A 54,891-nucleotide genomic window follows, 5' to 3' on the forward strand; every position below is an offset into this window, starting at 1 on the left:
GCTTTAAGATGTCCCCTTCCTCTTTAGGTGGGGGAAAACAAACTACAACAGCTGGCGAGCATATCTCCCAGCTCGTTGAAACGCTAATTGGAAGATTTTTCTTCTAAAGAAGAAAAATTTGAACAATGGCGTTATAACGAGCTTAAGATGTCCCCTTCCTCTTTAGGGGGGGATCAAACTATTATCAGGTTGACACTTGAAGGTATTTTTGATAGAATTCCTATTGCAATGAAAAAGAGGAGTAATCCCGTTTTAGCGAAGCAGGGGCGGTGAAAGCCTGCTGTTGGGATGAATGGCACTTTGGAGCGTAAAGTAAATATCCATTGAGGCGGAATGCGTTGGCATTCAAGCAGGGTGGAACCGCGGGTTATCTCGTCCCTGTAACATTATTAATCGATGTTACAGGGATTTTTTATTTCTGTAACAAACTAGAAGGAGGCAAACTCTTATGAAATATCAGGAAATGATCCTGGCCCTTCAGCAGTTCTGGTCAGAACAGGGCTGTATCCTGGGCGAACCTTATGATGTGGAAAAAGGTGCCGGCACCATGAATCCATTTACCTTTTTGCGTGTTTTGGGACCTGAGCCATGGAATGTGGCTTATGTTGAGCCTTCCCGCCGGCCTGCTGATGGCAGATATGGTGATAATCCTAACCGTCTGTATCAGCATCATCAGTTTCAGGTAATAATGAAGCCTTCACCTGATAATATTCAGGAGCTGTATCTTGCATCTTTGGAGCGTTTGGGGATTAATCCAAAGGAACATGATATCCGTTTTGTTGAGGATAACTGGGAATCCCCTACTCTCGGCGCTTGGGGTCTGGGCTGGGAGGTTTGGCTGGACGGAATGGAAATTACCCAGTTTACTTACTTCCAGCAGGTAGGTAGTCAGGATATCAAGCCTACTGCTGTAGAAATAACCTATGGTCTTGAGCGTTTAGCCATGTATATCCAAGGGGTAGAAAATGTTTATGATATTCAGTGGGTTGGCGACTATACCTACGGTGATGTATTCCACCAGAATGAATTTGAGCAGTCTACCTATGCTTTCGATCTTTCAGACGCTGACCTGCTGTTTGAGCTCTTTGACAAATATGAAAAGGAAGCTGTCCGTGTAATTGAGAAGGGCTATGTTCATCCGGCCTACGATTATGTATTGAAATGCTCTCATACATTTAACATGTTAGATGCCCGGGGAGCTATCTCTGTATCAGAACGCGCTGAGTTCATTGGCCGGGTCCGTAAGCTGGCCCGCCTGTGCGCTGCCTGCTATCTGAAGCAGCGTGAGGACTTGGGTTATCCAATGATGGGAAAGGGGAATAAGGCATAATGAGCAAGACTTTATTATTAGAAATCGGTACTGAGGAAATTCCAGCTTATGCAATGCCTGGCATTATTTCCCAGCTGAAGGAAAATGCTGAGAGGACTTTTGAGGAAATGCGTCTGTCCTTTGCTTCGGTGAGGACAATGGGAACTCCACGCCGGTTGGCTCTTGTTGTGGAAGGCCTGAATGAAAAACAGGCAGACCTTTCCAAAGAAAATCGTGGACCAGCTGTAAATATTGCTTTTGATGCAGATGGCAATCCTACCAAGGCCGCCCAGGGATTTGCCCGTGGGCAGGGCGTTGATGCCAAGGACCTGGTTACCAAGGATGGCTATGTATATGCCATGGTTCACGAAGTAGGCGGTGATACCAAGGAACTCCTAAGTGATACTTTAAAGGGTTTGGTGGATGGCCTGACTTTTCCCAATAATATGCATTGGGCCAATCTTGATTATAAATTCATTCGTCCACTGCGCTGGTTGGTAGGCCTCTATGGTGATGAGGTTATTGAGTTTGAAACTGCCAATGTGAAATCTGGGCGTGTTTCCCGTGGGCATCGTTTCCTGTCAGAGGGAGATTTTGAAATCAAGAGTGCCGATAGTTATGAAAAAGCCTGTGAGGAGCAGTTTATTATCGTTGATCACAATCGCCGTCGGGATATGATTCGTCAGCAGATCATTGATTTGGCAGAGTCAAAGGGCGGCAAGGCCCAGATTGAAGAGGGCCTTCTGGAGGAGGTACTCTACCTGGTAGAATATCCAACTGCCCTTTGTGGAACTATTGATGACAAGTATTTGAAATTACCGGCTGAAGCGGTTATTACCCCGATGCGTGACCATCAGCGCTATTTTCCTGTACTGAAGGACGGAAAGCTGATGCCACTCTTTATCACTATCAGAAATGGTGGCCGCGAGCATCTGGAAATTGTTCAGCATGGTAATGAAAGGGTGCTTCGTGCCCGCTTGGAGGACGCACAATTCTTCTTTGATGAGGACCGGAAGAAGTCTCTGGAGGAGCATGGGGACAAGCTGAAGACAGTAGTATTCCAGGAAGGTCTTGGTTCAATTTACGATAAGGCATTACGCCTTGAGAAGCTGGCTGCTTACATTGCTGATGCGCTTAAGGTATCAGCTCAGGATAAAAAGGATGCCATGAGGGCAGCAAAACTGGCCAAGGCTGATTTGGTAACCGGTATGGTTACTGAATTTACTGAGCTTCAGGGCATTATGGGCCGGGAATATGCACTTTTGGACGGTGAGACTGAGGCTGTTGCTCAGGCTATTGATGAGCACTATATGCCAAGAAGTGCCGGTGATGGTCAGCCAGCATCTGTGGCTGGGCGTATTGTATCCTTGGCAGACAAGATTGATAACTTAGTTGCTACCTTCAGCAGAGGGTTGATTCCTACAGGCTCACAGGATCCGTTTGCCCTGCGCCGTCAGGCCCTTGGAATGGTGAATATGCTGATAGAAGCTGAATATCATATATCTCTTGCCGGGCTGGTGGATCAGTCAATGGACTTGCTGAACATTTCTGGTGTCAAAGACCGTCAGAAGATGCAGTCAGATGTGGCTGATTTTATGAAGTTGCGCCTGAAGAATGTACTTTCAGAGGCAGATATCCGCTATGATGTGGTGGATGCTGTATTCGTAGATATTGACGATATTTATGGTACAACTCTTAGGGCAAAGGCTGTGGATGAAGCTGTTAAGAAGGGGATGGATTCTGTTATCCAGGCATTTAACCGTGCCGGCAATATTTCACGCAAGGTTGATGCTGTTGAAGCCGGGTGTGATGAAAAGCTGTTTGTTGATAATGCTGAAAAGGCTTTGTATGATGCTTTTGTTGATACATCAGCCAAGGTGGATGAACTGATTGCAGCTCAGAACTATGGCGGAGCGATTGCCGGACTTGCAAAATTGTCTGCCCCGATTGATGGATTCTTTGATGCAGTTATGGTCATGGACAAGGATGAAAAGATAAAGAACAACCGCCTTGGTATGCTCAAAGCGGTTGACGGGCTGATATGCAAAATAGCTGATTTCAGTAAAATTGTTTTGGCATAAACAGGATGCTTATGACTGAAGTGCTGCCTTGGCAGCACTTCAGGTTTTTAAGGGGCGAATGTCCGTATCACCTGGGCCGATTTGGGTGAAGGCAGCATAAGCAGATGTCTTCAATTGGATGGTCCGGATTGTATTTTTTGAGGAGGATCAGATGACAACTGCTGATATAAACAACATTTATAAATTAGATGGGCGGGTGCCGTTTTTTAAGGCACTGCCATATGGTATTCAGCATATACTGGCAATGTTTGTAGCCAATATTACTCCCATAGTAATCGTTGCAGGGGCAGCACAATTGGGCAGGGATAACACGGCCATGCTCATCCAGAATGCAATGGTGATAGCGGGTATTGCAACGCTGATTCAATTATATCCGGTATGGAGGATAGGCTCCAGGCTGCCTATTGTAATGGGGGTGAGCTTTACCTTTGTATCTGCCCTGTGCATGGTGGTAACTGTGTATGGATATAATGCTGCTATTGGTGCCATATTGGTAGGTGGTATCTGCGAGGGATTTTTAGGCCTTTTTGCCAAATATTGGCGGCGACTGATTACTCCAATAGTAGCGTCCACAGTTGTTACAGCCATAGGATATTCCCTGTTGACCGTAGGTATTCGTTCTTTCGGAGGAGGATATAATGACTCTTTTGGTAATCCGGATAATCTGATTGTGGGTACCATTACCCTGGTAGTGTGCCTGCTTTTCAACATTATTGCCAAGGGACCTCTCAAGCAGCTTTCGGTGTTGGCGGGACTGATAGTGGGGTATGTGGCGGCTATAGCTTATGGCATGGTGGATATCTCCAGCATATTTTCGGGTGGGGTGATTTCCATACCGGTATTTATTCCCTTTGCCCCGGAATTTAATATACATGCTATTCTGACGATGGTTACTATCTTTATGGTGTCAGCAGCTGAAACCATAGGTGATACCTCTGCAATGACGGCTACCGGACTTGGCAGACCCATAAAGGAGCGTGAGATTTCAGGCTCGTTGGCCTGTGATGGTTTCGCCAGTTCACTGTCTTCTCTGTTTGGCTGTCCTCCGGTAACATCCTTCAGCCAAAATGTTGGTCTGATTGCCATGACTAAGGTGGTAAACCGCTTCACAATAATGACTGGAGCGTTATGCATGATTATGGCGGGACTGTTTCCCCCAATTGGAGCGATCTTTGCCTCATTACCTGATCCTGTATTGGGTGGTTGTACTATCATCATGTTTGGTTCTATCATGGTCAGTGGAATCAATATGATGTCAGAATCCGGTTTTAATCAGAGAAATACAATTATTTCTGCACTTTCCTTCTCAATAGGAATTGGTGCGACAGCGCCAAGCGAAATTGCAATATGGCATTCACTGCCGCAGTTTGTTCAGGATATTTTTGCCGGCAACTGTGTCGCTGTGGTGTTTATAGTTGCAGTAATTCTCAATCTGGTATTGCCTAAAGAAATGGATAAATAACAAAATAAAAAGGAACCGTTCAGCAACGTCATAGGTTGCACCAACGGTTCCTTTTAGATTATACGGTGATCATATGAATAATGCTGGAAGCAATGTCATAACATCACAAAACAAGATTAATCCTTTATGATTTCAGACAGAGCTCCTGCTAATGATTTGCTCATGATATCCAAAGCAGTATCAACAGCCTGGATATAAAGTAAACCTGCATCAGCTACACCGCGGCCGTTTGAAACTGCATTGAGGTCAATATATTCATGAGTTGGCAGTTTACTACGCTCTACGGCAATTTTCTCCTTAAGAATAGCTTCGATGGCTTCCTTGGTCATTCATAACTCTCCCCTCTAAAACATAATTTAGTATATTATATCATAATCATGTAAAATATGTATACTGTTTTTCGTGGGAATCCGCCCCTTGACATGAATTAAGCAAAATGATAGGTTTGTTGTATAACGAGCTTTAAGATGTCCCCTTCCTCTTTAGGTGGGGGAAAACAAACTACAACAGCTGGCTAGCATATCTCCCAGCTCGTTGAAACGCTAATTGGAAGATTTTTCTTCTAAAGAAGAAAAATTTGAACAATGGCGTTATAATTAATATGTGCATAAATCTGATGATATATGTTGTAAAGGTGGTGCTTTGAATGAATGTGAGGGAACGCATTGAAAAAAACGAATATGTGCTTTTGGCTCCTGAGGCTGCAAAAAGCCAGGAGGCGGAGCGTGAATATCCGGAGCCGGATTGCGATTATCGCAGCAGATTTCAGCGTGACAGGGACAGAATTATACATTCAAAGGCTTTTCGCCGTCTTAAGCATAAAACTCAGGTATACATCAGCTCGGGAGATCATTACAGAACCAGGATGACCCATAGTCTTGAGGTTGCGCAGATTGGCAGAACAATTGCCAGGAGTCTTCGACTGAATGAGGATCTGACAGAGGCCATTGCCTTGGGCCATGATGTTGGCCATACGGCCTTTGGTCACGCAGGGGAAGCAATACTTAACACCCTGACAGGGCATTTTGCCCATAATGAGCAAAGTCTGCGGGTAGTTAAATATCTTGAAAAGGGTGGCAAGGGACTGAATCTCACCCGGGAAACAATGGATGGGATAGTGCATCATAGCGGGAAAATACAGCCTTTTACCCTGGAGGGGAAAATTGTGCACTGGGCTGACCGCATTGCATATTTATGCCATGATTTTGATGACAGCATGCGGGCTGATTTCCTGAAGCCTGCCAGCTTGCCCAAACTGGTTATGGACAGGATAGGTGTAGATACATCAAAAATGATTACGGCAATGGTTTCAGATGTAATTGTTACCTCTGAAGGGACCAAGGACATTTCCTTTTCCAAGGAAATGAGTGAGGCAATGGATGTTTTTCGGGATTTTATGTTTGAGAATATTTATCATTCCGACCGGCTGGCGAAAGAGCGTGAGCAGGCTGTATTTGTCCTGGAGCAGCTTTATCGTCATTTTTCCAAAAATCCTGACCATATGCCACTGGAATTTCAGCAGAGGCAAAGTGAATGGGGGCTTGAACAGACAGTGGTGGATTATGTTGCAGGCATTACTGACAGCTATGCTGTCCACCTGTTTAATGAAATATATATACCACCAATAGGAGCTATGTAAAATAGCTTATAGGGTATTTGTCAAGATAAATTTTACAAAAAAAAGGATATTTTATTTTTTTATTGAATATAAACAGTGCAAAAGGGGTTTAAATGGCGTGGCTGTTGATTCTGAATTTCAGCTGTTGATTGTTGGTAGTTCGGCATCAATATTCTATGCAGTAAGAAATCTTTTTGCACTGTTTTATTGCGTTGAGTAAAGGATGAGGTAAGAATGGCAATTTGGTTGCCAGAGGAATTCGTGGAACGGGTCCGAAGTGAATCGGACATTGTTTCTGTAGTCTCTACCTATGTGCAGCTCAAACGCAGGGGAAACCGATATTGGGGATGCTGTCCGTTCCATCAGGAGGACACACCATCATTTTCAGTGAAACCTGATGATGGTTTTTTCTACTGCTTTGGCTGTCATGCGGGTGGCAACATTTTTAAGTTTATATCCCTTATAGAAAATGTGTCATATTATGATGCAATAGTTCTTCAGGCTGAGCGATTGAATATTCCATTGCCTGAGCGGGAAAAATCTCCTCAGGAGCTGGCCAGGGAGAAAAAAGTATCCGAGCTGCGTGAAGTTCATGAGATGGCGGTCAATTTCTTTCATAATTGTCTGGTTATGACAAATTATGGCGTTGCCGGACTGGAATATTTTCACCGGCGCGGGATAGATGATGAAACCATCAAGGAGTTTAAACTGGGCTTTGCACCAGATGCTTGGGACAAGCTGAGCAGTGCCTTTGCCAAAAGAAACATTAGTAACAGCCTGTTGCTGGAAAGTGGACTGGCTGTCAAGAGGCAGCAGGGCAATGGTGAATATGATCGCTTCCGTAACCGTGTGATGATACCTATTATGGATGAAAGGGGTCGTGTATGCGGTTTTGGTGGTCGAATTATCGGCGAAGGTCAGCCCAAATATCTTAATTCACCGGAAACGGTTCTGTTTAATAAACGCAGACTGTTGTTTGGTCTGGATAAGGCCCATAGATATATTTCCCAGGCGGGTTTTTCAGTTGTAGTTGAAGGCTACATGGATGTTATTTCGGTAGTTGCTGCTGGAATCCGGAATGTTGTGGCGTCTCTGGGAACGGCTTTTACGGTTGAGCAGTGCAAAAAGCTGTTGCGTTATGCACCAGCAATTTATTTTTGCTATGACAGTGATAATGCCGGGCAGGAAGCTATCGCAAGAGCTGTTACTATTGCCGCTGAGACCAATGCCGAGGTGAAGGTGGTACAGCTTCCTGATGGAAAGGATCCGGATGAATTTATTCAGAAGCATGGTGCAGAAGAGTTCAAAAAGGTTATTGCAAAGGCTGTCCCGGTAGTGGAATTTCAGCTGAAGCATATTATATCCCATAGTGATATTAATGGTTTGGAGGGACGCCTTAGGACACTGACTGAAATGTTGCCTGTTTTGGGTGGGATAAAAAATACGGCTGAAAGATCGGCTTATGTTTCCAAGGTTGCACAATTGCTAAGTGTGTCAGAAAATGATATACTAGCAGAGTTGACCAAAAAAGGCCATGCGGTGGTTAACATGCAAAAAACTGCCAAGGATGTGAGAAAGGCCGTTCGTAAGGTGGAAAATGCTACCAATCGGTCAGGACGGGTCATAATTCGCATGATTTGGGAAGAACCGGCAGTTATAGACCATTTTGTCAGCATGGTACCAATAGAATCTCTTCCAAATGAGCTGCATCGGCAGATTTTAAACGAATTGGCTGATAAGTACACAAAGGGAGAAACAGTTAAGGATATAATCAATCTTCCACAATTAGGTGAGGAAGCGATGGCTGAGTTATCAAGAGCTTTAGTGGAGGACCTGGGAGAGGAAGATAATTCTATATTATATGAAGCCTGTGTGCGACAGTTGCGCAGGCACTATCTGGCTGGACAGTATGAAGTTCATTCTATGGCTGCAGACAATCTGTATCGCCAGGGAGATGAAAAATATCATGATGAACTGGCACTCAGTCAGAAAATTAAGCATGAAATGGATGAATTACAAGGTGTTAATGAGTAATGGACCAGCATTATTATAGAGAAAGGAGGTTTATCAATGGCGGGGAGAAGAAAAAAGGTTGAGGAAGCTGATTTGACAGAAGAAGTAGCCGTGGCTAAACAGGGAACAGTCAAAAAGAATACTACATCTGCTGAGATGGAGCAGGAAAAGAAGCCTAAGAAGACTACAGCTAAAAAGACTGCCAAAACAGCTGCAAAAAGTGAATCCACTGCAAAAAGTGCTACAGGTCAATCCAAGAAAACTAAGGCCACAAAGGACACTAAGACAAGTGCAAAAAATGCAAAAACAAGTGCAAAAAACACAAAAACAAGTGAAAAAGACACAAAAACAAGTGCAAAAGATGCAAAGTCGATAAGTGCAAAGGATGCAAAAACCACAAGCGCAAAAAAGAGCAAGAAGACATCTGATACTGGTGATGCAGTCAATTCTGCAGAAAATGAGGCTACTAATTTTGCTGAACTGGTTGAGCAGGCAAGGATTAATGGTAACAGGATTACTGCAGGGGAAATTATAGAAGCTTTGCATAAGCAGGATATTTCTCCGGAAGAGTTGGATGAGATTATAGTTGATAAGTTCAGCAAAAATGGTGTAGAAGTTTCTTTTGATGATAATGTGTCAGAAGATGATGTTGATAAACCTGAGGATGAGGATGATGTCGATGTAGAGGTCGGCATTAATATACCTGATGGAGTAAGCATAGATGATCCGGTTAGAATGTATCTTAAGGAGATAGGCCGGGTTCCTCTTTTAACAGGCCCTGAGGAAAAAGAGTTGGCACGGCGCATGGAGGCAGGCGTTTCTGCTGAATTGTGCATTGCAGCTGATGCTGTTGTCAAGGAGGATGGTAATGCCGGCCGTGACAGCCTGCGACCGATATCTGAATGGACCAGGCTTTTAAATCTTGATAATAACAATATTGCCCGTAAATATCTGCATCTGAAAAACAAAATGATTTCTTCACTGGTTGAGCAGTACAAGGAAAATATCACTGAGGATACAGATTTTGACAACGAATTATTTGAAAAATATGATGAGAAGCTGGGCAATGTAGAGATTGAGATTGAACCGCTGTCTGAAACTGAAATCAGTGATTTGTATGCAGCCAAAGCCTATGGTGAGGATGCTCAGAAGCGGCTTGCTGAAGCTAATTTGAGACTGGTGGTAAGTATAGCCAAAAGATATGTAGGCCGTGGAATGCTGTTCCTGGATTTGATTCAGGAAGGCAATCTTGGACTTATAAAGGCTGTGGAAAAGTTTGATCATACCAAGGGCTATAAATTTAGTACCTATGCTACATGGTGGATCAGACAGGCCATTACCAGGGCGATAGCCGATCAGGCGCGAACTATCCGTATTCCTGTCCACATGGTGGAGACCATTAACAAGCTGATTCGTGTCACCAGACAGCTGGTGCAGGATTTGGGGCGTGATCCAAAGCCAAATGAAATTGCGAAAAAGATGGATATAAGCGTAGACCGTGTGAGGGAGATCATGAAGATAGCCCAGGAACCGGTTTCGTTGGAGACTCCAATAGGTGAGGAGGAAGATTCTCATCTTGGTGATTTCATTGAGGATCATGATGCTCCGGCGCCTGCAGAACAGGCATCCTTTATGATGCTCAAGGAGCAACTGACAGAAGTCCTTGAGACCCTCACAGAGCGTGAGAAAAGGGTATTGGTACTCAGATTTGGTATAGAAGATGGCAGAGCCCGTACTTTGGAAGAAGTGGGGCAAAGCTTTGGTGTTACCAGGGAGCGTATCCGTCAGATTGAGGCCAAGGCATTGCGGAAGCTGCGCAATCCAACACGCAGCAGAAAATTAAAGGATTTTCTGGACTGAGTAATATTTGTCTATAGAAGGGGGCTGGTGGTAACAGTCCCCTTTTTAGTGTATGATGTATAGCCCCCGGTATACATAGGATTACTATCGTTATTATGGATGAACAACCTGGGAACCGGCGGTATTGGATGAATTGATTTGTGCTTGAGGTGGGAAATGTTAGATGAGCGATTAAGGGCTGTGGCGGATTTAGTCCCTATAGGCAGCAGTGCTGCTGATATTGGTACAGATCACGCCTATCTGGCTATTGAATTGTACAGGTTGAACAGTGGGCGAAGAGTTATAGCTGCAGACCTTAATGCCGGACCGTGTGCTGCTGCGAGGCATACCATTGCCGAGGCAGGGTGTGATGGCCTTATAGAGGTGCGGCAGGGGGATGGGCTGACCGTACTCAGCCCTGGTGAGGTAGATGCTATATGCATTGCAGGTATGGGCGGTAAGCTTGAAGCCGATATTCTTGAAGCTGGCCGGGAGATTGTACAGTCATTAAGCTTTATGGTGCTGCAGCCACAAAATGGCTGTGATTATCTTCGGGGCTGGCTGTATAAAAACGGGTGGAAAATAGAGGCTGAAAAACTGGCAAAGGTGGATTCAAGACTGTATCAAATTATTAAGGCTGTCCCGGGAACCTGTGATATGCCAAGTGAAGCAGGGCTGATTTTGGGGCCGGTCTTATTAAAGGAACGGCCACCATTGTTTCACGAACACCTGATTAATAATCTGAACACCCTTAAAAAAATTTTTGCGGGACTGCAGAAGGGTGGAAGCAACACTGCAGGTAAGATAGCAGATATTCAGCATAAAATAAATGTTTTGGAGGAATACCTATAATGAAATGCCAGACAGTAATGGGACTCATAGAGAAAATAGCACCAAAAAAATTGGCTGAAAACTGGGACAATCCCGGGCTGCAGGTAGGTAATCCGGAACAGCAGGTCAAAAAAATCATGGTATGCCTGGATGTCAGTCTGCCAGTGGTACAAAAAGCCATTGAAAAAGGCGCGGATATGATAATAAGTCATCATCCTGTAGTAATGTTCAAGGGCCTTATGAGTATACGCACGGATGCCTGGGTGGGTAAGTTGATTCAGGCACTTTTGACGCACAATATTGCGGTGTATTCTGCCCATACCAACCTGGATATTGCCCAAGGAGGGTGCAATGATATTTTGGCCAGGATGTGCGGATTGGAAAACATCGATGGATTTGTACCCTGCCAGGATTATCCTGAGGAAAGTATGGGACGGATAGGGTACCTTTCACAGGAAATTCTGCTGGAGGACTATGCAAAAAATATATGTCACAGTTTGGAAACGGATTGTGTCCGCATAGTAAAAGGTGGCAGGGATATGGTAAAAAAAGTCGCTCTTTGCAGTGGTGCCGGCGGTGACTTCATAAGCAAGGCAGCTTTTTGTGGAGCCGATGTATATATCACCGGTGATATTAAATATCATGAGGCTCAGCAGGCCATGCGTCAGGGAATTAACCTTATAGATGCCGGGCATTTTGCTACGGAATTTCCGGTTGTGAGGGCTTTGGCCGAATATTTAAGGACCGAAATACGGAAGCTTGATCAAGCTGTGGAGGTTATAGAGGATGATATATCCAAGGATTATTTCAGTATTGTCCTTAAGTGAGGCAAGAATCCGACTAAGGATGTTCTTTTATTTATGTTAGTTGAATGGTGGTGGCAATAATGACGCGCAGTGAAACAATGGAATTATTCAAAACATTTCCAATCTATGGGATTACAGCTGAAAAAGCATCCCTGGGACGCAATAACTATGAGGTTGTACATGCTATGCTCAGGGCAGGGATACGCTTTATACAATACAGGGAAAAGGAGAAAGCAGGACTGGACCGATATGAAGAGTGCGTGAAGCTGAGAGGGCTCACCCGTGAATATGGGGCTGCTTTTATAATTGACGATTTTGTCGATCTGGCACTGGCTGTGGATGCAGATGGCGTGCATATCGGTCAGGAGGATTTACCTCCGGCAGTGGTGAGGAAACTGGTGGGAGAGAATATGGTAATAGGGCTGTCAACACATTCTCCGGAGCAACTTGACCGCGCCAACAGTCTTAAAGGTGTTATTGACTATGTTGGTGTGGGACCGGTTTTTCCTACCATGACAAAGGCATCTGCCGTTCCGGTGGGATTCAGTTATGTTGAATATGCTGCAAATAGCTCTGAATTACCCTTTGTTGCCATTGGTGGAATAAAAGAGGAAAATATTTCTGAAGTTTGGGAACATGGGGCACGAAATATAGCTGTAGTTACTGATATCACTCAGTCAGAGAATATCGAACAAAAAATCCAAAACCTAACAAATAACATCAGAAAATAATCATTATATCATCATGATATGCTCAAAAAAGCGACCGGCGGTTTGACAGGGTGTATATACAGTGATATAATGACATTGTTGTGAGTGTGAAAGACAATCGCTGACGATTTATTCGTTTGAGGAAAGTCCGGGCTCCATAGGGCAGTGTGCTGGATAACGTCCAGCGGGGGCAACCCCAGGGAAAGTGTCATAGAAAAGGAAACCGCCTGTTTTCAGGTAAGGGTGGAAAGGTGCGGTAAGAGCGCACCAGCAGTCAGGTGACTGGCTGGCTTGATAAACCCCACATGGAGCAAGACCGAATAGGGAAGAATATGAGGTGGCCCGCCGATCTTCCGGGTGTGTCGCTAGAATTGTCAGGTAACTGGCAATCCAGATAAATGATTGTCACCGCCTTGGCGGTACAGAACTCGGCTTATTGATCACTCATGACCATATATGATGAGCTATATATATAGAAGGCCTAATCCAGCTCACGGAGCGGGGGAACCAAATTCTTGGGGTGAATGAACATCAGATGTAAATTAAGCTTCTGATCTTAAAGGGTAGTCTTCTCTGCCCTAACCCGACAGCTAACCTCGTAGGCATAGAGAGAGGAGTGTCTTTTTGGGTAAGATTGTGCGTATTTTTGCGCTATCCATGCTTTTGATGTGTTGTCTTTCTGTATGTAGTGCTTCGGCGTTTCGTATGGGAGACCAGGGAAATGATGTTGCTGAGATTCAGGGTCAGCTCGCCAGCTTGGGCTATGATGTAGCTGCAGATGGTGATTTTGGACCGGCTACTGTAGAAGCTGTTAAAATGTTTCAGCGGGCTCAGGGCTTAAATGCTGATGGGTTGGTAGGCCCATCTACATACTCCGCATTAATGGGGAGAGAGATGCCACAGGTAAGCCGTAGCTACAATTCAGTTTCCCGTCGTGTAATTGCCAACTCCATGAATTATATTGGTGTCCCTTATGTATTTGGCGGCACCAGTCCTAGTGGCTTTGACTGCTCAGGATATGTGCGTTATGTATTTGCCAGTGCTGGTATTTATTTACCTCGTACTGCTGATGCACAATATGAGGTTGGTATGCCGGTATCCAGAAGTGAATTGATACCTGGTGATCTGGTGTTCTTTTCAACATATGATTATGGGGCATCCCATGTAGGTATTTATTTGGGCGATGGCTCATTTATCAATGCTTCATCCAGTCGCGGTGTTGCCATTGATTCCTTGTATAGCTCTTATTGGGGCTCATGCTATATCGGTGCACGCAGAGTATATTAATTTTTCCTGGCGGAGATATTTATCTCCGTCATTTTTTTTGCAAACATCACTTAAGGACAGCAGAAGAAAGGAGCAGTTCACATTCATTTTTGAACAGAACTGCTCCTTGTTTATGTGTGCTTTGCCAAGCCGTTTTTTACCCGGTGTTAGTGGATAATTATGTCTGTAATCATTGAGCTTTTCGTACAATCTCAATCTGTACATAATCCAACGGACCGGATATAGGTACATTTGGTTTCCTGATAGTTACTTTTACTTCCGCAATAACAGAATACTGAGCCAGGAGCTTGTCTCCGATATGACCGCCCAATGCCTGTAGCAGACGGAAACGCTTATTGGCGACAGCGTCCTTTACCACGGCATAAATAGCGCCTGAATCGATGGTGTCATCAAGGTTATCGGTTTCAACAACCTTGTCATTTTTTGTAGTAACCTCCACATCAAAATAAAACTTTTGCCCCTGTTCCCGCTCATATTCGTACAGACCATTAAATCCATAGAACATCATATTGACAATTTTGATTTTTGCCACTAAAATCCACTCCTTTTGGTATAATATCATAATCAGCCTTAAATATCCGCATCCTTCTGAAGCATAGAGCTGTTTCGGAAGAACACAGAAAAGCCGATTTGATTGATAATGTTAATTTATCTATTCGCCAATTATGTGGTTTTTCCTGCTGGCATTTTGTCCTATATTAAAAACTGTTTTTCAAGCTCCAGTGCAATGGCCCGCAAACCCCAAGGCTGTTCCTTGAGTCTGGTTATACCGAGCCTTAATTGCTGCACGGTGGCGCCGATTATCACATCCGTATGGGAGTCCCGGAGATTTATAGTTCCTGAGGATACTGCCGCTTCGGCTCCCTGACTAAGCATGGTCTGTTTTATGATATTGGCAGCACGGGTATCAACCTTTTCTATTTTTATGACATGAAAAAGCATTTTTTCCTTCATTAATTCAATGCCTCTGGCAGAAACACCTATGGCAGATAATTCTGCACTGATATCGGAAATGGATGACGGGGATATTGCTATTATATTGCTTTCCATGGGAAATTCTCCTTTTTCTATTGCGTTTGTCTGTGCTTTCATTGTATCATAATAACATGTCATATGACATAACATGGAGCTTGCTTTATGATTATCCTCCGATAATATCCAGCGCTTCAGGATATCATTGGAGGGCACTGGTTCGTTGTTGTATGTATAAAATCGAATTTTTGTGAATGCTAATCAGAATGGAAGCTTATTTTTAGGAGGCGTCATTTTTTATGGCTAAGAGGCTTAGTCCAGAAAGCTTTGACTTTCCGGTAGACGAAATCAAGAGTGGTTTGTATAGCGATATTTATTTTTTGCGCACTCAGGAAATCCTTAATCAGGCTAATTATCATCCAACTGTTACGATGCAGATTTTCCAGCGTGATTATGCTACCCTGTGTGGGATAGATGAGGCAATTGCATTAATAAAAAAATGCTCATACCATCCTGAGAAAATTAAAATTCGTGCACTGCATGATGGTGATAAGATTGAGCCTTGGGAAACTGTTATGACCATCGAGGGCGATTTGGCGGATTTTAGCCATTTGGAGACAGTTTATCTTGGCATCATTGCCCGTCAGACAAAGGTAGCAACCAACTGTGCCAAGGCGGTGGAAGCTGCCAATGGCAAGCCGGTATTATTCTTCCCGTCGAGATTTGATCATTATGCGGTTCAGAAGGGGGATGGATATGCAGCAAAGATTGGCGGAATGGCCAATGTTTCTACTCCGGCCAATGCAATAACCTGGGGGATTGAGGCTGCCGGTACTATTCCACATGCACTGATTGCAGCTTGTGGTGGTGATACCTTAAAGGCTACACAAATGTTTGATGAGTATATTGACCCTAAAATCAGTCGTGTGGCATTAGTTGATTTCAATAATGATTGCGTGGGCACCAGCCTGAAGGTGGCACGGGAATTGGGCGATAAGCTGTATGGAGTTCGTCTGGATACCTCTGAAAAAATGGTGGATGTATCCTTGATTGGACAGATGGGACACTTTAAGCCGACTGGTGTTAACGAGCAGCTTGTGCGGAATGTTCGCGAAGCCTTGGATAATGAAGGCTTTAACCATGTAAAGATAATGGTTTCCGGTGGATTTAACCCGGAGAGAATCAGACTCTTTGAAACCAATCATGTGCCTGTTGATGTTTATGCAGTTGGCAGCAATATCTTTGCCACTAATGCTGATTTTACAGCCGATATAGTTTTGGTTGATGGTAAGCCTTGTGCAAAGGCCGGTCGTGCCTATAGTGACAATCCGCGCCTTGAGGATGTATGATATGGGTGATCTGGCAGTATTTGTTCTGGTATTCCTGATGGTGTTATACGCCTTCTGGGATGAACTGTTCACAAATTAAAATAGAATCTGCAGCAATGTGTTTTTGCTGCAGATTTTTTATGTAACGACTTTATGCCCGGTGATAAATCAAAAGCTATATATCCTAAAAAAAACATTTGCATATACTACTAAAATTAATAAAATTAAGATATATAATTATATTTATTAGTAGGAGCAGCATATGGAAAAATATTATTTAGGCATATTGCAAAATTCTCCGGGCTTGAATAGTGCAAAGCTGAGGAGATTATTGAATTTATGGGGGACTGCTGAGGCTGTTTGGAAGGCCCGGGTAGCTGATATTACCAAGGCGTGTATTTTGGATGACAGCAGTAAAGAAGCTTTTTTGGCTTTCAGGAAAACCAATGAGGACCTGCCATACAGTCTTGCAGAAAAATGTGAATCTCAGCATATAAGTATCTGCGATATCAATGATGATGTGTATCCAAAAAACTTAAAGGAAATATTTGATCCCCCATACGTTTTGTTTTATCGTGGAACTCTTCAAAATGATAAGCTTCGCATTGCCATTGTGGGGTCCAGGAAAATCTCACCCTATGGACGGGCAGCAGCCAAACAGTTCAGCGTTGATTTGGCGTCCTTAGGGGTGTCAGTTGTAAGTGGAGCTGCCTATGGAGTCGATACAGAAAGTCATAAGGGAGCACTGAGTGCAGGCACGACAGAGGCTGTGCTGGGATGTGGAATCGATGTGGTGTATCCCACCTCCAACAAAAAACTGTTGGCGGACATTGCTGAAAAAGGAGCAGTAATTTCTGAGTATTTACCCGGCACTCCACCGCTGAAGCATAATTTTCCTGCTCGTAACAGGATAATAAGCGGAATGGCCCGTGGAGTACTGGTGGTAGAAGCCGCCGAGCGAAGTGGCTCCCTGATAACAGCAGAATTGGCATTAAGTGTCGGCAGGGATATTTTTGCTGTACCCGGAAGCATTTTTGCTCCCGGAAGCCTGGGCTGTAACAAGCTGATTCAGCAGGGGGCCAAGCTGGTACTTGACACCAGGGATATAATGTCAGAGTATAGTGATATAATAAAAGTGAAGACTTTATCAGAAAAAAATGGTAATATGGAAAGGAATTTTTCATTGTCAGGTGATGAGGAACGAGTTTATTCCCTTTTATCACCTGATATACCTATGTCCATAGATGAAATAATTTATAAATTACATGGTTCAGATCCGGCTAATGTAGCTTTTTTGCTTCTACAGATGGAGTTCAAGGGATTGATACAAAGCGATGAATCCAATCTGTATGTAAAAAAATAAAAAGGGGGACATTTTGTGAGTGTGACGCAAAATGAAAAAAAAATAACTGCAGCTAAAACAGGTAAATCGTCTGGAAAGGGAAGAACAACCAAGAAAACTGTAAGGAGCTCTTCCAAGACAAACAAGAGCATATTGGTTCTTGTTGAGTCTCCTACCAAGGCAAAAACCATTGAGCGATATCTTGGTAAAGGATATGTAGTCAAGGCATCCATGGGACATTTGCGCGATTTGCCCAAGAGTCAGTTTGCTATAGATGTTGATAATGATTTTGCACCTAAATACATCAATATTCGGGGCAAGGGCGATCTTATAAGGGAATTAAAAAAAGAAGCCAAGAAAGCGGATAAGGTTTACCTGGCCTCTGACCCGGACCGTGAGGGTGAGGCTATAGCATGGCATTTGGCATATCTTTTTGATATAGACAGCAAATCAGATTGTCGTATTGTATTCAATGAAATAACCAAACCGGCTATTCAGGCTGCTGTAAAAGAGCCACATGCCATTAATTTGGATATGGTGGATGCTCAGCAGGCCAGGCGTATGCTTGACCGTATTGTGGGGTACAAGCTCAGTCCGCTCCTTTGGCGCAAGGTCAGGAAGGGGCTGAGTGCAGGTCGTGTCCAGTCCGTAACAGTCAAGCTGATTTGTGATCGGGAAAAGGAAATCATGGATTTTGTCTCCGTTGAATACTGGACGGTAGGCACCAAATTAAAAAAAGGTACTTCATCACAATTTGAGGGTGAGCTGACACTTATTGACGGTAAAAAGCTCAAGATCGATAACGGTGATGAGGCAAACGCTGTCAAGGAGGCCATGGCAAACTGCAAATGGCTGGTGGATGACATCAAGCAACGCCAGCGCGTACGCAAGGCAGCCGCGCCTTTTACCACCAGTAGCATGCAGCAGGATGCTGCCAGAAAGCTGGGTTTTACCTCCAAGCGGACAATGATGGTAGCCCAGCAGCTTTATGAAGGTATTGACCTGGGGCGTAAGGGGCCTGTGGGTCTTATAACATATATGCGTACAGACTCTACCCGTATATCTGAGCAGGCTGTGCAGGAGGCCAAGGATTACATTTTATCTGAATATGGTGGGGAATATTATCCTGCCAAGGCAAATGTATATCAGGCCGGCAAAAAGGCACAGGATGCACACGAGGCTATCAGGCCAACAAGTGCGGCTTTGACACCGTCCTCCATCGAAAAGTATCTGAGCAAGGAACAGTTTAAGCTCTATCAGCTGATATGGCAGAGATTTATAGCAAGCCAGATGGTGCCTGCAGTATTTGACATGCTTGCAGTGCAGATTAAAAACAATGCTTCCGTGTATAAGGACAGGGAATTTGTTCTGAAGGCAAATGGCTCAAAAATGAAATTCCCGGGCTTTATGAAGGTTTATACCATGGCTGATTCCAAGGAAAAGGATGTTGTATTGCCTGAAATGTCAGTGGGAGATGAAATCAGGCTGATGAAGGTTGAGCCTGTGCAGCATTTTACGGAACCACCTCCACGGTATAACGATGCTTCACTGGTAAAGACCCTTGAGGAAGCAGGCATTGGGCGTCCGAGTACCTATGCACCAATTATTGAAACTATTTTGGCCAGAGGATACGTACAGCGGGTAAGCAAGAATTTCCAGCCTACGGAGCTGGGTATCATTGTCGTGGACATGCTGCAGGAGTACTTTAAGGATATAGTTGATGTCAAATTTACGGCAGGCCTTGAGGGTGAGCTGGACAGTATTGCAGAAGGGACAGTGGACAAGCTGACACTTTTGCGGAAATTTTATGGAGCTTTTTCAGAAACCTTGGAAAAGGCAGATGCGGCAATTGGCCATGTGGAGCTGCCTGTTGAGGTATCAGATGTTCCCTGTGAATTATGTGGCAGAATGATGGTGGTAAAGCAGGGTAGATTTGGTAAGTTTTTGGCTTGTCCGGGATTTCCGGAGTGTCGAAACACCAAACCTATTTTGAAGGAAACAGGGGCTATATGCCCTAAATGTGGCGGTAATATCGTAGGTAGGAAAACCCGTAGGGGTAAGACCTTTTTCGGTTGCAGCAGATATCCGGAATGCGATTTTGCCACCTGGGATACTCCTCAAAAGGAGACCTGCCCAAAATGTGGCTCTCTGCAGCTTAAGCATTATTACCGCAATGGCCGGGGAGTATTGTACTGCTATAACGATAAGTGCGAGACCAGAATAGACAATCCTATCAATAAAGAACTTTTAAAGCAAAAGAAAAAATCTGAAAAAGCAAAAGAGGAAAAAGATGGATAAAATTATAGTTGTTGGGGCAGGCCTGGCCGGCAGTGAGGCAGCCTGGCAGTGTGCCCGGCAAGGGGTTCATGTTGATCTTTATGAGATGCGTCCAATCAAGAAGACGCCTGCGCACAAAACGGATTTATTTGCGGAGCTGGTTTGCAGCAATTCTCTTAGGGGAGCCGGACTGGAAAATGCAGTCGGTGTCCTGAAGGAGGAGATGCGTCGCCTGGGCTCCATAGTTATAGAAGCTGCAGATGCTACAAGGGTACCTGCTGGCGGAGCTCTGGCAGTTGATCGTACAGGTTTTAGCCGATACATCACAGACAAGGTCACAGGGCATCCTATGATCAAGGTGATTCATAAAGAGCTTGAGGATATACCTTTTGAGGATGATGCAGTCACCATTATAGCTACAGGACCCCTGACGGATGGCAAAATGGCCGAGTCAATAGGGCGTCTTATGGGGCAGGATTATTTTTATTTTTATGATGCCGCAGCTCCTATTGTTACCTTGGACTCCATAGACATGACCAAGGCATGGAAGGCCTCCAGGTATGATAAAGGCGAGGCGGCTTATATTAATTGCCCCATGAACAAGGAGGAATATTCCAGCTTCTGGAAGGAATTGATCAATTCAGAAAAGGCTGAAACCCATAATTTTGAAAAAGAGATTTTTTTTGAAGGGTGTATGCCGGTGGAAGAGATGGCATCCAGGGGCGAGGATACTTTGCTTTTCGGCCCATTGAAACCGGTTGGATTGGTAAATCCTGCCGATGGTAAATTGCCATACGCTGTGGTACAGCTCAGACAGGATAATGCAGATGGGACATTATACAATATGGTGGGGTTTCAGACTCATTTAAGATGGCCTGAGCAACGCAGGGTATTCGGTATGATTCCCGGGTTGGAAAATGCTGAATTCGTAAGATATGGTGTCATGCACCGTAATACTTTTATCAATTCACCTGAGAAGCTGGTTCCCACCATGCAGTTCAAGGAAAATGAGAGATTGTTTTTTGCCGGGCAGATGACCGGGGTGGAGGGGTATGTAGAATCTGCTGCCTCCGGGCTTGTGGCAGGACTTAATGCAGCAAGAATATGTCAGGGCCGATCACCGGTTGTATTCCCACAGGAGACAGCCCATGGCTCCCTTTGCCATTACATTACTACTGCGCCGGCCAAGCATTTTCAGCCTATGAATGTTAATTTTGGTATTATGAGCCCCATTAAGGAAAAGATTCGCGATAAAAAATTAAAAAAACAACGAATTGCTGAGCGGGCACTTTCGATATTGGAGAAATTCAGGCAACATCTGTGAGGAAGCGGGGAGATTTTATGGATACACAGTTTCATGCCACTACAATAGTGGCAGTTAAGCATAATGGTAAAACAGCAATAGCTGGTGATGGGCAGGTTACCTTTGGACAGAATACCATCATGAAGGCTAATGCCCGCAAGGTACGGCGCCTTTATCATGGCAAGGTTCTGGCCGGTTTTGCCGGGTCTGTAGCGGATGCGTTTACCCTCTTTGAAAAATTTGAGGCCACCCTTGAAGCCTATAACGGAAATCTTCCCCGGGCATCTGTGGAGCTTGCCAAGGAATGGCGTACAGATAAGGTCTTAAGGAAGCTGGAAGCGTTGCTGCTGGTGGCTGATAAAGAAAATTTGTTGATGATATCCGGTAATGGTGAGGTCATTGAGCCGGATGGTGCTGTAGGGGCCATTGGGTCCGGAGGCTTTTATGCACTGTCGGCAGCCAGGGCATTGGTCAAACATACCGATATGTCAGCGGCGGACATTGCCAAGGAGGCACTTACTATTGCAGCTGATATATGCGTATATACAAATCACAACATAAAGGTTGAGGAATTGGATTAGTTGTTGGGGGAACATTAATATGAATGAACAGACACCTAGACAGATTGTTGAAGCGTTGGACAAATATATTGTGGGGCAGCGTGAAGCCAAACGCTCAGTGGCTATAGCCCTTCGCAATCGTTGGCGCAGCCGGCAGCTTGACAGTGAAAGCATGAAAGACGATATTGTGCCCAAGAATATTTTGATGATTGGGTCTACCGGAGTGGGTAAGACCGAAATTGCCCGTAGATTGGCCAAGCTGGTTCAGGCACCCTTTATAAAGGTTGAGGCCACTAAATTTACTGAAGTAGGCTATGTAGGACGGGATGTAGAGTCCATCATCAGGGATTTGGCTGAGACGGCAGTCCGCATGGTGCGTGCCTCCAGGTTAGAGGAGGTACAGGAAAAAGCGGCAGAGCTGGCCGAGGAAAGGATTTTGGATGTAATGGTTCCTGAACCAAAAAAATCTGTGGTAAATCCTTTTGGACAATTATTTGGCGGCACAGAAGAAGCTGGTGATGAGGATACAGAAAATGAACCTAAACAGTATCAGGCCGGTCGTGAATGGTGCCGCAAAAAGCTGTTGGCCGGTGAATACGAAGATAAGTTGATTGAAATTGATGTAGAGGATACCAACAAGCCGATTGTAGGAATGTTTGCGGGGTCATCCCTGGAAGGCATGGGGGACAATCTCCAGGATATGTTGGGAAGCATGATGCCGAAAAAACACCGTAAGCGTAAGGTTACAGTGGAGAATGCCCGCAAGCTGTTCAAGCAGGAAGAGGCCATGAAGCTTGTTGATATGGAAGAGGTAACTGAAGCAGCAATCAGTCTGGCTGAAAACAGTGGTATTGTCTTCCTGGATGAAATAGACAAGGTAGCATCCAGCGGTAATCACGGTGGGGCTGATGTTTCCCGTGAAGGCGTGCAGAGAGATATACTGCCAATCGTTGAAGGTTCTACGGTTATGACCAAATATGGACCGGTCAAAACAGATCATATTCTCTTTATTGCTGCCGGTGCTTTTCATATTGCCAAACCATCTGACCTTATACCGGAGCTGCAGGGGCGTTTTCCGATAAGAGTGGAGCTTACTGCCCTGGATAAGGATGATTTCAAACGGATATTGACTGAACCGCAAAATGCTTTGATTAAACAGTACAAGGCTCTTATGGGAACTGAGGGGATAGACCTCGAGTTTACTGACGGAGCTGTGGAACGGGTGGCCAAGCTGGCTTGTGATGTTAACAATCAAAATGAGAATATTGGAGCCCGGCGTCTGCATACAATTTTGGAAAAGCTGTTGGAGAATCTGTCCTTCGAGGCCCCTGATATGGAAGAAAAGCATGTGGTTGTCGATGAAAAATATGTGGATGAAGCCTTGGCGGAAATTGTTGTTAACCAGGATGTGAGTCAGTTCATTCTTTAAGACCGTTTAAATTTTGTTAAAATAAATAAAAAATTAAAAATAATCACAAATTTTGTGATTATTTTTAATTTTTATGATAGAATATACACCATGAGAACAAATGACTTGTGGGAGGATAAACAATGGCAACACTTTTGGAGAAAACGAGAAAAATAAATAGAGTGCTGCAACGGTTTCACAATGTGCAATACAAGGAGATAGCAACTGTCCTGAGTAATGTTATCGATGCCAATACATATATTGTAAACATTGAAGGAGAAATTCAGGGATATGCATTCCAGGACGATTTCGAATGCAGTCTGATGGTGGATAATGTAGTGGCTGTAAAAAAATTTCCGCGGCATTATGTCAACTGGCTTAATAAAATAGATGAAACCTCGGCAAATCTCAGGTCAAAATCAGGCCTGTGTGCTTTTGTGGATGATTCGGAGACACCATGTAAATTCCATGGAAAAAATACCACTATTGTGCCGATATACGGTGTGGGTGAGCGCATTGGGACATTGATAGTGGCCAGATATAATGAAGACTTTACCAATGATGATTTGTTGCTTGTTGAATACGGTGCTGCAGTTGTTGGAATGGAAATGCTCCATGACCAGGCACGCAAGAATCAGGAAGAAAATCAGCAGCGGGCTCATGTAAAAATGGCCCTTCGCACATTGTCATTTTCTGAGGCTGTGGCAACGGTCAACATCTTTGCTGAACTGGATGGTAAGGTGGGTGTAGTAAACGCATCAAAGATTGCCGATAAGCTGGGCATAACCAGGTCGGTAATTGTCAATGCCCTTCGTAAGCTGGCATCGGCCGGGGTGGTATTTCCTGAATCCCAGGGAATGAAGGGGACGCATATAAGTATTTTGAATGATTACCTGATAGAAGGTATAGCAGAAATGGCCAAGGAAAAATTAATCCTGGATCCAGGAAAAAATTAGGCCAAAGGGTAAGTTATTTTCGCTTTTATCGCATGATTTTGTTTGGGATAGGGTGTCCTTGATAAAAGAATTATGTAAATGAAAAAAGTTAATAATTTTTAGGTATATTGGATTTTAAGTTTAAAACATATGGATTTTTTCAATGCAGGGAGCTTTATAAGAGATTGCCCTGCTTTTTTTTAACAAAAATTGTGACAAAAGTAATGGATAATTAATCCTTGTCGGTAGGCAAAAAGTCATAACATTCATTTTTTTTTTTAAAAAATGTTAATATTTCTTCTTAAAATGCTATAATGATGATAAAATGAGTATAAAAGGATATTGTCATTTAAAATGGTCGTTTTGTGTGCAAATGAATAAAATTTTGATAGATTTCTACAGAGAGGGTCATGCTGATGTTAGAGCATATTGTTAACTCATCTACCATGGATTATTTGTCGCGGGGAATGGCTGCGGCAAATCTCAGACAAGAGGTTATAAGCAATAATATAGCAAATGTAAATACACCTCGCTTCAAAAAAAGCGATGTGGTTTTTGAAAGCCTTTTAGCCAAAGAGCTTGGCTATGGTGAAAACGATAATAAGCTGAAGATGGTCAGGACTAATGACAGGCATTTGCCTCAGCCTGTAGGTGGCAAGGCTGCTCCGGTCGTGGAAATGCAGGATACAACTTCCATGAGAGTCGATAAGAACAATGTTGACATCGACAAGGAAATGGCTAACCTGGCCAAGAATCAGATTTACTTTAATGCGATGGCCAAGGAAATGGGTGGCTACATACAAAAGATTAAGACTACAATTACCAGTAAGTGATAATTCTGGTTGAAAAGATATGGCTGATGTATAAGATTCATAAGCATATATAGATTGGAGAACGATTATTATGAGTATGTTTGGTGGTATAGATGCTGCTGCTTCGGGACTGACGGCGGAGCGTCTCAGAATGGATGTTATATCCAATAATATAGCTAATGTCAACACTACCAGAACCGAGAAGGGAACGCCTTACAAGCGTAAGTTTGTAGTATTTGAACCAAGGGAAATGCACAATAAGAATTTTGCCAGGGTCCTCGCCGGGGAGATATCCAAGAGCGAGTTCGGCAAAAAGAGCGGTGACGGTGTAAGGGCAGTTGGCATTATGGAAGACAACAGCATGGGGAAAATGGTTTATGATCCGGCGCATCCTGATGCCAATGCAGATGGTTATGTGGAATTGCCAAATGTGAATATTGTCAACGAGATGGTTGATATGATCACGGCATCCCGTGCTTATGAAGCCAATGTAACCACAATTAATGCAGCAAAGAGTATGGCCTCACAGGCCTTGAATATAAGTAAATAAATGAGGTGACATGATGCAGATAGAGACATTACAAATGACACCGGTGTCTATGCATGCTGAGAGCCATTTGGGAGAAAGTAAGGAACCTCCTGTAGTCAAGAGCTTCGGAGAATATCTTGGAGATGCTCTTGGCAATGTCAATGCGTTGGAAAAAGAATCAGAAAAAATGAATGCAGCTTTGGCAGCCGGACAGGTTGAAGATATATCACAGGTTGTTGTTGCTGCTGAAAAAGCTGATATTGCTTTACAGCTCACCCTTCAGGTTAGAAACCGTGCCGTGGAAGCTTATCAGGAAATTATGCGCATGCAGGTCTAATTTCTTGAATTTATAAGCAAACCATGGTGAAGGGATTGAGATGATGGGCGAGTGGAAAGAAAAATACCTTCAGCTTTGGAATAAGCTTACCAAGAGACAGCATTACATGGCTATTGGCGGTGTAGTACTTATACTTATTCTTATTTTAGCTGGTAGCTTTATGTATGGTGGCAAGCCTGATATGGTGCCGTTGTTTACCAATATGGAAACAAAGGATGCTGGTGAGGTCGCTGCAAAGCTGAAGGAAAATAAGGTTTCTTACGAGGTTCAGGAAACAAAGCAGGGGACAACTATTCTGGTCCCGGCTGCAGATGTCCATGAAGCTCGGTTGAACCTTGCGACTGAGGGCCTGCCACATGGCAATAAGGGCTTTGAGATATTTGATGATAGCAAACTGGGAGTTACCGAGTTTCAGAACCGGGTTAATTACCTGCAGGCACTTCAGGGAGAACTGACAAGAACAATTGAACAGATTGAGGCCGTTGAAAAGGCCAGGGTTCACATTGTCCTTCCGGAAGACAGCCTTTATAAGAAAAATGAAAAGCCGGCGACAGCTTCTATAATGTTGAAGCTGAAACCTAATACCCAGTTAAATAAAAAAGAGATTAAGGGAATTGTAAACCTTGCCTCAAGGAGTATCCAGGGATTGTTACCGGAGAATATCACCGTTGTGGATGAGACCGGTAAGATTCTTAATGACCCTGATGACGATGAAGAAAATAATGTAAGTATGCAGACATTGACACAGCTGGAGATGACCCGTAAGGTTCAGGACCGGATGCAGAAGAATGTTCAGACCTTGCTTGATCAGGCTTTAGGCGAGGGGCGTTCTTATGTGCGCGTTAATGTCGAATTGGATTTTGATCAGCGTCAGACTGATAAGCAGACATTTACTCCTGTAGTAGATGAATCAGGTATTATCCGCAGCGAGCAGACTGTAAATGAGTCCTATAACGGAACATCAAATGCTCCTGGTGGTCCGGCAGGAACCCAGTCAAATGTTCCAGGGTATGTGGCTGTTGATAATAATACCAATGCCAATTATTCAAAGAAGGAAACTACCAAAAATTATGAGATAAATGAAGCAAAGGAGAAGACAGTTGCTTCTCCTGGGTCTATCCGTCGTGTCAACATAGCTGTATTGGTTAATGACGATATCACTCCGGCACAGCAGGAAAGCATTATGCGTTCTGTTTCCTCGGCCGTTGGCATTGACCAGGAGCGTGGTGATACCGTATCGGTTGAGCCGTTGCCATTTAGTACTGAGCTTGCTGACAAGCGTGCAGCTGAGGAACAGGCAGAAAAGGATCGCCAGGCCAGGAATATGTATATTGCCATAGCTTTGGTAGTATTGATTATCGCATTGATCGTTGGCTTCATAATTATGAGAAAGCGCAAGATGGAACGCTTGGCAAGAGAAGCTGCAGAAGAGCAGGCAAGACTGGAAGAGGAAGAGAGACAGCGTTTGATGGAGGAGCGTGCTGCTGCTATTGAGTCCGGTGAGGTTGAGCCGGAAGAGCTCACAGAGGAGGAGCAGGAACACCTCAACGAGCGTCAGGTCATCGAAGAACTCATTCGCAACAAGCCTGCAGAGGTTGCTTTGCTTGTTAAGACTTGGCTGTCGGAGGAATGATGACAATGGATATGTATGGTGATAAAGAACCAGAATTGACAAATCAACAAAAGGCAGCTGTGCTTTTTATAACGCTCGGTCCTGAATATTCTGCTATGCTGTTTAAGCATATGAATGATGAGGAAATTGAGAAACTGACATTGGAAATTGCCAATCAGAAGCAGGTTTCCCATGAACAGAAAAAGGCTGTTATCAAAGAGTTTTATCAGATGGCTATGGCGAAGGATTATCTGTCATCTGGTGGTCTGGAATATGCACAGAATGTTTTGGAAAAGGCATTGGGTGCGGAGAAGGCTTCTATGATAATCAGCCGTCTGACCACGAGCTTGCAGGTCAGACCATTTGATTTCCTTCATAAAACCGATCCGAGCCAGCTCCTTAACTTTATACAGAATGAGCATCCTCAGACTATAGCACTGATAATGGCTTATCTTGATCCTGATCAGGCAGCTACGATTTTGACATCCCTGCCACAGGACAGACAGGCTGAGGTTGCCAAGAGAATAGCAATTATGGACCGTACATCCCCGGATGTTTTGCGTGAAGTTGAGAGGGTGTTGGAGCGTAAACTGTCAGCACTTGTTACTCAGGACTTTACAGATGCCGGCGGTGTCAAGGCTATTGTTGAAGTCCTCAACCGCGTTGACCGTACCACTGAAAAGGGCATTGTTGAGCAGTTAGAGGTTGATAATCCAGAGCTTACCGAGGAAATCAAGAAGCTCATGTTTGTATTTGAGGACATCGTAATGATCGACGATCGTTCCTTGCAGATGGTACTCCGCGAGGTGGACACCAAGGATCTTTCCTTGGCACTCAAGGCGACCAATCAGGATGTTCAGGGCAAGGTATTCAAGAATATGTCCAAACGAGCAGGTGATATGCTGCGTGAGGAAATTGAATACATGGGACCTGTTAAAATCCGCGATGTTGAGGAAGCTCAGCAGAGGATTGTAAATGTCATCCGCCGGTTGGAAGAGAAGGGTGAAATTGTTATTTCCCGTGGAAAGGGTGACGAAATGATTGTCTAGGGTTCTGAAAGGCGTAGTTTGGCAGGAGGATCCGCGTATCGTTGATACTCCAAAGTTTGAGAAGCCTGAAGTTGAAGTTGTGGAAATGGATGATGAGACCCGTGATAATATCATGCGAAACATCCGGAAGAAGGAAGAACAGGCAGCACAACAGTTAAAGGATGCTCAGATTGCCAGCGAAATCATAAAACAGGAAGCTAAAGCTGAAGCTGAAAAAATATTGGAGGAAGCAAAGCAGGAAGCTGATAAAATAAAAGAAGAGGCCAGGGAAGCCGGACATCAGGAAGGCTTCGAGGCAGGCAAGGCTGAAGGCTTTGAAAAAATCCAGCAGGAGCAGCATCAGATTATTTTGGATGCAAACGACAAGGCAGAGCGCACAATAAAAGCCGCTCAGGAAGAAGCCTTGGAATATGTTACCAAAGCAGAAAATACCATAGCTGAAATGGTAATGAGTATCGCTGATAAGGTGATACCGCAGCATTTTATAGATATGCCACAGATGGTTTTGCCCCTGGTGCAAAATGCCATACAGAAGGTCAAGGATCAGCCGCAGGTTGAAATCAGGGTGGCTCCTGATGTGTATGAACTTGTTATCATGGCCCGGTCTGAATATTTGGCCAGTATGGAAGGGAAGGCTGAACTGTCCATAGTATCTGATGAAACCTTAAAGGTCGGTGACTGTGTGATTGAGTCGCCTAATGGTACAGTAGATGCCAAGCTGTCCACGCAGCTTGAGTTAATAAAACAGTCAATTAGGGATGTTATGAAGTAATGGATATCAACCTGAAAAAATTTACTGATGCGATTGAAAACTGCAAATCAATGAAAATGATTGGCAAGGTTGTGCAGATGGTAGGTCTGGTAATTGAATGTCAGGGACCAAATGTCAGCATGGGAGAGCTGTGCTATGTTAAATCGCATTTTGAGGGTGTGGAACCTGTTCCTTCTGAGGTCGTTGGCTTTAGAGATGGGTTTGTGCTGTTGATGCCCCTGGGGGACTCAAAGGGCATAGGTCCGGGCTGTGAAGTAGTTTCGGCGCAAAAGGTGCTTCAGGTTAAGGTTGGGCCAGAGCTTTTGGGCAGGGTCATTGATGGTTTGGGAAATCCCATAGATGGCAAGGGCCCAATCCTCTGCCGTGAGGAGTATCCGTTACAGGCTGATCCGCCTGCACCGTTGGACCGACCTGTTATTCAGGAGTCCCTTTATGTTGGAGTCAGGGCAATTGACGGCCTGATTACCATGGGTCAGGGACAGCGTATTGGAATCATGGCAGGAAGTGGTGTTGGCAAATCCACTTTGCTGAGTATGATAGCCCGTAATACTGAAGCTGATATAAGTGTTATTTCCCTGGTGGGAGAGCGTGGCCGTGAGGTCAAGGAATTTATTGAACGAGATCTTGGAGAAGAGGGCCTTAAGCGTTCTGTTGTTGTTGTTGCTACCTCTGATAAGCCTGCATTAGTGCGTATCAAAGGGGCCATGACTGCCACTGCAATTGCTGAATACTTCCGGGATCAGGGCCGTAAGGTTATTTTGATGATGGATTCTGTTACGCGTTTTGCAATGGCCCAGCGTGAGGTTGGTTTGACAGTCGGTGAACCACCGGCAACAAGAGGCTATACACCATCAGTTTTTGCTCTGCTCCCTAGGCTTTTGGAGCGGGCAGGTACTAGTGAAAAGGGTTCAATAACCGGAATATACACGGTTTTGGTTGATGGTGATGACATGAATGAACCTATAGCTGATGCTGTGCGCAGTATTCTTGACGGGCACATTGTTTTATCGAGAAACATCGCCGCACAAAATCATTTTCCTGCGATTGATGTGCTTAGCAGTGTCAGTCGTGTTATGTCAGCTGTAGTTCCTGATGAGCATATGAATGCCAACAGAAATCTTAGGGCTCTGATGGCAGTTTATAAAGAGGCTGAGGATTTGATTCATATAGGTGCGTATGTTAAGGGCTCCAGTGCAAAAATCGATGAGGCCGTAGAAAAGATAGATAAAATAAATGAATTTTTGTGCCAGGGTGTATTTGAAGTTGAGAGCTTTGATGATACAATAAAGCGCCTTGAAGCTATTTGAGGTAAAGCCCCATGAAAAAGTTTAAGTTTCAGCTGGAAACCTTATTGAAGGTTACTAAAATGAATAAGGAACAGGCCCAGGTGGAACTTGCTGCAGCGACCAAAAAGCTGGAAGAGGCCAGAGCTCACCTGGTGGAGCTATTGGAACAGATGGCTCAGGGACATAAGGATTATGATGCCCTGACGAGCAAGGGTACAATCACTCTGGGAACATTGATGACATACAACAGCTTCTTTAATTGGAAGCGTGAACAGATTGAACACCAGCAGCATTACATTATGGAGTGTCAGTCAGAACGAACAAAACGGATGCAGGAACTGGTGAAAATAATGAATAAGCTTAAGAGCATTGAACAGCTGAAGGAAAAGAGATATCAGCAGTATATGGCTGAGGTGCTTTTTGAGGAACAGAAATTATTGGATGAAATAGGCGGACAGCTTTATTTCAGGAATATGGGATAACAGCTGTTATTGAAGTTTTGGTGGTGATTTATCATGATGCGAATAGAAGGGCTGGAGAGTGTAGTCCAGCGTATTAATGAACTGAATGACCGTTTTGGCATTGCCAAGAAGGCGTATAATGCCAATTCAGCCGGAAACAACACTTTTGCTGCTGAACTGAAGGCCGCAGAGGGAAAGCTGAATCCTGCAAAAGCTGACAGCCCAGTTAACGCCTCATCAGGTCTGGATGGTGATATAGGCAGTATAATCAATACTGCTGCAGCAAAGTATAATGTTGATCCAAGGCTTGTAGCAGCGGTAGCTCAAACGGAATCCGGGGGCAGGCAGTCAGCTGTTTCTTCGGCGGGAGCAATAGGAATTATGCAGCTTATGCCTGATACCGCCGCTTCCTTGGGAGTTGATCCATATAACAGGCAGCAGAATATTGAAGGCGGCACCAAATATATAAAGCAGATGCTGGATACCTTCAATGGAGATGTCAAAAAGGCTGTGGCAGCATACAATGCAGGTCCGAAGGCTGTTAAGGATTATGATGGAGTTCCACCTTATCAGGAGACCCAAAATTATGTTAATAAGGTGCTGGACATTTATCGATAATATTTATATAGGGTGAATTTGATGGACGAGAACGAAGAGCTTGAGGATTCTGGCAAAAAGCCGGGAAAATTCAAAAAAATATTGAAAATTCTCATCATGTTAATTGTATTGATTATATTGGTAATTGCCGGGTTCTTTATAGGGATTTATTTTAAGCTGATTGATTCCAATGACATAAATGAGAAGTATGAATTATATAACATGCCGATAATTGGCGAATATTTTGTTAAGCCGGCAGGGCAGGAATCCTCCTCAGTTGATGAGGCGGTGTCCAAAACTGAACCAAAGGCTGAGGACAAGAAAAAAAGCAAAAATTCAAAGCCGGTAGTGCTTTCCAAGGAGGAAATTGAAAAACAGACCAAGGAAAGACAGGCAGCTGAACGAAAGCGTGTGTCCAAGCTGGCCAGATTATATAATGAGATGAAGCCGGAGGATGCAGCAAAAATTCTGGAGGGTATGGATGATGATATTGTAATATCCATACTTCAGAGAATGGATGAATCCCAGGTTTCTCAGGTGCTTACCAAATTTGATACTGACAGGGCAGCCAATATTACCAAGGTGATGTATAATGGACTGCCGAAGAGGGTAATGCAGAATCCTGCTATTAACGATCAAAATCAGAATAAAGAACCTTAATGATGCTTTAATAATTTTATGCTAGGATAATCTTGCTAATAGTTGATTTGCCACCTACCAGGTGGATAATCATATATTATTATTTTAAAAGGAGGTGAATATATGGGAACTAATGTAAGTGCAAACCTTTTTACAACAGCACCGGCTGTTGCAGGACCAGGAGCTAAACCAGTCAACGCGTCGTCAGTGGATGGTCGCAGCAATGTTGGGGGGCATTCCGACAAGAATTTTTCTTCTGAATTAAAGAATGCTGTCGCCGATGATAAGACATCTGCAGCTGTGCAGCCTGAAGAAAATGCTGTTGCTACGAATGAAGCCGTGCCTGCCGAAAGCAAAGCTGAAGTAAAAGGGGATTCCTCCGCAGAGGTGGTTGAGACAGCCAAAACTGATGCTGACAGCGATATGACTGAGGTTGATGTAAAAGATGCTGAACCGTCAGATATTACTGATATTGAAGCAGAGAATGTTTTGGTACAAATGCCAATGGCCGAACTGACAACATATTTTGCACCGGTAACTGACAATGCCAAGAGTATTGAGGTAACCGGGGAAGTGAATATCAGTGATAAGGTTGAGGCAGTCACCCTTTCCGGTCAGGTTGAAAGCGCAGTGAACGAAGCGGTCAATGTGTTAAATGCTGATAATGTTGCATCTGCTGAAAAGGTAGTGACAATGACTGCTGAAAAGGTAGTGACAATGACTGCTGAAAAGGCAGGAAGTGTTTCTTTGAAGCAGGTTCAACCGGAAGCTGGCGAAACCAGTCAGATGCCGGAGATGCAGCAGGCAGATCCAGCAAACAGACAGGGTGAGCCTGGTGTGGCAACAAGTGTACAGCAGAATGCTGCCAGAGCTAATGCTGATCAGATTGATGTACAGCAAACTGTTCAGACTGCTCTGAAAGGAACGCTTGAAAATCCACAGCCTAAAACTATCGAAGCCTTGTTGAATCCGACAGTACAGGTTGCCAAGGAATCAGGAAGTGTTAATGAGACCCAGGCACAGCAATCTGCAGCTATGACAAATGAGCAGCAAATGCTGGCAGTATTGGCTGGTAAGCGGTTTGTAAACCGTACACCTCAGGACAATAGTTCTCAACCGGTACAGACTGATGGCACTGAATATCAGTTGCAGGACCAGGCTGTAGTGGGACAGGCAGCCGCCCGCACAATGGCTACTGTTAATCAGAAAGTGGGGAATACCTCTGTTATTGAGGAGATGAATACTCTCCTTGGACAAGAAGTAACCATGACTGTTGACAGTACTGCCAGGGATTTATCAGGATTTGGAGACCAGGGGGCTTCACAGGGACAACCACAAAATTTCCAGCAGGCAGTAGCCCAGACTTTGCCGGATGGGCAGATAGGGCAGGTAGATGAACCGGTGGCATTTAACCAACAGATTGATTCAGCACAGATGGCGAATCCATCAGTTGCCGGAAACATAGTGTTGGAAAATAATGCGCAGGTAGAATCACCACAGGCAGTTAATCAGCCACGAGCCGATTACAACATCAATGAACAGATTGTTCAGCAGGCCAGATTACTGAGAACTGCAGAGAACACAGAAATGGTAATCAAGCTCAATCCTAGACATCTTGGAGATCTTACTCTCAAGGTCGCAGTAAACAGCAATGGCGGTGTTACCGCAACCTTCCATACCGATAATGTTCAGGTAAGGGCGTTGCTTGAAACTTCCATGATTCAGCTGCAAAAAGACCTTAACGAGCAGGGAATCAAGGTCGACAGTGTTGAGGTCCAGACGGGATTAGCCGATGGACAGCTTCCGGAGGGACAAAGTCAGGGCTATTACCAGCAGCAGGAACAGCAAAAAATCAGAACTCAGAAAATTGACCTGAAGGATTTTGAGGATGATGTGGAAAGCCTGGCAGCTGAGCCGGTAAATAACGCGGTCGAGGTAATTCGTGACAGCGAAGGCAATAAGATTTCTGACGGTGTTGATTACACAGTATAATTTTAGAAAGGAGATTAAACTATGGGAAGTTCTTTAAATACCATTACAGTAGATGGTGTTACCTATGATTACGATGAATACCAGAAGAAGATGGGAGTTTCCTCATCTGAAGTGGGGAAGAAAAGTGAATTGGATAAGGATGCATTCCTTTCTCTGCTGGTAACCCAGATGCAATATCAGGATCCACTTTCACCTATGGATAATACCGAGTATCTTGCTCAGTTGGCACAGTATTCCTCATTGGAGCAGATGACCAATGTTGCCAGCAAGCTGGAGGATGTGTACACTTTGGTGGAAAACATCGATTCATCTACTTTGGTAGGTCAGCTTAGCGGGATGATTGGCAAGAATGCACAGTGGCAGGTTGATGGTATCAAATATGAGGGAACCATTACCGGTGTCAGCATTTCTGACGGTTCACCATCCATAATTGCTTCTGTTAAGGATGCAAGTGGTACTGAATACGCCACCAAGGTTGACATTTCAAATCTGACCAGGGTTGGCGATAGTGTATAAGTTTTTTTGGAGGCAAATATGAGTGACTCAAGAATACTTTTTCCGTCACAACAGATTTTGCCCGTGGGAAATTCCAGTCACAGCCAGGCTACAGGCAGGACTAATACAACTGCCGTAACAGGTGCTTCCTTTGCTGATATATTGCAGAAAACCTCAAATAAGGTGATATTTTCCAATCACGCCATGCAGCGTTTGGAAAACCGCAATTTAAATTTCAGTGAACAGGATTTAAAAAAGCTGGATGATACTGTAGCAAGGATGGCACAAAAGGGCGCCAGGGAATCACTCATTTACATGAACGATACCGCATTGGTTGTCAGTGTTGCCAATAGGACTGTAATTACTGCCATGGATGGATCTAGTGCAAGGGAAAATATATTTACAAATATTGACAGTGCGGCGATAATATAACGGACAAAAGCCCGTTAAAACACAATAGCGTGAACAGCTTGGACCTTTTTAGGAGAGCTTGAAAGACTGACTGACTGATGTCTTTTCACAATAGCCGCATCAGACAAAGAAAAGGAGATTGATTCATTATGATGCGTTCACTTTTTTCCGGTGTATCCGGACTCAAAAATCATCAGACTCGTATGGATGTTATCGGTAACAATATTTCCAATGTAAATACCACCGGCTTTAAATCCAGCCGTGTAAATTTTGCTGACTCCCTGAGCCAGACTCTGACCTCGGCTTCCGCAGCCAATGGTACATTGGCCGGTACAAACCCAAAGCAGATTGGTCTTGGATCAGTAATGTCAAGCATTGATGTAAACTTTAAGGATGGTTCGGTACAGAGCACCGGCCTGAACACAGATTTGTGCTTGTCCGGTAATGCATTGTTTATAGTTCAGCAGGGCAACCAGACCTACTATACCCGTAATGGTGCGTTCTTGTTTGATGCAGATGGTAATTTCGTAAATTCTGATGGACTATATGTCCAGGGATTTATGAACAATTCTGTAACTGAGCATGATGCTATTAATACCAATGGAGGTATATCAAATATTACTGTTCGTGCCGGCAAGTCCATGCCTTCGGCTCAGACGGAGTCTATCGATTACATAAACAATTTAAATGCATCTACGCCAACTATTGAGAGTATGACAGTAACTGCAAGTGATGGAAGTACATCCTCGCCTACTGAGGCCACTATTGATGGTACCAATAATGTATCTGCAGTGCTGACCCTTTCTGATGGCACTAATCTGACTGTAACATCAGGTACATATACTGTTGGGCATAGCGTACCAATTTCGACAACAGTGAATGTTTATGATTCCTTGGGGGCAAAGCATGTTGTTCCGGTGACTGTTGAAAAAACAGGTGCTGATAAATGGTTGGCAAAGCTCAGTGGTGCTACTTATCCTACTTCCGGTGATCCTTATTTGAAAATAACTGAAGATGATGGTACTACCACTACAATAACCATGACTGATACTACTATTCCGTTTACATCAGAAGGAGCATTTGATACCAGTACCGGCGGTACAGGTACCATGAAACTAACATATACCAATGGAGCAGCTGATCAGAGCGTGACCGTAACTTATGCAAATCTTACCCAGTACGCAAATTCCAGCACCATTAATGCTGAGGCTGATGGGTATGCTGCCGGTACCTTGGAGAGTGTAAGCATTGATAAGTCAGGTATTGTTTATGGTACCTATACCAATGGTGTGCTTCGCCAGGAGGCTCAGATTGCTGTTGCACAGTTTACTAATGCTTCAGGTCTCACCAAGAATGGTAATTCCCTCTATTTGGAGTCCCAAAACTCCGGAACTCCTAATGTGGGAACCTCCAGTGGCTTTGGTGTAACCATTACTGCCTCTGCCTTGGAAATGTCTAATGTTGATGTAGCCAATGAGTTCAGTGACATGATTATTACCCAGCGTGGATTCCAGTCAAACTCCAAGATCATCACAGTATCAGATGAGCTGCTGGAAACACTGATTAACATGAAGAGATAATTGAAATTTTAAATGCTGTTTGTTGGTGGGTGCCCACTGGCACCTGCCAATAAATGGCAGAATTTGAATGAGGGGGAGCTTATGATGATTAAGCTTACAAAGTTTAACTCTGATAAGAGTAAAAAAGGGGAATTTATCCTAAACGCAGAAATTATAGAAACAATTGAGGAAACTCCAGATACTGTAATCACTCTTACTAATGGCAAAAAGCTTATTGTTGAGGAAGATATGGAAGATGTGGTGCGCATGGTGATGAAATATAAGCGTGCCATTTTTAAATGATTATTTAAGGACATAGTCTAATAGTCTAATGTTATATATTATTTGCTATAAATAGTTGTATTTTGGTCTAATATTGTTACAATAAAGATATTGAATATATTTTGATAAACTTTCCTTTATCAATGATATAGATAAAAACAAAGGAGTGACATACAATGGCTGATGAAGAGAAGACTGAAGAGCAGGCACCTGAAGCAGGGAAGTCAAAAAAACTTTCTCCTATACTGATAGTTGTTGTCCTTATAGTTATTGGATTCTTGTTATCAGGCACTATAGCCTACTTTATTACGACACAGCTTGTTAATACAGGTGGCAGTGTTTCTGGTGGAGAAGTGAAAAATCATGATCCTGGCGTGTTTGTAAAGCTGGGTGACCCTAAAGAGGGCCTGATTGTAAATGTTGGCGGAATAAAAGCCAGCAGGTTCCTCAAGATTGGTATTGTAATGGAATTAAATCCTGAGAAAGAAGAAATTGTTAAGGAAGGAAAGCTTGTTCCAATGGCTGAAACCAAAATTATGGATTCAACCCTACAGATTCTTCGCACAATAAAGATTGAAGAGTTGGATGCCAACAAGCAGGATGACCTCAAGGCGAAGCTAAAGGCAGAGGTCAATAAGGCGTTGGGTGAAGGCAGTGTTTTTGATGTATATATCACCAGCTTTATGCTTCAATAAATGATATACATTACTATATATACTTTTGAATATGAGAAGGAAAGGGGGATGAAGCTTGGCAGATGATGTATTATCGCAATCTGAAATAGATAAACTACTGGCGCAGTTTGCTTCCGGTGAAGCAGATGCTGAAGAGATGCAAAAGGAAGAAAACCAAAAAAAGGTTAAATCTTACGACTTTAAGCGCCCGGATAAGTTCTCTAAGGATCAGATCAGAACATTAAATATGCTGCATGACAACTTTGCGCGGTTATTCAACACATATTTGTCCACATACCTGCGTGCACTTGTTTCTGTTGAAGTTGCGTCAGTTGAGCAGTTGACATATCAAGAGTTTGTTCAATCGCTTTCAAACCCTAGTGTTATTGGAATTTTGGCAGTACCACCTTTAAAGGGAAATATCATCATGGAGATGAATTCCGGTATTGCGTTTTCTATTATAGACCGTGTTTTCGGTGGGCAGGGAGAGAATACCATCAAGTCACGGGTTTTGACGGAAATAGAGGAGGCTGTTATCAGGAGGATTTTTGATAAAGCCTTGGGACATTTGCGGGAAGCTTGGTTTAATGTTGTTCAGTTCAATCCAAAGATGGAAGCAATGGAGTCAAACCCGCAGTTTGCCCAGATAGTTCCACCTAGTGATATGGTTGTTATCATTACGCTTCAAACTAAAATTGGTTCTGTGGAAGGCTTTATGAATATATGTATTCCATATTTGGTTCTTGAACCGATTATGTCAAAGCTGACTACCACTTTCTGGGTTGCGGCTAACCTTTCCAAGGAAGAGCACCCGGAACATGAAGAAATGATTCAAAAGAAGCTTAGAAAGACAAAGGTCCCTGTTATCATACAAATGGGACAATTTGACATTTCAGTTCGTGAGTTCCTGTCGCTGAGTTATGGAGATGTATTACAGCTTGATACGAAGGTTGATGATGAACTGAAATGTATAATCGGCAATAATACTAAATTCTATTGCCGACCAGGTACAGCCGGCAAAAAAGCGGCTGTCCAAATTACACGATTGATTACGGAAGGAGATGAAGGCACTAATGGGTGATGCACTTACACAGGAGGAGATTGATGCGCTGATGAACGGTGGTGGAGCTCCTTCTAGCAGTGATCCAGAGCCTACTGAGGCTGCACCGGCTTCTTCCGATGCTGAAGCAGGGAGTATGCTTTCAGATATAGAGAAAGATGCTTTAGGAGAGATTGGTAATATTTCAATGGGGAGTGCGGCAACAACATTGTCCGTACTTTTGGGTCATAAGGTTAATATTACCACACCGACTGTTAAGCTAGATACCATTGCGACCATCAAGGATGAATATCCAATGCCATATTTGGTGGTTGAAGTTGGTTATGTTATTGGTATTAATGGTAACAACATTCTGGCCATACAGGCACAGGATGCTTCAATCATTGCCGATTTGATGATGGGTAATGATGGTCTTAATCCGCCACAGGAGCTCAATGAAATACATATGAGTGCCGTTGGCGAGTCCATGAATCAGATGATGGGGACAGTGGCAACGTCATTGTCTACCATGTTCAACAAGAAAATTGATATTTCACCTCCGAAGGTAAATCTTGTTGACTTCGGGACTGGGGAAAACAATGAAGTTGATTCTATCCTGGGAGAAAATGCTCCGGTTGCAAAGATATCATTCCGCATGGAAGTTGACGGTCTTATTGATAGTGAGATCATGCAGATTCTTCCGTTGGATGTAGCCAAGGAAATGGTTGAGTTCCTGATTAATGGTGGGGCACAGCCTGAAGAAGAACCAGAACCGGCACCAGCACCAGCTGCCCCGGCTCCGGCACCGGCACCTGCCCCGGCTGCAGCACCAGCTCCGGCTCCTGCACCAGCTCCGGCTCCGCCACCTCAGGCTCCACCAATGATGGCACCTCCTCCTGGAGGCCAGCCAATATATGCTCCACCTGCACAATATGCACAATCTGCAGTGGTTGGGGCAGGCGTTCCGGTTCAGAGTGCGCAGTTTGCACCGCTTACTAATGAACCGGTTGAGGCCAATACAGCCAACATAAGTCTCATTCAGGATGTACCGCTGCAAGTTACTGTAGAACTTGGACGGGCCCGGAAATCAATTAAGGAGATTCTGGAATTCTCCACTGGTTCAATCATTGAACTGGATAAATTGGCTGGTGAGCCTGTAGACATTCATGTCAATGGTCAGTTGACTGCAAAGGGTGAAGTCGTAGTAATTGACGAAAACTTCGGCGTTCGTATTACTGAGATTGTAAGTCCTTTGGAAAGAGTACAAAGCCTGTGATTTAGTTGGGCGCTGCCTGACAATTTTACGATATGGGTTATGGCTCGACATTTCATGAGTACAGCCTGTGGCTTAATGCCTGCGTTGTTGGATAGAAGCTTTGATGGGCTTGGTAGTACTTGTTAAATCGAAATGTTTAATATATAATATAATAAGAGTAGTATAAGTAGATAATATTTCAATTCAGGATATGAGAATATTAATGAGGAGAGATGACAAATGGCAGTAAGAGTATTAGTAGTAGATGATGCGGCATTCATGAGAATGATGGTAAAGGACATTTTATCAAAGAATGGTTATGAAGTCGTTGGAGAGGCTGAGAATGGTATGAAGGCTCTGGAGAAGTATCAGGAGCTGAAGCCAGATCTTACTACTATGGATATTACCATGCCTGAGATGGATGGTATCAGCGCCGTAAAAGAAATAAGGAAAATAGATCCAAATGCAAAAATTGTTATGTGTTCTGCAATGGGTCAGCAGGCTATGGTTATTGAAGCAATTCAGGCCGGAGCCCGTGATTTTATTGTAAAGCCATTCCAGGCAGATCGTGTTCTTGAAGCCGTTCGCAAAGCAGTTGGCTGATGAAGAACTGGAGTCATTTCTGCTCCATGGCATCTGTCCTATGTATATTTATATTGGTGTTATCAGTGCTGTCGCCGGATTGTCTGGCGGCAGCTGATTCGGCTAATAATGGTGGATATCTAGCTGGTTATGAGAATACCGATCCACAACCTTCTCAAATGTCATGGTGGTCAACATTGGCATATTTAATCAGTCTTTTGGCTGTGTTTGCCTTTGTGGTTGTCATGGCATATTTTGCGTCTAAATTTTTAGGCGGGAGGTTTGCCAATGCTACCGGTCAAAGTGGTGGCAAGATTTTGGAGCATTTGCCATTGGGACCAAATAAATCGGTTTGTGTTGTGGAATTAGGCGGTAAAACCCTGATGTTGGGAGTTACGGATCATCAGGTGACATTATTGGGTGAAGTGACTGATCCTGAGGAGATTGAACGGCTGCGAAGGCAGTCCATAATTCAGCCAATAGACGATAGTATATTTGCCAGCCAGCTGTCGACACTGGACCAGATGACAAAAAGGATACCTTCCTTTATTAAGGACAGTATAAAACGGAGAAGATAGGGGTTGTGAAGCTTGACCAGGCCACAGCGGCTGCTTTTTTTGGGAGTAAGCCTGCTTTTATTTTTTTGTTTTATAGGTGATGCTTCTGCGGCACCTATTATACCAAATGTCAATATTGATGTAGGATCGTCGGATAAGCCCCAGGATGTTGCAGTTACCCTGCAGCTTATGGCGGTGCTGACCATCCTTTCTATCGCACCATCTATTTTGATAATGACTACGGCCTTTATCAGAATTGTTGTGGTGCTTGGTTTTTTGCGTAATGCATTATCCACGCAGACCAGTCCACCAAACATGGTGATTATTGGATTGTCGCTATTTTTAACATTTTATATCATGGCACCATATTGGAGTCAGGCCAATGAATATGGACTACAGCCATATTTAGCCGGAGAGATAACCCAGGAGGAGGCAATAGACAATACTATTGCACCAATACGGGAATTTATGTTTAAACAGACAAGGGAAGCCGATTTGGCAATGTTTGTAAACCTTGCTGATGCACCGCGCCCTGCAGGGCCGGAGGAGGTCTCCACCTTTACTCTTATTCCGGCATATATGATAAGCGAATTAAAGACAGCTTTTCAGCTGGGCTTTATGATATATATTCCATTTATCGTAATAGATATGATAGTGGCCAGTACCCTTATGTCAATGGGTATGATGATGTTGCCACCGGTAATGATTTCGTTACCTTTTAAGATTTTGCTGTTTGTCCTGGTAGACGGATGGCATTTGTTGATTAAGTCATTGATAGTCAGCTTTAAATAGGGGATGGTTTGATGTCGGGAGATTTGGTTATACAGCTGGCGCAGGAGGCTTTGCGTGTTGTATTGCTGGTGTCTGCACCAATGCTGGGGCTGGGTCTGATGGTAGGTCTGATGGTCAGTGTGTTCCAGGCTACCACATCTATTCAGGAACAGACATTGGCGTTTATTCCGAAAATTGTGGCAGTTTTTGTGGCAATTTTGATTTTCGGGCCATGGATGCTTAGAATTATGGTGGAATACTTTACGAATGTTTTCGTGAATCTGCCGCTATATGTGAAATGATGAGGTAAAGTAAGTGGATTTTTATGATTTACTGCAAAATCATGCTGCTGTGTTCCTGTTGATGATGACCCGGATAAGTGGGATTTTCCTGATAGCACCTTTTTTTGGAAGTCAGAATATTCCAGTGTATTTTCGAGCAGGTATCGCTTTTGCCATTTCACTTGTGATGTTTCCGGTCATAGACCAGAAGATGGCCATAGAAGCACCCATGTCCATTCCGGGGTATTCACTTGCTGTACTGGCAGAATTGGTCATAGGCTGGACAATAGGTTTTGTTTCATATGTCACATTACAGGCCGTTAATTTTGGCGGTAAAATGATGGATATGCAGGCAGGCTTTTCAGTGGTCAGTGAGATAGACCCTACCTCCGGGCAGCAGAACCCACTTATCGGCAGCTTTTTATACTATTTGACATTGATGGTATTTTTGGCTACCAATGGCCATCATGTTTTATTGGCATCCCTCATACGGAGTTTTGATGCCATTCCAATTATGGGGATGAATTATAACAGCTCCATAGCTGAACTCATGGTTGATTTTACGGCAGGTATTTTCCTTACAGGGGTAAAAATTGCCATGCCCATTACTTTTGCAATATTGCTTACCAATGTGTCCTTGGGCATATTGGCCCGTACAATGCCACAGCTGAATATCTTTGTTGTAGGTATTCCGATGCAGATTATTATTGGCTTGTTTGTACTGGGAATAACAATCCCGTTTTATATACTGTTTTTGGATGTGCTGTTTAATGAAATGTATGGAAACATTGGAATTGTCTTACGGGCATTACAATAATAACCATAGCTTCAAACCCTTCAGGTTTGATTTACAACTTTTTGCAGGGGAAAAGACTGAGGAACCAACTGCCAAGCGTAAGGCCGATGCCAAGAAAAAAGGTCAGGTCGGGCGCAGTCAGGAGGTAAATGCAGCCTTTGTTTTGTTGGTTGGTTTTATGATATTGCGTTTTTTAGGTGGAAATGCAGTAGAGGAGATCATGAATTATTCCACCTATGTTTTTGGCAATCTAAATGCAGATATAAATGAAGAATCCATAATGCAGATGTTTATAGCCATAATAATTCTTTTGGCGAAAACCTCCATGCCCCTTATGGTGTTCATAATGATTATTGGCCTGGCCATGAATATCGCACAGGTAGGATTCAATTTCTCCACTGAGCAGATATCCTTTAATCCGGGGAAAATGAGTCCCATAAGCGGAATAAAAAGGATGTTTTCCAAGCGATCGTTGGTGGAACTGGTTAAATCCCTGTTTAAAATAGCAATCATAGGATATTTTGTGTTTTCATATCTTTCGGATGAAATCTTTCAGATTCCCAAGCTGATTTATATGGACCTGCTTGGTGGGCTGCATAAGATGTCAGATACGATTTTCGGTTTGGCCTTTAAGATTATTGGTGTTTTTATCGTAATGGCTGCCATGGATTTTGCATATCAGAAATGGCAGAACACCCAGGATTTGAAAATGTCCAAGCAGGAAGTCAAGGAGGAATTCAAGCAACAGGAAGGAGATCCAAAGATCAAGGGTAAAATTCGTCAGAAACAGCGTCAGATGGCTATGGCCAGGATGATGCAGGAGGTTCCTAAGGCGGATGTTATTATTACAAACCCTACACATTTTGCTGTTGCGTTAAAATATGAGAGTGGTATGTCTGCTCCGGTAGTTATAGCCAAAGGGCAGGACCTGGTTGCTCAAAAAATAAAAAGTCTTGCCAGGGACAGCAAGGTGCCGATTGTGGAGAACAAGCCACTGGCCAGGGCACTCTTTGCTGCTGTTGAGGTAGGGGGACTGGTCCCTCACGAGCTGTATAAGGCTGTTGCTGAAGTTTTGGCATATGTATACAGATTGAAAAGAAGAACCAGATATGCATGATACGATAGGGCTGAATTTTCATTTCCCAAAAGGAGAGCTAAAGTCTCAACAAATGGTGAGCAGAGTTCTCACCTCGTATGATGAAATGCTGGAGCCTTTAGAAAAAGCGCTGATAGGAATATATTCTTCAATATAAGGATATTGGAAAACAGGCGTCATAATGATATAGGAGAAAGACAATGGCTGCTTCAGATATGTCTGCTGAGAAGGGCAGTTTTATAACAAAATATAGTGATGTCATGGTGGCGGTGGGTATCGTTACTATCGTTGTCATGATGATAATTCCGTTACCAACCATGCTGCTTGACTTGTTGCTTTGCATGAATATAACCCTGGCTTTGGTGGTTGTCATGGCTGCAATATATAATGTTGAGGCACTGGATTTGTCCGTGTTCCCATCATTGCTGCTGATAACAACCTTGTTCCGGCTGGCACTTAATGTGTCCTCTACCCGTCTTATACTGTTGGAGGGATATGCCGGTGAGGTTATTATGTCCTTTGGTAATTTCGTTGTCGGTGGTAATGCTGTAGTAGGATTTATTATATTCATAATTCTTATAATAATTCAGTTTATTGTTATTACAAAGGGTGCGGAGCGTGTTGCAGAGGTATCCGCAAGATTTACCCTGGATGCAATGCCTGGTAAACAGATGTCTATTGATGCTGACCTGAACCAGGGGGCCATTACAGACGCTGAGGCCAGTGAGCGCAGATTGAAAATTCAGCGCGAGGCGGATTTTTATGGAGCCATGGATGGTGCCAGTAAGTTCGTCAAGGGAGACGCTATTGCGGCTATAATAATCATTTTGATTAATATTACCGGTGGCTTTATCATTGGTATGGTTCAGCGGAATCTTACCGTTACCCAGGCCCTGTCCAACTATACTCTTTTAACAGTCGGTGAGGGACTTGTTAATCAGATTCCCGCACTGCTTATTTCTACAGCTACCGGTATCATAGTTACCCGCGCTGCCTCAGACAGCAATTTGGGGCATGATTTGGTTACGCAGTTGGGGCGTAATGACAGGGTATTCCTGATAGTAGCCGGGGTTCTTTTGGCCTTGGCACTTGTTCCTGGCTTGCCAGGTTTGCCGTTCAGTATTTTGGCAGCGATATGTGCTTTTATCGGTTACAGGAAAATGCAGGGCAAGAAACGCATAGAAGAGCCATCCGCAGTGGAGAAAAAGGAAAAGAGCAAGGCTGAGGCTACAAAGCCGGAAAACATAGTTTCACTGCTCCAGGTGGATCCAATGGAATTGGAAATAGGCTACAGCCTTATTCCGTTAGTCGATACCGGGCAGGGTGGTGACCTTCTTGACCGAATAGTTATGATCAGGCGCCAGTGCGCATTGGAACTGGGTTTGGTTGTACCGACCATTCGTATACGAGATAACATTCAGATAAAACCTAATGCATATATTATAAAATTAAAAGGAATTGAGATAGCAAAAGGCGAATTATTATTAGACCACTTTTTGGCCATGAATTCCGGAACAGTATTTGAGGAGATTCAGGGAATTGAAACTCAGGAGCCGGCTTTTGGCCTGCCTGCATTGTGGATACCCGAGGCATCTAGGGAGCAGGCAGAGCTCAATGGCTATACAGTTGTTGATGCGGTTTCTGTTTTGGCAACTCATCTTACTGAGGTTATTAAGGCTCATGCGGATGAAATTTTGGGCCGTCAGGAAACACAGAATTTGGTTGATAATGCCCGCAAGACAAATTCCTCCCTTGTGGATGAAATAATACCTGATCTCATGAATGTTGGTGAGATTCAGAAGGTATTGGCAAATCTTTTGAGAGAACGCGTATCTATCAGGGATATGGCGACTATTCTGGAGGTCCTGGCAGATTATGCCCGTGCCACCAAGGATACTGAGATATTGACAGAATATGTAAGACATGCTTTATCCAGGCAGATAACACAGCAATATACACAGAATAACCAGCTCACCTGTATTACCCTGGATCCTACCATTGAAAACAGGATTGCCGGGGCTGTTCAGCGTACTGACCGTGGTTCCTATGTGAGCATGGATCCTGACAGTATGCAAAGGATTTTGACATCCTTGGGAACTGAGCTGCAAAAGCTCACAGATATGGGCTATCAGCCTATAGCGCTTACCAGTCCGACCGTGCGGTTGTATTTCCGTAAGCTGGTTGAACGCTCTGTGCCTGGAATCATAGTTCTGTCACATGCTGAGATAGAACAAACTGTAGAGATACAGATTATTGGGGTGGTGAAGATTTAAGTGAGAATAAAAACATTTAAGGCACCTACGCTTAAGGAAGCCATGGCAAATGTAAAGGCTGAATTAGGAATTGATGCTGTAATATTACATACATCCCGCTCCCGCAAGGGAGGGCTTTTGGGGTTCGGCAGCAAGGAAGTAGTTGAGGTGATTGCTGCAGTTGAGGAGGCTCAGACTCCACAGAGATCAACAACGCCATTGGGCAGAAAACCGGTGGCCAGGGAAAATTCCCAGAGCAGCACCTCCGACAGGTTATCTGCCAAGCAACCTGTGGCAACCGGTGAATTATCATCGCAGCCGATTGTTTCAAAGCGTAAAGTCGCTGAGCAATACCAAACTGCAGGAACAAAACAGAGTGTGGATAATGCCCAGGAAAGGGCTGATCGCTACGATGCAGGTATACATGAAAATTCCTTTGGGGATATACTGTCCTCATTGGATCATATCCGCAATATCAATACGGGAGCCTCTGATGCTGATACAGACAGTGCAGAGGGATTTTCTGTTCCCACAAATAATAAAGAGCAGAATAGCATAAAGGTCAACAGAATAATTAAACCAATGGAGAAGAAAGAACCAGAAGGAATGCTTTCTTCTGATTTTGGTTCTGGGGAAAATACTGAAAACGATGTCTTGGCACCAGAGAAGGAGCAGGCAAAAAAAGAAGCTGAGTCATTGATGCAGGCTGAAAAGCAGGTTGAAGATGATCAGGAAACAATCAGATCCCTGCAGAACGAGCTGGATGAAATGAAGGAAATGCTTGCCAAGATGGGCCAGGGCGCCCCTGGGGAGGTAGAGCTTACTTTACAGCAGGCCATGCGTAACTGCGATGTGGACGACAGGGTCATACAGGATATGATCCGGAAGCTGTCCGGTTCAGAAATTATGGAAAACAAGGATACGGACAAGGCCCATAGGATTTTGGAGAAGTATCTAAAGAAAACAGTAAGGGTGGCATCGGGTATTACCCTGTATTCAGACCGTCCTAAAATTGTGGCGTTAGTTGGGCCTACAGGTGTTGGCAAAACAACCACCTTGGCAAAAATTGCCGCAAAATTTGTTTTGGACAATTCTGTGAGCACTGCGCTGATTACTGCAGATACTTATCGTATTTCTGCTGTGGAGCAGCTAAAAACATATTCGGATATTTTGGGCCTGCCTTTGGAGATCGTGTATTCTTCTGATGCATTGCAGCAGGCCATAGAAAAACATTCAGATAAAAAGTTGATTCTTATAGATACTGCAGGCAGAAGTCAGTATAATGATTATCAGATGAAGGAAATCTGTGACTTGCTGTCAGTGGATGCTGAGATTGAAAAGCATCTTGTAATCAGTTCCACAACCAAGAACAGGGATGCTGAAGAAATCTTGGCGAGATTTTCAGCGTGTCAGCCGGACCGCATAATCTTCACCAAGACAGATGAGACCAGCTCATTGGGATTGCTGTTAAATATTTTGTATAAAAGGAAGGTTGCGTTGTCTTATGTTACTGATGGGCAAAGCGTTCCTGATGATATTACACCTGCCAGCTACACTAAACTGGCAGAGATGCTGCTGAGGTAATTGCTATGGATGATCAGGCAGCAAGACTGCGTTTATTGGTTGGTGACAAGAAGCCCGGTTCAGGGGTGACCAAACTGGGCAAGTCTGTCAGCGACCAGAATGGACAACAGGAAGAACACTTCAGCCCTAGGACAATTGCAATTACCAGTGGTAAAGGTGGCGTAGGCAAAACAAACCTTACGGTTAATCTGGCGATTGCCCTTGGCAATATGGGGAAAAGGGTTATAGTGATAGATGCTGATATGGGCATGGCCAATGTGGATATCCTGCTGGGGACCACATCCAGGGTCAATCTCATGTCATTGCTGGACCCGGATGTCGAGCTGGAAAATGTGTTACTGAGAGGCCCTTATGGCGTAAGCTATATATCCGGTGGCTCCGGAATGGAGCATGCCATGGAAATGACTGTGGCTGAGCGGGAGATATTGTTCAGAAAGCTGGCAGGCTGTGAGGAGTGGGCAGATATTATTTTGATTGATACAGGAGCAGGCATTGGCAACAATGTGTTGGATTTTCTGGCTTCGGCGGATGAAGTGCTCCTGATAACTACTCCGGAACCTACAGCTTTGACAGATGCTTATGCCGTAATGAAGGGATATAGCAACATAACGGCGAATCCTAATTTAAAGCTCATAGTTAATAGAGTTATTGATGAGCCGGAAATCAGGGAGGTAGTAGGTACACTTTCCCGTACAGCAGCCAGATTCTTAAAGCTGCCTGTGGAGTGTCTGGGCTATATATATGATGACAAGCTGATGATTAAGTCTGTTAGGCAACAGGTTCCCATTATGGCAGGGTACCCGGATGCCATATCTGCCAAATGTATATCATCTATTGCCAGTGGATTGGTAAATGGACGCCAGGAAAAAGTTAAATTGGGGTGGCGTGGATTTCTCAAGAAAATATTTAAATCATAATACTGATGCGCTGCAGTTAGTATGGAGAGGTAAATCATGGTTAAACCAACTTATGTAAAGGCGAGTAATGTTTTAAAATTGGGTCAGCGGATAGAGGTCCTTTTATCTGATGATACCCGCGGTTATTCCAGCAGAATAGAGGATATCACAGATTCGTCACTTATTTTGGCCATGCCGGTAGACGAGCGTATGATACCACTGATTATATCTCCTGGATCGCGAGTTATATGCAAGGCTTTCGGGGGCAGGTGCTATTATCTGTTCCGCGTTGAATTTCAAAAAAAGGGGATAGCGAACATTCCGGTTTGGTATGTTACCAAACCGACCAGGGCCGAGAAACTGCAGTATAGGGAATTTGTACGTGTCAAAACCACCCGGCCGTTGGTTGTCAGACCTGTAGGCGAAGATGGTGCCCTGGAGGATATGATTCTTACCAGCACTATTGATATCAGTGGTGGTGGTATCAGCTTTGCCCTGCACAAACCACTAAAGGTGGACAGCATGGTTACCATTGAATTGGATAATATCCCGGGAATTGGCCTGATGCAGCTGATGAGCCGTGTGGCCAGATGCAGTGAGGTTGATTCAAATGGGGAAAAAATATATCAGATAGGGGCTCAATTCTTATCGATAGATAAGGTCGTCCAAAATAGGCTGGTGAAGTTTATTTTTGGAATCCAGCGTGATGGATTGGCTAAAGGTATTGATGAGCTTTAAGGGAGGGAGATTTTATGATTCGTGTTGTTATAGCAGATGATTCTTCATTTATGCGTAAGGTCTTATCAGATTTGTTTACAGAAGCTCCTGACTTTGAGGTGGTTGGCACTGCGTCAAATGGTAAGGAGGTAGTTTCCCTTGTACTTCGGCTAAAACCGGATCTTGTTACCATGGATGTGAATATGCCTGTTATGGATGGCCTTAAGGCGTTGGAGTTCATTATGTCAGATTGCCCAACTCCGGTGGTCATGTTCAGCAGTCTTACCAAAAAAGGAGCAGACGAAACCATTAAGGCCTTGTCCCTGGGAGCTGTTGATTTCCTATGCAAGGCGGGTGGATCCATCTCTAAAATTGATTCTATCGCAGATGAAATTTTGGAAAAGTGTCGCAACGCAGCCTCTGCTAATGTGAAGAAAATTACAATAAATAATAATATTCTTCAAAAAAAGCAGGAAGCAGGGAATTTAAAGCGAATAAATATACTAGAGCGAAAAGGTATCAGCACATCTGATAAAGGTAGTGGCACAGCAGGTATTCTTTCGAGACACATGGGAAGTTCTGCAGCAAAGACAGGTCATCACCTGCCGGAGCACTCCAGTGCGGCTGACAGAATAACCAAGAAAGAAAATCCTTTGATAAAGATGCGTGATGCCAAAGCTCATGGGGCTTCCGGCGGAAGTGGCAACAAGCTGATTGTGCTGGGAACATCGACTGGTGGCCCTAAGGCGTTACAATATGTGATCCCAAAGCTGCCGGCGAATATGCCGTGCGGTATGGTCATAGTACAACATATGCCGGCTGGTTTTACAAAATCATTGGCAGAGCGGCTGGATGCTTCATCCAAGGTGCATGTCAAGGAGGCTGAGGATAAGGAACCAATTTTGCCGGGGTATGTATATATAGCTCCAGGTGATTATCATTTGGAGATTGAAGGCAGCAGTTCTCAAAGAGTGATTTCATTGAATCAAAAGCCCCCTTTGGCGGCACACCGTCCTGCAGTAGATATCATGTTTGATTCTGCAGTGCAGTATGGTAAGGACGTGGTATCAGTTATTCTGACTGGTATGGGGTGTGATGGGGCCGCTGGAATGAAAAAAATCAAGAAGGCCGGAGGATACATCATAGCAGAGTCATCTGAAACGACGGTGGTGTATGGAATGCCAAAGGCCGTTGCTGATGCTGGTATAGCTGATGAGATACTACCCGTTCAGTGTATAGCGGACGCAATAATGAATGCAGTAATAAAATAAGCTAATCAGGGGGAATAGAAATGGAAACAAATCAGTACATGGAAATGTTTTTGGACGAGTCACGGGAACATTTACAGTCTCTGAATGATGGCCTGCTGAGTCTGGAAAATGATCCAGAGGATTTGTCTGTACTAAACGAAATATTCCGTAATGCTCATACCTTGAAAGGTATGTCCGCAACCATGGGTTATACAAAAACTGCTGAGCTTACCCACGATATGGAAAACTTGCTGGATATGCTCCGTAAGGAACAGCTGAAGGTAAGTGAAGAGATTATAGATGTTATCTTCAAGTGCGTTGACTCCCTGCAGGAGATGGTAGAAAACATTGGCAGTGGTGAATCTGAGGATTTGGTTGATGTATCCGGTTTGGTGCGTCAGGTTAATGCTATTGCCAACGGGAAGTCACCTGCAGCTGAGGAAGCTGCAGCTCCAGTAGCAGAAGCTGCTTCCGGTGAGGGCAGTGCTCCTGTATTTGAACTCAGCGATACTGAGAGAAGCGTTATTAAAGAGGCAAAAAACAGTGGTCTTGTACCGTACATTATCCATGTGGAAATTGCCGAAAGCTGTCTTTTGAAGTCAGCCCGTTCATATATGGTCATGAACGCATTGGATGAACTTGGGGATGTACTCAAGTCCGTTCCTCCTGCAGAGGACCTTGAACAGGAAAAATTTGACCACAGCTTCGAGGTTGCCATCGTTACAGATGCTGATGCAAAAACATTGGAAAGTGCAGTTTCAGCAATTTCTGAAATTTCCAATGTAGTGGTCACTGAGATCACCGATATTGATAAGGCTCCAGCTGCTCCTGCTGCAGTCAGTGAAGCACCGGCTGCCAAGGCGGCTGCACCAAAACCAGCTGATACCAAGAAGCCTGATGCCAAGGCACCTGAGAAGAAGGATGCCAAGAAAGCTCATGTAGGTGGACAGTCAGTCCGTGTAGATATTGAAAAGCTGGATACCTTGATGAACCTGGTAGGAGAGCTTGTTACCAATAAGGTTCGTTTGGAACAGATTGGCATGACCCATAGATTGACCGAGCTTACTGAAACCCTGGAACAGATGGACAGAGTAACTACTGATTTGCAGTCTGTAGTTATGAAGGTTCGAATGGTTCCTGTAAGTCAGGTGTTCAACAGATTCCCTCGTATGGTTCGTGACCTTGCGAAGGAGCTGGACAAGGATATCAATCTCACCATAGAGGGTGAAGATACAGAGCTCGACCGTACAGTTATTGATGAAATCGGCGATCCGCTGATGCATTTATTGCGTAATTCACTTGACCATGGTGTCGAGCATCCTGATGAGCGTGAAGCAAAGGGTAAGCCTCGTACCGGTGAGGTTGGGCTCATAGCTCGCCATGAAGGTAACAATGTTGTTATCATGGTTACTGATGATGGTAGTGGTATCAATGCTGATAAAATCAGGAACAAGGCAGTGGAAAAGGGAATGGTAAGCAGAGAAGAGGCAGATGCTTTGCCGGATGCTGATGCTGTTCGTTTGATTTTCCTGCCTGGTTTCTCAACAGCTGAAACAATTACTGATGTTTCCGGTCGTGGCGTAGGCATGGATGTTGTTAGGAGCAAGATTGAATCCCTTGGTGGACATGTAGATGTTGAAACCAAGATTGATGAAGGCTCTGTATTCAAGATTAAGCTGCCATTGACCTTGGCAATTATTCAGGCGATGCTGGTTAAGGTTCAGGATGAAATGTATGCTATTCCTCTTGGATCTATTGACAGTACTATCAATATCACGCCTGATGATATTAAGACAGTTCAGAACAAAGAAGTTATTGTATTGCGTGGTCAGATTATACCGATTGCCCGTCTTGGTGAGGTGCTTAGCGTTCCTAAGGGCGAAGAGAATGACGACGGCGATATCTTTGTAGTGGTTGTCCATGTGGGTGACCATAAGATTGGTATAGTGGTTGATAATCTTATTGGCCAGCAGGAAATAGTTATCAAGACCCTTGGTAAGCTCCTGTCAGGCCTGAAGATGTTGGCTGGTGCTACCGTTCTTGGTGATGGCCATGTTGCTATGATCTTGGATGTAAGTGCATTGATGTAATCAAAGGGGGGTTGGAAGATGGCTAACACAGACGAACAGGTAGTATCTGATGGTGATGTTCAGGTCGTTGCCTTTAAGCTGAGAAATGAAGAATATGGATTTAGTATTTTAAATGTTCAGGAAATAAAGGGCCTGACAGATATTACCAGAGTACCATTTGCTCCTGAGTTTATAAAAGGTGTAATCAATCTTCGTGGTAGTGTTTTACCTGTAATTGATTTGAAACGCCGGTTGGGCTTGGAGGATACTCCGTATACAGCAAATACAAGAATTGTAATTGTGCAGTTTGATGAGGTATCAGTAGGTATGCTGGTTGACGCAGTAACTGAGGTTAGAACCATTGATGCCAATGATATTGATTCTACGCGCGCTGTAACTGGCAGTGATGCTAATGCAAGATTTATTTCTGGTATTGGCAAGGTTGATGGCCGGTTGATTATTCAGCTGAATATCAGCGAAATCATTGGTTTAACTGGTGAAGAATAATTTCTGGATGGGGTGAAGATATGTCAGATGATGTTGCAAGCTTGTCTGCAACCCAGATGGATGCGCTGCGTGAAATAGGAAATGTTGGTGCCGGTAATTCCGCTACTGCATTGTCTCAGATTATTAATAAGCGTATTGATATGAATGTCCCAAGAGTTTCTATCGTTCCACTTGGTGATGTTCCGGATCTGGTTGGTGGACCTGACGTGATGGTTGTTGGAGTTTTCCTTAGGGTATATGGTAAGGCTCCAAGTAATATATTGTTTTTGTTGCCAAAAGAAAGTGCCTTTTATCTTGTCGATATGCTCATGGGCAAAAAACATGGTGATACACAGAAGCTTGATTTTATGGATGAATCAGCTTTGATGGAAATAGGTAATATTCTTTCAGGTGCTTATCTGAACGCTTTGTTTAATTTTACAAATATATCATTGTTGCCGTCTATCCCAGCATTGGCTATGGATATGGCAGGTGCAATTTTGAGTGTAGTATTGATTCAGCTTGGTCAGATGGGTGACCATGCAATGGTAATAGAGACTGAATTTAAGACTGATGATGAGGGAATCAAGGGACACTTCTTCCTGGTACCTGATCCAGGGTCTTTGGAAACGATACTAGCAGCGGTAGGAGTTGAATGATATGCCAGAATTGGTTAAGGTTGGAATGGCTGACCTTAAGGTCGGCTCTGCTCCATCAACATTAATTAGTTATGGACTTGGTTCTTGTATTGGCATATCACTTTATGATCCGCAGAAGAAGGTAGGCGGATTGTTGCATATAATGTTGCCAGACAGTACTCAGTCAAGGGCTAATGAAAATAGGGCTAAGTTTGCGGATACTGGTATTCCGGATATGCTGGATGAAGTGCTTAAACTTGGTGCTTCCCGCAGCAGATTGGTAGCTAAGATTGCCGGCGGTGCTCAGATGTTTGCGTTCGCTAATGCTACAGATATAATGCGTGTTGGACAGCGTAATGCATCGGCTGCAAAAGAAATTCTTTCCAATTTGGGTATTCCGATTGTTGGAGAGGATACCGGTGGAAATTATGGTCGTACAGTATCCATTGATTTGACAAATGGTGTTTATATAGTTAAGACCATTGATAAGGGTGAAAAAGAGATTTAGTGGTGATTTGTGTGTTTAAGCTAGGTGTAGCTTTGGTTTTTGCGGTCATAGCAGCTTTGACTGCTATGGTCGCGGGACTATTATCAGATGCTCGGTTGTGGATAGTCCTAGGCCGGGCATTTTGTAGCTTTATTGTTTCTGGTGTTGTTGTATATATCGGTATGGTGCTGTTCGATAAATTGGGATATGCATCAGCTATTCATGAAATAGAGGAATCGATTGAAGAGATAGATAAGGAAGAAGCGGCTGAAGCAAAACAGCAGGAGTCGCAGGCGAATGAAGCAGGGGATACTCCTGCTGAAGATGGTGAGTCTGTTGAGGATGAAAACTTTACGCCTTTGCAGGCTGATTCCTTGCGTCATGTTGAGACAGACCAGGGTTAATAACGAGCTTTAAGATGTCCCCTTCCTCTTTAGGTGGGGGAAAACAAACTACAACAGCTGGCGAGCATATCTCCCAGCTCGTTGAAACGCTAATTGGAAGATTTTTCTTCTAAAGAAGAAAAATTTGAACAATGGCGTTATAA

Annotated in this window: 54 protein-coding genes, 1 other RNA gene, 2 pseudogenes and 1 riboswitch; of the genes and pseudogenes, 54 read left to right on the forward strand and 3 right to left on the reverse strand. The window is 43.9% G+C overall.

Going from position 1 to position 54,891, the window contains the following annotated elements; translation table 11 throughout:
- Positions 1 to 87 precede the first annotated feature (87 nt).
- The 4 genes from K6C05_RS03390 (at position 88) to K6C05_RS03405 (ending at position 4,852) form a co-directional block, all read left to right on the forward strand.
- Positions 88 to 273: a hypothetical protein gene (locus tag K6C05_RS03390; protein WP_296731235.1), complete on the forward strand. Its 186-nt coding sequence runs from the start codon at positions 88 to 90 to the stop codon at positions 271 to 273.
- A gap of 175 nt (positions 274 to 448) precedes the next feature.
- Positions 449 to 1,330, forward strand: a complete 882-nt coding sequence (gene glyQ / locus K6C05_RS03395) for a glycine--tRNA ligase subunit alpha (protein WP_296731238.1) — start codon at positions 449 to 451, stop codon at positions 1,328 to 1,330.
- On the forward strand, positions 1,330 to 3,390 hold the full coding sequence (glyS, locus tag K6C05_RS03400) for a glycine--tRNA ligase subunit beta (RefSeq protein ID WP_296731240.1): 2,061 nt from the start codon (positions 1,330 to 1,332) through the stop codon (positions 3,388 to 3,390). The genes glyQ and glyS overlap by 1 nt, the downstream gene beginning before the upstream one ends.
- A 151-nt stretch (positions 3,391 to 3,541) precedes the next feature.
- The gene (locus tag K6C05_RS03405) at positions 3,542 to 4,852 is read left to right on the forward strand and encodes a nucleobase:cation symporter-2 family protein (protein WP_296731242.1); all 1,311 of its coding nucleotides are present in this window, start codon (positions 3,542 to 3,544) and stop codon (positions 4,850 to 4,852) included.
- A gap of 116 nt (positions 4,853 to 4,968) precedes the next feature.
- Here the strand turns inward: K6C05_RS03405 and K6C05_RS03410 are convergent, their stop codons facing one another.
- A complete protein-coding gene (locus K6C05_RS03410) occupies positions 4,969 to 5,181 on the reverse strand; it encodes a hypothetical protein (RefSeq protein WP_296731244.1) in 213 nt (70 codons plus the stop codon).
- Positions 5,182 to 5,498: 317 nt separating this feature from the next.
- Between K6C05_RS03410 and K6C05_RS03415 the strand changes: the two genes are divergently transcribed.
- From K6C05_RS03415 to K6C05_RS03455, 9 genes and pseudogenes are all read left to right on the forward strand, one after another.
- A complete protein-coding gene (locus K6C05_RS03415) occupies positions 5,499 to 6,491 on the forward strand; it encodes a deoxyguanosinetriphosphate triphosphohydrolase (RefSeq protein WP_296731247.1) in 993 nt (330 codons plus the stop codon).
- 213 nt (positions 6,492 to 6,704) lie between these two features.
- Positions 6,705 to 8,504: a DNA primase gene (dnaG, locus tag K6C05_RS03420; RefSeq protein ID WP_296731249.1), complete on the forward strand. Its 1,800-nt coding sequence runs from the start codon at positions 6,705 to 6,707 to the stop codon at positions 8,502 to 8,504.
- A 135-nt stretch (positions 8,505 to 8,639) separates the two neighbouring features.
- Positions 8,640 to 9,293: pseudogene (locus K6C05_RS11000) on the forward strand (sigma-70 factor domain-containing protein); the annotation flags it as partial.
- A 327-nt stretch (positions 9,294 to 9,620) separates the two neighbouring features.
- Positions 9,621 to 10,343: pseudogene (rpoD, locus tag K6C05_RS03430) on the forward strand (RNA polymerase sigma factor RpoD); the annotation flags it as partial.
- Positions 10,344 to 10,499: 156 nt separating this feature from the next.
- Complete coding sequence (locus K6C05_RS03435; RefSeq protein ID WP_296731251.1) at positions 10,500 to 11,174, forward strand: class I SAM-dependent methyltransferase; 675 nt, start codon at positions 10,500 to 10,502, stop codon at positions 11,172 to 11,174.
- Positions 11,174 to 11,980 (forward strand): Nif3-like dinuclear metal center hexameric protein, encoded by an 807-nt coding sequence (locus K6C05_RS03440; RefSeq protein ID WP_296731254.1) that lies wholly within the window; start codon positions 11,174 to 11,176, stop codon positions 11,978 to 11,980. Before K6C05_RS03435 ends, K6C05_RS03440 begins: the two co-directional genes overlap by 1 nt.
- A gap of 59 nt (positions 11,981 to 12,039) precedes the next feature.
- Positions 12,040 to 12,690, forward strand: coding sequence for a thiamine phosphate synthase (thiE, locus tag K6C05_RS03445; RefSeq protein WP_296731257.1), 651 nt, complete (start codon positions 12,040 to 12,042; stop codon positions 12,688 to 12,690).
- Between the two features lie 81 nt (positions 12,691 to 12,771).
- Positions 12,772 to 13,120: RNase P RNA component class A (gene rnpB / locus K6C05_RS03450), an RNA gene on the forward strand.
- Between the two features lie 17 nt (positions 13,121 to 13,137).
- Positions 13,138 to 13,288, forward strand: a riboswitch (cyclic di-AMP (ydaO/yuaA leader).
- A gap of 5 nt (positions 13,289 to 13,293) precedes the next feature.
- Positions 13,294 to 13,956, forward strand: a complete 663-nt coding sequence (locus tag K6C05_RS03455; protein WP_296731259.1) for an NlpC/P60 family protein — start codon at positions 13,294 to 13,296, stop codon at positions 13,954 to 13,956.
- 169 nt (positions 13,957 to 14,125) lie between these two features.
- On the opposite strand, the gene folB is transcribed toward K6C05_RS03455, so the two are convergent.
- Complete coding sequence (gene folB, locus K6C05_RS03460; protein ID WP_296731262.1) at positions 14,126 to 14,488, reverse strand: dihydroneopterin aldolase; 363 nt, start codon at positions 14,486 to 14,488, stop codon at positions 14,126 to 14,128.
- Between the two features lie 161 nt (positions 14,489 to 14,649).
- The gene (locus tag K6C05_RS03465) at positions 14,650 to 15,006 is read right to left on the reverse strand and encodes a dihydropteroate synthase (RefSeq protein ID WP_296731264.1); all 357 of its coding nucleotides are present in this window, start codon (positions 15,004 to 15,006) and stop codon (positions 14,650 to 14,652) included.
- A gap of 221 nt (positions 15,007 to 15,227) precedes the next feature.
- Between K6C05_RS03465 and K6C05_RS03470 the strand changes: the two genes are divergently transcribed.
- From K6C05_RS03470 to K6C05_RS03670, 41 genes are all read left to right on the forward strand, one after another.
- Positions 15,228 to 16,277 carry a nicotinate phosphoribosyltransferase gene (locus tag K6C05_RS03470; RefSeq protein ID WP_296731267.1) on the forward strand — a complete coding sequence of 350 codons (1,050 nt, stop codon included), beginning with the start codon at positions 15,228 to 15,230 and terminating at the stop codon, positions 16,275 to 16,277.
- A 241-nt stretch (positions 16,278 to 16,518) separates the two neighbouring features.
- Positions 16,519 to 17,619: a DNA-processing protein DprA gene (dprA, locus tag K6C05_RS03475; protein WP_296731270.1), complete on the forward strand. Its 1,101-nt coding sequence runs from the start codon at positions 16,519 to 16,521 to the stop codon at positions 17,617 to 17,619.
- Positions 17,620 to 17,751: 132 nt separating this feature from the next.
- Positions 17,752 to 19,896, forward strand: a complete 2,145-nt coding sequence (topA, locus tag K6C05_RS03480) for a type I DNA topoisomerase (protein WP_296731348.1) — start codon at positions 17,752 to 17,754, stop codon at positions 19,894 to 19,896.
- Positions 19,889 to 21,199 (forward strand): methylenetetrahydrofolate--tRNA-(uracil(54)-C(5))-methyltransferase (FADH(2)-oxidizing) TrmFO, encoded by a 1,311-nt coding sequence (trmFO, locus tag K6C05_RS03485; protein WP_296731273.1) that lies wholly within the window; start codon positions 19,889 to 19,891, stop codon positions 21,197 to 21,199. Before topA ends, trmFO begins: the two co-directional genes overlap by 8 nt.
- A 17-nt stretch (positions 21,200 to 21,216) precedes the next feature.
- The gene (hslV, locus tag K6C05_RS03490; protein ID WP_296731276.1) at positions 21,217 to 21,759 is read left to right on the forward strand and encodes an ATP-dependent protease subunit HslV; all 543 of its coding nucleotides are present in this window, start codon (positions 21,217 to 21,219) and stop codon (positions 21,757 to 21,759) included.
- Between the two features lie 19 nt (positions 21,760 to 21,778).
- Positions 21,779 to 23,167, forward strand: coding sequence for an ATP-dependent protease ATPase subunit HslU (hslU, locus tag K6C05_RS03495; RefSeq protein WP_296731280.1), 1,389 nt, complete (start codon positions 21,779 to 21,781; stop codon positions 23,165 to 23,167).
- Between the two features lie 122 nt (positions 23,168 to 23,289).
- On the forward strand, positions 23,290 to 24,102 hold the full coding sequence (codY, locus tag K6C05_RS03500; protein ID WP_296731281.1) for a GTP-sensing pleiotropic transcriptional regulator CodY: 813 nt from the start codon (positions 23,290 to 23,292) through the stop codon (positions 24,100 to 24,102).
- Positions 24,103 to 24,497: 395 nt separating this feature from the next.
- Positions 24,498 to 24,914: a flagellar basal body rod protein FlgB gene (gene flgB / locus K6C05_RS03505; RefSeq protein ID WP_296731283.1), complete on the forward strand. Its 417-nt coding sequence runs from the start codon at positions 24,498 to 24,500 to the stop codon at positions 24,912 to 24,914.
- Between the two features lie 70 nt (positions 24,915 to 24,984).
- Positions 24,985 to 25,443, forward strand: coding sequence for a flagellar basal body rod protein FlgC (flgC, locus tag K6C05_RS03510; protein WP_296731286.1), 459 nt, complete (start codon positions 24,985 to 24,987; stop codon positions 25,441 to 25,443).
- A 13-nt stretch (positions 25,444 to 25,456) separates the two neighbouring features.
- On the forward strand, positions 25,457 to 25,759 hold the full coding sequence (gene fliE / locus K6C05_RS03515) for a flagellar hook-basal body complex protein FliE (RefSeq protein ID WP_296731351.1): 303 nt from the start codon (positions 25,457 to 25,459) through the stop codon (positions 25,757 to 25,759).
- Between the two features lie 43 nt (positions 25,760 to 25,802).
- Positions 25,803 to 27,392 carry a flagellar basal-body MS-ring/collar protein FliF gene (gene fliF / locus K6C05_RS03520; protein WP_296731353.1) on the forward strand — a complete coding sequence of 530 codons (1,590 nt, stop codon included), beginning with the start codon at positions 25,803 to 25,805 and terminating at the stop codon, positions 27,390 to 27,392.
- An 11-nt stretch (positions 27,393 to 27,403) separates the two neighbouring features.
- A complete protein-coding gene (gene fliG / locus K6C05_RS03525; RefSeq protein WP_296731358.1) occupies positions 27,404 to 28,420 on the forward strand; it encodes a flagellar motor switch protein FliG in 1,017 nt (338 codons plus the stop codon).
- Entirely contained in the window at positions 28,413 to 29,192 is a 780-nt protein-coding gene (locus tag K6C05_RS03530) for a FliH/SctL family protein (RefSeq protein ID WP_296731288.1), read from the forward strand. Before fliG ends, K6C05_RS03530 begins: the two co-directional genes overlap by 8 nt.
- Positions 29,192 to 30,499, forward strand: a complete 1,308-nt coding sequence (fliI, locus tag K6C05_RS03535; RefSeq protein ID WP_296731291.1) for a flagellar protein export ATPase FliI — start codon at positions 29,192 to 29,194, stop codon at positions 30,497 to 30,499. The genes K6C05_RS03530 and fliI overlap by 1 nt, the downstream gene beginning before the upstream one ends.
- A gap of 11 nt (positions 30,500 to 30,510) precedes the next feature.
- Complete coding sequence (gene fliJ / locus K6C05_RS03540; RefSeq protein WP_296731293.1) at positions 30,511 to 30,960, forward strand: flagellar export protein FliJ; 450 nt, start codon at positions 30,511 to 30,513, stop codon at positions 30,958 to 30,960.
- A gap of 33 nt (positions 30,961 to 30,993) precedes the next feature.
- Positions 30,994 to 31,557 (forward strand): lytic transglycosylase domain-containing protein, encoded by a 564-nt coding sequence (locus K6C05_RS03545; RefSeq protein WP_296731296.1) that lies wholly within the window; start codon positions 30,994 to 30,996, stop codon positions 31,555 to 31,557.
- A gap of 21 nt (positions 31,558 to 31,578) precedes the next feature.
- Positions 31,579 to 32,196 carry a magnesium transporter MgtE gene (locus tag K6C05_RS03550; RefSeq protein ID WP_296731299.1) on the forward strand — a complete coding sequence of 206 codons (618 nt, stop codon included), beginning with the start codon at positions 31,579 to 31,581 and terminating at the stop codon, positions 32,194 to 32,196.
- Positions 32,197 to 32,298: 102 nt separating this feature from the next.
- On the forward strand, positions 32,299 to 34,167 hold the full coding sequence (locus tag K6C05_RS03555; RefSeq protein WP_296731302.1) for a flagellar hook-length control protein FliK: 1,869 nt from the start codon (positions 32,299 to 32,301) through the stop codon (positions 34,165 to 34,167).
- A 21-nt stretch (positions 34,168 to 34,188) separates the two neighbouring features.
- Positions 34,189 to 34,683, forward strand: a complete 495-nt coding sequence (locus tag K6C05_RS03560; protein WP_296731305.1) for a flagellar hook capping FlgD N-terminal domain-containing protein — start codon at positions 34,189 to 34,191, stop codon at positions 34,681 to 34,683.
- A gap of 18 nt (positions 34,684 to 34,701) precedes the next feature.
- Positions 34,702 to 35,094 (forward strand): TIGR02530 family flagellar biosynthesis protein, encoded by a 393-nt coding sequence (locus K6C05_RS03565; protein WP_296731308.1) that lies wholly within the window; start codon positions 34,702 to 34,704, stop codon positions 35,092 to 35,094.
- A gap of 128 nt (positions 35,095 to 35,222) precedes the next feature.
- Positions 35,223 to 36,653 carry a flagellar hook protein FlgE gene (locus K6C05_RS03570; protein ID WP_296731310.1) on the forward strand — a complete coding sequence of 477 codons (1,431 nt, stop codon included), beginning with the start codon at positions 35,223 to 35,225 and terminating at the stop codon, positions 36,651 to 36,653.
- Positions 36,654 to 36,737: 84 nt separating this feature from the next.
- The gene (locus K6C05_RS03575) at positions 36,738 to 36,935 is read left to right on the forward strand and encodes a flagellar FlbD family protein (RefSeq protein WP_296731361.1); all 198 of its coding nucleotides are present in this window, start codon (positions 36,738 to 36,740) and stop codon (positions 36,933 to 36,935) included.
- Positions 36,936 to 37,090: 155 nt separating this feature from the next.
- Entirely contained in the window at positions 37,091 to 37,609 is a 519-nt protein-coding gene (locus K6C05_RS03580; RefSeq protein WP_296731313.1) for a flagellar basal body-associated FliL family protein, read from the forward strand.
- 55 nt (positions 37,610 to 37,664) lie between these two features.
- On the forward strand, positions 37,665 to 38,669 hold the full coding sequence (fliM, locus tag K6C05_RS03585; protein ID WP_296731316.1) for a flagellar motor switch protein FliM: 1,005 nt from the start codon (positions 37,665 to 37,667) through the stop codon (positions 38,667 to 38,669).
- Positions 38,662 to 39,903 carry a flagellar motor switch phosphatase FliY gene (gene fliY / locus K6C05_RS03590; protein ID WP_296731318.1) on the forward strand — a complete coding sequence of 414 codons (1,242 nt, stop codon included), beginning with the start codon at positions 38,662 to 38,664 and terminating at the stop codon, positions 39,901 to 39,903. Before fliM ends, fliY begins: the two co-directional genes overlap by 8 nt.
- Positions 39,904 to 40,122: 219 nt before the next feature.
- Complete coding sequence (locus K6C05_RS03595) at positions 40,123 to 40,485, forward strand: response regulator (protein WP_290655737.1); 363 nt, start codon at positions 40,123 to 40,125, stop codon at positions 40,483 to 40,485.
- Positions 40,485 to 41,042 carry a flagellar biosynthetic protein FliO gene (gene fliO / locus K6C05_RS03600; RefSeq protein WP_296731321.1) on the forward strand — a complete coding sequence of 186 codons (558 nt, stop codon included), beginning with the start codon at positions 40,485 to 40,487 and terminating at the stop codon, positions 41,040 to 41,042. Before K6C05_RS03595 ends, fliO begins: the two co-directional genes overlap by 1 nt.
- A 30-nt stretch (positions 41,043 to 41,072) precedes the next feature.
- Positions 41,073 to 41,813, forward strand: coding sequence for a flagellar type III secretion system pore protein FliP (gene fliP, locus K6C05_RS03605; RefSeq protein WP_296731363.1), 741 nt, complete (start codon positions 41,073 to 41,075; stop codon positions 41,811 to 41,813).
- An 11-nt stretch (positions 41,814 to 41,824) separates the two neighbouring features.
- A complete protein-coding gene (gene fliQ / locus K6C05_RS03610) occupies positions 41,825 to 42,094 on the forward strand; it encodes a flagellar biosynthesis protein FliQ (RefSeq protein ID WP_296731322.1) in 270 nt (89 codons plus the stop codon).
- Between the two features lie 13 nt (positions 42,095 to 42,107).
- Entirely contained in the window at positions 42,108 to 42,890 is a 783-nt protein-coding gene (gene fliR / locus K6C05_RS03615) for a flagellar biosynthetic protein FliR (RefSeq protein ID WP_296731324.1), read from the forward strand.
- Positions 42,853 to 43,986, forward strand: coding sequence for a flagellar biosynthesis protein FlhB (gene flhB / locus K6C05_RS03620; protein WP_296731365.1), 1,134 nt, complete (start codon positions 42,853 to 42,855; stop codon positions 43,984 to 43,986). Before fliR ends, flhB begins: the two co-directional genes overlap by 38 nt.
- A 179-nt stretch (positions 43,987 to 44,165) precedes the next feature.
- Positions 44,166 to 46,238, forward strand: coding sequence for a flagellar biosynthesis protein FlhA (gene flhA / locus K6C05_RS03625; RefSeq protein ID WP_296731327.1), 2,073 nt, complete (start codon positions 44,166 to 44,168; stop codon positions 46,236 to 46,238).
- On the forward strand, positions 46,239 to 47,801 hold the full coding sequence (locus tag K6C05_RS03630) for a flagellar biosynthesis protein FlhF (RefSeq protein WP_296731328.1): 1,563 nt from the start codon (positions 46,239 to 46,241) through the stop codon (positions 47,799 to 47,801). It begins immediately after the preceding gene.
- A 5-nt stretch (positions 47,802 to 47,806) separates the two neighbouring features.
- The gene (locus tag K6C05_RS03635; protein ID WP_296731330.1) at positions 47,807 to 48,718 is read left to right on the forward strand and encodes a MinD/ParA family protein; all 912 of its coding nucleotides are present in this window, start codon (positions 47,807 to 47,809) and stop codon (positions 48,716 to 48,718) included.
- A gap of 36 nt (positions 48,719 to 48,754) precedes the next feature.
- Positions 48,755 to 49,435, forward strand: coding sequence for a flagellar brake domain-containing protein (locus K6C05_RS03640; protein WP_296731333.1), 681 nt, complete (start codon positions 48,755 to 48,757; stop codon positions 49,433 to 49,435).
- 14 nt (positions 49,436 to 49,449) lie between these two features.
- Positions 49,450 to 50,685, forward strand: coding sequence for a chemotaxis response regulator protein-glutamate methylesterase (locus K6C05_RS03645; protein ID WP_296731334.1), 1,236 nt, complete (start codon positions 49,450 to 49,452; stop codon positions 50,683 to 50,685).
- A 20-nt stretch (positions 50,686 to 50,705) separates the two neighbouring features.
- Positions 50,706 to 52,754: a chemotaxis protein CheA gene (locus tag K6C05_RS03650; RefSeq protein WP_296731337.1), complete on the forward strand. Its 2,049-nt coding sequence runs from the start codon at positions 50,706 to 50,708 to the stop codon at positions 52,752 to 52,754.
- 18 nt (positions 52,755 to 52,772) lie between these two features.
- A complete protein-coding gene (locus K6C05_RS03655) occupies positions 52,773 to 53,240 on the forward strand; it encodes a chemotaxis protein CheW (protein WP_296731339.1) in 468 nt (155 codons plus the stop codon).
- A 20-nt stretch (positions 53,241 to 53,260) separates the two neighbouring features.
- Positions 53,261 to 53,878, forward strand: a complete 618-nt coding sequence (locus tag K6C05_RS03660) for a chemotaxis protein CheC (RefSeq protein ID WP_296731340.1) — start codon at positions 53,261 to 53,263, stop codon at positions 53,876 to 53,878.
- 1 nt (position 53,879) lies between these two features.
- Complete coding sequence (locus tag K6C05_RS03665) at positions 53,880 to 54,365, forward strand: chemotaxis protein CheD (protein WP_296731343.1); 486 nt, start codon at positions 53,880 to 53,882, stop codon at positions 54,363 to 54,365.
- Positions 54,366 to 54,376: 11 nt separating this feature from the next.
- Positions 54,377 to 54,748: a hypothetical protein gene (locus K6C05_RS03670; RefSeq protein ID WP_296731346.1), complete on the forward strand. Its 372-nt coding sequence runs from the start codon at positions 54,377 to 54,379 to the stop codon at positions 54,746 to 54,748.
- Positions 54,749 to 54,891: the final 143 nt, after the last annotated feature.

The organism is Anaerovibrio sp. (assembly GCF_024697385.1).
Lineage (GTDB): Bacteria > Bacillota > Negativicutes > Selenomonadales > Selenomonadaceae > Anaerovibrio.

Excerpts from the sequence above, each read along its gene's own strand:
- glyQ (WP_296731238.1), top strand. The coding sequence starts at position 449 with ATGAAATATCAGGAAATGATCCTGGCCCTTCAGCAGTTCTGGTCAGAA.
- glyS (WP_296731240.1), top strand. The coding sequence starts at position 1,330 with ATGAGCAAGACTTTATTATTAGAAATCGGTACTGAGGAAATTCCAGCT.
- K6C05_RS03405 (WP_296731242.1), top strand. The coding sequence starts at position 3,542 with ATGACAACTGCTGATATAAACAACATTTATAAATTAGATGGGCGGGTG.
- K6C05_RS03410 (WP_296731244.1), bottom strand. The coding sequence starts at position 5,181 with ATGACCAAGGAAGCCATCGAAGCTATTCTTAAGGAGAAAATTGCCGTA.
- K6C05_RS03415 (WP_296731247.1), top strand. The coding sequence starts at position 5,499 with ATGAATGTGAGGGAACGCATTGAAAAAAACGAATATGTGCTTTTGGCT.
- dnaG (WP_296731249.1), top strand. The coding sequence starts at position 6,705 with ATGGCAATTTGGTTGCCAGAGGAATTCGTGGAACGGGTCCGAAGTGAA.
- K6C05_RS03435 (WP_296731251.1), top strand. The coding sequence starts at position 10,500 with ATGTTAGATGAGCGATTAAGGGCTGTGGCGGATTTAGTCCCTATAGGC.
- K6C05_RS03440 (WP_296731254.1), top strand. The coding sequence starts at position 11,174 with ATGAAATGCCAGACAGTAATGGGACTCATAGAGAAAATAGCACCAAAA.
- thiE (WP_296731257.1), top strand. The coding sequence starts at position 12,040 with ATGACGCGCAGTGAAACAATGGAATTATTCAAAACATTTCCAATCTAT.
- K6C05_RS03465 (WP_296731264.1), bottom strand. The coding sequence starts at position 15,006 with ATGGAAAGCAATATAATAGCAATATCCCCGTCATCCATTTCCGATATC.
- K6C05_RS03470 (WP_296731267.1), top strand. The coding sequence starts at position 15,228 with ATGGCTAAGAGGCTTAGTCCAGAAAGCTTTGACTTTCCGGTAGACGAA.
- dprA (WP_296731270.1), top strand. The coding sequence starts at position 16,519 with ATGGAAAAATATTATTTAGGCATATTGCAAAATTCTCCGGGCTTGAAT.
- trmFO (WP_296731273.1), top strand. The coding sequence starts at position 19,889 with ATGGATAAAATTATAGTTGTTGGGGCAGGCCTGGCCGGCAGTGAGGCA.
- hslV (WP_296731276.1), top strand. The coding sequence starts at position 21,217 with ATGGATACACAGTTTCATGCCACTACAATAGTGGCAGTTAAGCATAAT.
- hslU (WP_296731280.1), top strand. The coding sequence starts at position 21,779 with ATGAATGAACAGACACCTAGACAGATTGTTGAAGCGTTGGACAAATAT.
- codY (WP_296731281.1), top strand. The coding sequence starts at position 23,290 with ATGGCAACACTTTTGGAGAAAACGAGAAAAATAAATAGAGTGCTGCAA.
- flgB (WP_296731283.1), top strand. The coding sequence starts at position 24,498 with ATGTTAGAGCATATTGTTAACTCATCTACCATGGATTATTTGTCGCGG.
- flgC (WP_296731286.1), top strand. The coding sequence starts at position 24,985 with ATGAGTATGTTTGGTGGTATAGATGCTGCTGCTTCGGGACTGACGGCG.
- fliE (WP_296731351.1), top strand. The coding sequence starts at position 25,457 with ATGCAGATAGAGACATTACAAATGACACCGGTGTCTATGCATGCTGAG.
- fliF (WP_296731353.1), top strand. The coding sequence starts at position 25,803 with ATGGGCGAGTGGAAAGAAAAATACCTTCAGCTTTGGAATAAGCTTACC.
- fliG (WP_296731358.1), top strand. The coding sequence starts at position 27,404 with ATGTATGGTGATAAAGAACCAGAATTGACAAATCAACAAAAGGCAGCT.
- fliI (WP_296731291.1), top strand. The coding sequence starts at position 29,192 with ATGGATATCAACCTGAAAAAATTTACTGATGCGATTGAAAACTGCAAA.
- fliJ (WP_296731293.1), top strand. The coding sequence starts at position 30,511 with ATGAAAAAGTTTAAGTTTCAGCTGGAAACCTTATTGAAGGTTACTAAA.
- K6C05_RS03545 (WP_296731296.1), top strand. The coding sequence starts at position 30,994 with ATGATGCGAATAGAAGGGCTGGAGAGTGTAGTCCAGCGTATTAATGAA.
- K6C05_RS03550 (WP_296731299.1), top strand. The coding sequence starts at position 31,579 with ATGGACGAGAACGAAGAGCTTGAGGATTCTGGCAAAAAGCCGGGAAAA.
- K6C05_RS03555 (WP_296731302.1), top strand. The coding sequence starts at position 32,299 with ATGGGAACTAATGTAAGTGCAAACCTTTTTACAACAGCACCGGCTGTT.
- K6C05_RS03560 (WP_296731305.1), top strand. The coding sequence starts at position 34,189 with ATGGGAAGTTCTTTAAATACCATTACAGTAGATGGTGTTACCTATGAT.
- K6C05_RS03565 (WP_296731308.1), top strand. The coding sequence starts at position 34,702 with ATGAGTGACTCAAGAATACTTTTTCCGTCACAACAGATTTTGCCCGTG.
- K6C05_RS03570 (WP_296731310.1), top strand. The coding sequence starts at position 35,223 with ATGATGCGTTCACTTTTTTCCGGTGTATCCGGACTCAAAAATCATCAG.
- K6C05_RS03575 (WP_296731361.1), top strand. The coding sequence starts at position 36,738 with ATGATTAAGCTTACAAAGTTTAACTCTGATAAGAGTAAAAAAGGGGAA.
- K6C05_RS03580 (WP_296731313.1), top strand. The coding sequence starts at position 37,091 with ATGGCTGATGAAGAGAAGACTGAAGAGCAGGCACCTGAAGCAGGGAAG.
- fliY (WP_296731318.1), top strand. The coding sequence starts at position 38,662 with ATGGGTGATGCACTTACACAGGAGGAGATTGATGCGCTGATGAACGGT.
- K6C05_RS03595 (WP_290655737.1), top strand. The coding sequence starts at position 40,123 with ATGGCAGTAAGAGTATTAGTAGTAGATGATGCGGCATTCATGAGAATG.
- fliO (WP_296731321.1), top strand. The coding sequence starts at position 40,485 with ATGAAGAACTGGAGTCATTTCTGCTCCATGGCATCTGTCCTATGTATA.
- fliQ (WP_296731322.1), top strand. The coding sequence starts at position 41,825 with ATGTCGGGAGATTTGGTTATACAGCTGGCGCAGGAGGCTTTGCGTGTT.
- flhB (WP_296731365.1), top strand. The coding sequence starts at position 42,853 with ATGGAAACATTGGAATTGTCTTACGGGCATTACAATAATAACCATAGC.
- flhA (WP_296731327.1), top strand. The coding sequence starts at position 44,166 with ATGGCTGCTTCAGATATGTCTGCTGAGAAGGGCAGTTTTATAACAAAA.
- K6C05_RS03635 (WP_296731330.1), top strand. The coding sequence starts at position 47,807 with ATGGATGATCAGGCAGCAAGACTGCGTTTATTGGTTGGTGACAAGAAG.
- K6C05_RS03640 (WP_296731333.1), top strand. The coding sequence starts at position 48,755 with ATGGTTAAACCAACTTATGTAAAGGCGAGTAATGTTTTAAAATTGGGT.
- K6C05_RS03645 (WP_296731334.1), top strand. The coding sequence starts at position 49,450 with ATGATTCGTGTTGTTATAGCAGATGATTCTTCATTTATGCGTAAGGTC.
- K6C05_RS03650 (WP_296731337.1), top strand. The coding sequence starts at position 50,706 with ATGGAAACAAATCAGTACATGGAAATGTTTTTGGACGAGTCACGGGAA.
- K6C05_RS03655 (WP_296731339.1), top strand. The coding sequence starts at position 52,773 with ATGGCTAACACAGACGAACAGGTAGTATCTGATGGTGATGTTCAGGTC.
- K6C05_RS03660 (WP_296731340.1), top strand. The coding sequence starts at position 53,261 with ATGTCAGATGATGTTGCAAGCTTGTCTGCAACCCAGATGGATGCGCTG.
- K6C05_RS03665 (WP_296731343.1), top strand. The coding sequence starts at position 53,880 with ATGCCAGAATTGGTTAAGGTTGGAATGGCTGACCTTAAGGTCGGCTCT.